Annotated in this window: 50 protein-coding genes, 1 tRNA gene and 1 riboswitch (2 of these 52 cut by a window edge); of the genes, 16 read left to right on the top strand and 35 right to left on the bottom strand. The window is 72.2% G+C overall.

Annotation, left to right across the window (positions count from 1 at the left end; translation table 11 throughout):
• The 6 genes from ACFQ79_RS08860 to clpS form a co-directional block, all read right to left on the bottom strand.
• Positions 1-913 carry the 5' portion of a FecCD family ABC transporter permease gene (locus ACFQ79_RS08860; RefSeq protein ID WP_383580436.1) on the bottom strand. The gene continues 332 nt to the left of window position 1, outside the view, so only the first 913 of its 1,245 coding nucleotides appear in the window; its start codon is at positions 911-913; its stop codon lies beyond the left edge, outside the window.
• Positions 910-1,899, bottom strand: coding sequence for an ABC transporter substrate-binding protein (locus ACFQ79_RS08855; RefSeq protein WP_383580433.1), 990 nt, complete (start codon positions 1,897-1,899; stop codon positions 910-912). The genes ACFQ79_RS08860 and ACFQ79_RS08855 overlap by 4 nt, the downstream gene beginning before the upstream one ends.
• A 41-nt stretch (positions 1,900-1,940) precedes the next feature.
• Positions 1,941-2,074, bottom strand: a riboswitch (cobalamin riboswitch).
• The gene (locus tag ACFQ79_RS08850; RefSeq protein WP_383580431.1) at positions 2,068-2,496 is read right to left on the bottom strand and encodes a Mov34/MPN/PAD-1 family protein; all 429 of its coding nucleotides are present in this window, start codon (positions 2,494-2,496) and stop codon (positions 2,068-2,070) included. Its footprint overlaps the riboswitch before it by 7 nt.
• A gap of 123 nt (positions 2,497-2,619) precedes the next feature.
• The gene (locus tag ACFQ79_RS08845; RefSeq protein ID WP_266966336.1) at positions 2,620-4,047 is read right to left on the bottom strand and encodes an amino acid permease; all 1,428 of its coding nucleotides are present in this window, start codon (positions 4,045-4,047) and stop codon (positions 2,620-2,622) included.
• A 335-nt stretch (positions 4,048-4,382) separates the two neighbouring features.
• Positions 4,383-4,964 carry a DUF2017 domain-containing protein gene (locus ACFQ79_RS08840; protein WP_383580428.1) on the bottom strand — a complete coding sequence of 194 codons (582 nt, stop codon included), beginning with the start codon at positions 4,962-4,964 and terminating at the stop codon, positions 4,383-4,385.
• A complete protein-coding gene (clpS, locus tag ACFQ79_RS08835; RefSeq protein ID WP_015033876.1) occupies positions 4,964-5,269 on the bottom strand; it encodes an ATP-dependent Clp protease adapter ClpS in 306 nt (101 codons plus the stop codon). The genes ACFQ79_RS08840 and clpS overlap by 1 nt, the downstream gene beginning before the upstream one ends.
• Before the next feature lie 111 nt (positions 5,270-5,380).
• On the opposite strand from clpS, the gene ACFQ79_RS08830 reads away from it, so the two are divergent.
• Positions 5,381-6,709: a nicotinate phosphoribosyltransferase gene (locus ACFQ79_RS08830; RefSeq protein ID WP_383580424.1), complete on the top strand. Its 1,329-nt coding sequence runs from the start codon at positions 5,381-5,383 to the stop codon at positions 6,707-6,709.
• Between the two features lie 106 nt (positions 6,710-6,815).
• Positions 6,816-7,415 (top strand): nicotinamidase, encoded by a 600-nt coding sequence (locus tag ACFQ79_RS08825; protein ID WP_383580421.1) that lies wholly within the window; start codon positions 6,816-6,818, stop codon positions 7,413-7,415.
• A 72-nt stretch (positions 7,416-7,487) separates the two neighbouring features.
• Here ACFQ79_RS08825 and ACFQ79_RS08820 read toward each other — a convergent pair whose 3' ends face one another.
• Entirely contained in the window at positions 7,488-7,799 is a 312-nt protein-coding gene (locus ACFQ79_RS08820; protein ID WP_229313964.1) for a hypothetical protein, read from the bottom strand.
• Between the two features lie 133 nt (positions 7,800-7,932).
• The gene (locus ACFQ79_RS08815; protein WP_383580418.1) at positions 7,933-10,371 is read right to left on the bottom strand and encodes an immune inhibitor A domain-containing protein; all 2,439 of its coding nucleotides are present in this window, start codon (positions 10,369-10,371) and stop codon (positions 7,933-7,935) included.
• Between the two features lie 333 nt (positions 10,372-10,704).
• Here ACFQ79_RS08815 and ACFQ79_RS08810 point away from each other — a divergent pair, with 333 nt between their 5' ends.
• Complete coding sequence (locus ACFQ79_RS08810; protein ID WP_383580415.1) at positions 10,705-10,983, top strand: hypothetical protein; 279 nt, start codon at positions 10,705-10,707, stop codon at positions 10,981-10,983.
• Between the two features lie 56 nt (positions 10,984-11,039).
• On the opposite strand, the gene ACFQ79_RS08805 is transcribed toward ACFQ79_RS08810, so the two are convergent.
• Together ACFQ79_RS08805 and ACFQ79_RS08800 are read right to left on the bottom strand one after the other, a co-directional pair.
• Positions 11,040-11,825, bottom strand: a complete 786-nt coding sequence (locus ACFQ79_RS08805; RefSeq protein WP_383580412.1) for an RDD family protein — start codon at positions 11,823-11,825, stop codon at positions 11,040-11,042.
• A 110-nt stretch (positions 11,826-11,935) separates the two neighbouring features.
• The gene (locus ACFQ79_RS08800) at positions 11,936-13,558 is read right to left on the bottom strand and encodes an RDD family protein (RefSeq protein WP_383580410.1); all 1,623 of its coding nucleotides are present in this window, start codon (positions 13,556-13,558) and stop codon (positions 11,936-11,938) included.
• Positions 13,559-13,894: 336 nt separating this feature from the next.
• On the opposite strand from ACFQ79_RS08800, the gene ACFQ79_RS08795 reads away from it, so the two are divergent.
• Positions 13,895-14,386 carry an SsgA family sporulation/cell division regulator gene (locus tag ACFQ79_RS08795; RefSeq protein WP_383580408.1) on the top strand — a complete coding sequence of 164 codons (492 nt, stop codon included), beginning with the start codon at positions 13,895-13,897 and terminating at the stop codon, positions 14,384-14,386.
• 35 nt (positions 14,387-14,421) lie between these two features.
• Here the strand turns inward: ACFQ79_RS08795 and ACFQ79_RS08790 are convergent, their stop codons facing one another.
• Positions 14,422-15,789 carry an FAD-binding oxidoreductase gene (locus ACFQ79_RS08790; protein ID WP_383580405.1) on the bottom strand — a complete coding sequence of 456 codons (1,368 nt, stop codon included), beginning with the start codon at positions 15,787-15,789 and terminating at the stop codon, positions 14,422-14,424.
• 98 nt (positions 15,790-15,887) lie between these two features.
• On the opposite strand from ACFQ79_RS08790, the gene ACFQ79_RS08785 reads away from it, so the two are divergent.
• On the top strand, positions 15,888-17,357 hold the full coding sequence (locus ACFQ79_RS08785; protein WP_383580403.1) for a tetratricopeptide repeat protein: 1,470 nt from the start codon (positions 15,888-15,890) through the stop codon (positions 17,355-17,357).
• Positions 17,358-17,485: 128 nt separating this feature from the next.
• On the opposite strand, the gene hppD is transcribed toward ACFQ79_RS08785, so the two are convergent.
• Entirely contained in the window at positions 17,486-18,631 is a 1,146-nt protein-coding gene (gene hppD / locus ACFQ79_RS08780) for a 4-hydroxyphenylpyruvate dioxygenase (protein WP_383580401.1), read from the bottom strand.
• A gap of 121 nt (positions 18,632-18,752) precedes the next feature.
• Between hppD and ACFQ79_RS08775 the strand changes: the two genes are divergently transcribed.
• The 4 genes from ACFQ79_RS08775 (at position 18,753) to ACFQ79_RS08760 (ending at position 21,635) form a co-directional block, all read left to right on the top strand.
• Positions 18,753-19,220: an Lrp/AsnC family transcriptional regulator gene (locus ACFQ79_RS08775; RefSeq protein WP_383580399.1), complete on the top strand. Its 468-nt coding sequence runs from the start codon at positions 18,753-18,755 to the stop codon at positions 19,218-19,220.
• 150 nt (positions 19,221-19,370) lie between these two features.
• On the top strand, positions 19,371-19,952 hold the full coding sequence (locus ACFQ79_RS08770; RefSeq protein ID WP_383580397.1) for an ArsR/SmtB family transcription factor: 582 nt from the start codon (positions 19,371-19,373) through the stop codon (positions 19,950-19,952).
• Between the two features lie 19 nt (positions 19,953-19,971).
• On the top strand, positions 19,972-20,157 hold the full coding sequence (locus ACFQ79_RS08765; protein ID WP_383580396.1) for a hypothetical protein: 186 nt from the start codon (positions 19,972-19,974) through the stop codon (positions 20,155-20,157).
• The gene (locus ACFQ79_RS08760; protein ID WP_383580394.1) at positions 20,154-21,635 is read left to right on the top strand and encodes an MFS transporter; all 1,482 of its coding nucleotides are present in this window, start codon (positions 20,154-20,156) and stop codon (positions 21,633-21,635) included. Before ACFQ79_RS08765 ends, ACFQ79_RS08760 begins: the two co-directional genes overlap by 4 nt.
• On the opposite strand, the gene ACFQ79_RS08755 is transcribed toward ACFQ79_RS08760, so the two are convergent.
• Both ACFQ79_RS08755 and ACFQ79_RS08750 read right to left on the bottom strand, forming a co-directional pair.
• Positions 21,568-22,362, bottom strand: coding sequence for a S16 family serine protease (locus tag ACFQ79_RS08755; RefSeq protein ID WP_383580392.1), 795 nt, complete (start codon positions 22,360-22,362; stop codon positions 21,568-21,570). The genes ACFQ79_RS08760 and ACFQ79_RS08755 overlap by 68 nt on opposite strands.
• A 9-nt stretch (positions 22,363-22,371) precedes the next feature.
• Positions 22,372-23,610 (bottom strand): alpha/beta fold hydrolase, encoded by a 1,239-nt coding sequence (locus ACFQ79_RS08750; RefSeq protein WP_383580447.1) that lies wholly within the window; start codon positions 23,608-23,610, stop codon positions 22,372-22,374.
• A 91-nt stretch (positions 23,611-23,701) separates the two neighbouring features.
• Here ACFQ79_RS08750 and ACFQ79_RS08745 point away from each other — a divergent pair, with 91 nt between their 5' ends.
• Entirely contained in the window at positions 23,702-24,790 is a 1,089-nt protein-coding gene (locus ACFQ79_RS08745) for a helix-turn-helix domain-containing protein (RefSeq protein ID WP_383580390.1), read from the top strand.
• Between the two features lie 42 nt (positions 24,791-24,832).
• On the opposite strand, the gene ACFQ79_RS08740 is transcribed toward ACFQ79_RS08745, so the two are convergent.
• The 5 genes from ACFQ79_RS08740 to ACFQ79_RS08720 all read right to left on the bottom strand — a co-directional run bounded on the left by ACFQ79_RS08740 (position 24,833) and on the right by ACFQ79_RS08720 (position 30,172).
• Positions 24,833-25,474, bottom strand: coding sequence for an IclR family transcriptional regulator (locus ACFQ79_RS08740; RefSeq protein WP_015033894.1), 642 nt, complete (start codon positions 25,472-25,474; stop codon positions 24,833-24,835).
• A 447-nt stretch (positions 25,475-25,921) separates the two neighbouring features.
• Positions 25,922-27,715: a DEAD/DEAH box helicase gene (locus tag ACFQ79_RS08735; protein ID WP_383580445.1), complete on the bottom strand. Its 1,794-nt coding sequence runs from the start codon at positions 27,713-27,715 to the stop codon at positions 25,922-25,924.
• A 106-nt stretch (positions 27,716-27,821) separates the two neighbouring features.
• Positions 27,822-28,214 carry a type II toxin-antitoxin system death-on-curing family toxin gene (locus ACFQ79_RS08730; protein WP_383580387.1) on the bottom strand — a complete coding sequence of 131 codons (393 nt, stop codon included), beginning with the start codon at positions 28,212-28,214 and terminating at the stop codon, positions 27,822-27,824.
• Positions 28,211-28,399 carry a hypothetical protein gene (locus tag ACFQ79_RS08725; RefSeq protein ID WP_383580384.1) on the bottom strand — a complete coding sequence of 63 codons (189 nt, stop codon included), beginning with the start codon at positions 28,397-28,399 and terminating at the stop codon, positions 28,211-28,213. Before ACFQ79_RS08725 ends, ACFQ79_RS08730 begins: the two co-directional genes overlap by 4 nt.
• A gap of 207 nt (positions 28,400-28,606) precedes the next feature.
• The gene (locus ACFQ79_RS08720; RefSeq protein WP_383580382.1) at positions 28,607-30,172 is read right to left on the bottom strand and encodes an MFS transporter; all 1,566 of its coding nucleotides are present in this window, start codon (positions 30,170-30,172) and stop codon (positions 28,607-28,609) included.
• Positions 30,173-30,512: 340 nt separating this feature from the next.
• On the opposite strand from ACFQ79_RS08720, the gene ACFQ79_RS08715 reads away from it, so the two are divergent.
• From ACFQ79_RS08715 to ACFQ79_RS08695, 5 genes are all read left to right on the top strand, one after another.
• Positions 30,513-30,587 (top strand) — tRNA-Cys (locus tag ACFQ79_RS08715).
• Positions 30,588-30,643: 56 nt separating this feature from the next.
• Positions 30,644-31,039, top strand: a complete 396-nt coding sequence (locus ACFQ79_RS08710; protein WP_383580380.1) for a hypothetical protein — start codon at positions 30,644-30,646, stop codon at positions 31,037-31,039.
• Between the two features lie 417 nt (positions 31,040-31,456).
• Positions 31,457-32,362 (top strand): serine/threonine protein kinase, encoded by a 906-nt coding sequence (locus tag ACFQ79_RS08705; RefSeq protein WP_383580377.1) that lies wholly within the window; start codon positions 31,457-31,459, stop codon positions 32,360-32,362.
• Positions 32,363-32,423: 61 nt separating this feature from the next.
• Positions 32,424-34,607: a PQQ-binding-like beta-propeller repeat protein gene (locus ACFQ79_RS08700; protein ID WP_383580375.1), complete on the top strand. Its 2,184-nt coding sequence runs from the start codon at positions 32,424-32,426 to the stop codon at positions 34,605-34,607.
• Positions 34,608-34,718: 111 nt separating this feature from the next.
• On the top strand, positions 34,719-36,818 hold the full coding sequence (locus ACFQ79_RS08695) for a PQQ-binding-like beta-propeller repeat protein (RefSeq protein WP_383580373.1): 2,100 nt from the start codon (positions 34,719-34,721) through the stop codon (positions 36,816-36,818).
• 9 nt (positions 36,819-36,827) lie between these two features.
• On the opposite strand, the gene ACFQ79_RS08690 is transcribed toward ACFQ79_RS08695, so the two are convergent.
• From ACFQ79_RS08690 to ACFQ79_RS08620, 15 genes are all read right to left on the bottom strand, one after another.
• The gene (locus ACFQ79_RS08690) at positions 36,828-37,472 is read right to left on the bottom strand and encodes a hypothetical protein (protein ID WP_383580371.1); all 645 of its coding nucleotides are present in this window, start codon (positions 37,470-37,472) and stop codon (positions 36,828-36,830) included.
• Complete coding sequence (locus tag ACFQ79_RS08685) at positions 37,469-39,811, bottom strand: hypothetical protein (protein WP_383580369.1); 2,343 nt, start codon at positions 39,809-39,811, stop codon at positions 37,469-37,471. The genes ACFQ79_RS08690 and ACFQ79_RS08685 overlap by 4 nt, the downstream gene beginning before the upstream one ends.
• A 60-nt stretch (positions 39,812-39,871) precedes the next feature.
• Positions 39,872-40,288 (bottom strand): hypothetical protein, encoded by a 417-nt coding sequence (locus ACFQ79_RS08680; RefSeq protein ID WP_383580367.1) that lies wholly within the window; start codon positions 40,286-40,288, stop codon positions 39,872-39,874.
• 46 nt (positions 40,289-40,334) lie between these two features.
• Positions 40,335-41,582, bottom strand: coding sequence for a type VII secretion-associated serine protease mycosin (gene mycP, locus ACFQ79_RS08675; RefSeq protein ID WP_383580365.1), 1,248 nt, complete (start codon positions 41,580-41,582; stop codon positions 40,335-40,337).
• Between the two features lie 17 nt (positions 41,583-41,599).
• Positions 41,600-43,081: a hypothetical protein gene (locus ACFQ79_RS08670; RefSeq protein ID WP_383580363.1), complete on the bottom strand. Its 1,482-nt coding sequence runs from the start codon at positions 43,079-43,081 to the stop codon at positions 41,600-41,602.
• A 96-nt stretch (positions 43,082-43,177) separates the two neighbouring features.
• Entirely contained in the window at positions 43,178-43,660 is a 483-nt protein-coding gene (locus tag ACFQ79_RS08665; RefSeq protein ID WP_383580360.1) for a hypothetical protein, read from the bottom strand.
• Between the two features lie 120 nt (positions 43,661-43,780).
• Positions 43,781-46,105, bottom strand: a complete 2,325-nt coding sequence (locus tag ACFQ79_RS08660; protein WP_383580358.1) for a xanthine dehydrogenase family protein molybdopterin-binding subunit — start codon at positions 46,103-46,105, stop codon at positions 43,781-43,783.
• Positions 46,102-47,688 (bottom strand): (2Fe-2S)-binding protein, encoded by a 1,587-nt coding sequence (locus ACFQ79_RS08655; protein WP_383580355.1) that lies wholly within the window; start codon positions 47,686-47,688, stop codon positions 46,102-46,104. Before ACFQ79_RS08655 ends, ACFQ79_RS08660 begins: the two co-directional genes overlap by 4 nt.
• Entirely contained in the window at positions 47,685-48,560 is an 876-nt protein-coding gene (locus ACFQ79_RS08650; protein WP_030324484.1) for a xanthine dehydrogenase family protein subunit M, read from the bottom strand. Before ACFQ79_RS08650 ends, ACFQ79_RS08655 begins: the two co-directional genes overlap by 4 nt.
• 225 nt (positions 48,561-48,785) lie before the next feature.
• The gene (locus ACFQ79_RS08645; protein WP_383580353.1) at positions 48,786-50,465 is read right to left on the bottom strand and encodes a beta-N-acetylhexosaminidase; all 1,680 of its coding nucleotides are present in this window, start codon (positions 50,463-50,465) and stop codon (positions 48,786-48,788) included.
• Positions 50,466-50,469: 4 nt separating this feature from the next.
• Complete coding sequence (locus tag ACFQ79_RS08640; protein WP_383580351.1) at positions 50,470-51,318, bottom strand: carbohydrate ABC transporter permease; 849 nt, start codon at positions 51,316-51,318, stop codon at positions 50,470-50,472.
• Positions 51,315-52,277 carry a carbohydrate ABC transporter permease gene (locus ACFQ79_RS08635; RefSeq protein ID WP_383580348.1) on the bottom strand — a complete coding sequence of 321 codons (963 nt, stop codon included), beginning with the start codon at positions 52,275-52,277 and terminating at the stop codon, positions 51,315-51,317. Before ACFQ79_RS08635 ends, ACFQ79_RS08640 begins: the two co-directional genes overlap by 4 nt.
• Before the next feature lie 5 nt (positions 52,278-52,282).
• Entirely contained in the window at positions 52,283-53,596 is a 1,314-nt protein-coding gene (locus ACFQ79_RS08630) for an extracellular solute-binding protein (RefSeq protein ID WP_383580346.1), read from the bottom strand.
• A gap of 339 nt (positions 53,597-53,935) precedes the next feature.
• Positions 53,936-54,223: a DUF3039 domain-containing protein gene (locus tag ACFQ79_RS08625; RefSeq protein ID WP_015033918.1), complete on the bottom strand. Its 288-nt coding sequence runs from the start codon at positions 54,221-54,223 to the stop codon at positions 53,936-53,938.
• Between the two features lie 30 nt (positions 54,224-54,253).
• Complete coding sequence (locus tag ACFQ79_RS08620; RefSeq protein ID WP_030324470.1) at positions 54,254-54,814, bottom strand: YqgE/AlgH family protein; 561 nt, start codon at positions 54,812-54,814, stop codon at positions 54,254-54,256.
• Positions 54,815-55,103: 289 nt separating this feature from the next.
• Here ACFQ79_RS08620 and murA point away from each other — a divergent pair, with 289 nt between their 5' ends.
• Positions 55,104-56,444, top strand: coding sequence for a UDP-N-acetylglucosamine 1-carboxyvinyltransferase (gene murA, locus ACFQ79_RS08615; protein ID WP_266966371.1), 1,341 nt, complete (start codon positions 55,104-55,106; stop codon positions 56,442-56,444).
• A 213-nt stretch (positions 56,445-56,657) separates the two neighbouring features.
• Here murA and ACFQ79_RS08610 read toward each other — a convergent pair whose 3' ends face one another.
• Positions 56,658-56,717: the 3' portion of an HU family DNA-binding protein gene (locus tag ACFQ79_RS08610; protein ID WP_017237029.1), read on the bottom strand. It continues 222 nt past the right edge of the window; the window shows 60 of its 282 coding nt (coding positions 223-282); its start codon lies beyond the right edge, outside the window — the gene reads right to left on this strand; it ends in the stop codon at positions 56,658-56,660.

The raw sequence follows: 56,717 nt of genomic DNA, 5'->3' as shown, positions 1-56,717 counted from the left end.
CGCCCTCCTCGCCGACGAGGAGCAGGTCGAGCGGGCGGGCGAGGGTGAGGAGGGCGGCGACGCCGAAGGCGAGGACGGCGGCGGGCAGGACCAGGGTGTCCCAGCGGGCGCTGCCGAGGCCGCCGAGTGACCAGTACATGGCCTCCTGGAACTGCTCGGGGCGTCCGGCGACGACCAGGAGCAGGGTGGCGAGGGCGGACAGGATGTAGGAGACGGCGACCCCGGCGAGGACGAGCCGGGTGCTGGTGAGGGTGCCGCCGCGGCGCGCGAGCCCGTAGACGAGGACGAGGGCGAGCAGGGCGCCCGCGAAGGCGCCGGCGGGCAGGGCGAGCGTGGTGGTCACGCCGCCCACGAGGCCCACTCCCCCGCCGGCGACCAGGACGAGGACGGCTCCGGCGGAGGCGCCGGAGGAGATCCCGAGGAGGAAGGGGTCGGCGAGCCGGTTGCGGACGAGGGCCTGGAGGACGGCGCCGACGACGGCGAGCCCGGCGCCGACGACCGCGCCGAGCAGGACCCGGGGCAGCCGTACGTCGAGGACGATCGTGCGGAACGGGGAGGGGTCGGCGGCGCGTCCGGTGAGGGCGTCGAGGACCTGACCGGGCGGGATGCGGACGGAGCCGAGGGCGAGCGAGGCGAGGGCCGCGGCGGCGAGGGCGAGGACCAGTCCGGCGACGACGACCGCGTACCGCAGACTCCCACCACCGGCCCGCCCGGCCGGACCGGAGCGAGAGTCACGGGCCCGCCCGGGCCACTCGGGCCCGACGGACCGCGCGGGTCCGGTGGGCGACTCGGGCCCGACGGACCGCGCGGGGTCGGTGGTGGGGGTGTCCGGGGGTTCGGGGGTCGGTGGGATGCGTGGCGGGGCGGGCGGCTCTCCCGGGGATGCGCCCGTGGTGCGGGCCTCCGCGTTCATCGGGCCGGGTGGAGCTGGGCCGCCAGCTTGTCGACGGCCGCGGGGACGCGGACGCCGAGGACGGTGTCGGAGAGCGGCATCACGGCGAACCGGCGGTTCTTGATCGCGGGGACGTCCTTGAGGGCCGGGTCGTCGATGAGCCGCTTCTTCTTCTGTTCGACGGTGGTGGAGCCGTAGTCGTAGATGACGACGACCTCGGGCCTGCGGGCGACGACCTGCTCCCAGGTGGCGTCGCCGAAGGCCTTGTCGAGGTCGGAGAAGACGTTCCGGCCTCCGGCGCGGGTGATGAGTTCGTTGCCGATGCCCTTGCCGCCCGCGGTGAAGGCGGTCTTGTCGCCGCTGTCGTAGACGAAGACGGAGACGGGCGCGGTGCCCTTGAGGCGCTTCTCGGTGGCGGCGACGGTGGTCCGCGCCTCGCCGACCCACTTCTCGGCCCGGTCGGGGACGCCGAACGTCCGTCCGATCTCGCCGACTTCGCGGTAGAGGTCGTCGACGGAGGGCGAACCGGACGGGCAGTACTCGGTGTTGAGCCGGGTGTCGATGCCCGCGCGCTTCAGGTCGTCGCGGCTGCGGCCGTCCTTGCCCGAGAAGGCGGAGGAGTAACCGCCGTAGACGAAGTCGGGGTTCGCGGCGAGCAGGGCCTCCTTGGAGGGGTACTCCTTCGCGAGGACGGGGACGGAGTCGTACGCCTTCTTGTAGGCGGGGAGGATCGCGTCGTCGAGGTAGGCGGTGCCGACGAGGGACTTCTCCAGGCCGAGGGCGAGCATGACCTCGGTGACGTGCTGGTTCATGGTGACCGCGCGCTGCGGCGGGGCCTTGAAGGTCGTCTTCACACCGCAGTTGGAGACGGTGTACGGGAATCCCGGGGCGGCCTCGGCCGCGGGGGTCTCCTTCGCGGGGGCCGAGCAGGCGGCGAGCAGCGGGAGCAGGGCGGCGGCGGACAGCAGGGGCGCCAGGGGCAGCCGGGTGCGGCGGGGCCGGGACATGACGGAACGTGCCTCCTCCGGGGATTTCCACGTCCCCGATCGGTGGTGAGAAGGCGGCAGGTCAGTTCCTGGCTTCCGTCTCCCGGAGGAGGCGGTCACAGTGGCGGGACCGTGCCGGATTCGCACCGGCTTCCTGGGTCCTGCCGCCCGTAGGTCCCGGTCAGTGTCTCAGGCGTCGTACTCCTCGACGACCTTGACCTCTTCCTCGGTCACGACGCCCTCGACGATGGCGAAGGAGCGGAACTGGAAGGGGCCGGCGCCGTCGCTGTCCGCGGTGGAGACGAGGACGTAGTGGGCCTGGGGCTCGTTGGCGTACGAGATGTCCGTGCGGGACGGGTAGGCCTCGGTCGCGGTGTGCGAGTGGTAGACGATGACGGGCTCCTCGTCCCGGTCGTCCATCTCGCGGTAGAGCTTGAGCAGGTCCGCGGAGTCGAACTCGTAGAAGGTGGGCGAGCGGGCGGCGTTGAGCATGGGGATGAACCGCTCGGGGCGGCCGGTGCCGACCGGGCCCGCGACCACGCCGCAGGCCTCGTCGGGGTGGTCCGCGCGCGAGTGTTTCACGATCTGGTCGTACAGGGCCCGGGTGATGGTCAGCATGCCGACAGGATAAGCCGACGGGCCGTTCCGTACCGGGGAGTGGTACGGAACGGCCCGTATGCCGAGACGATCGAGGTCAGGGCCGTTTGGGGACGGCCCGGGGCGATCGCCCGTGGGGTCCGGTCAGGACCGCTTGACGAAGGCGGCGCCCTCGGGGTTGCGGGACTTCAGGACCAGGTAGGAGACGCCGAGGATGAGACCCCAGACCGGGGCGGCGTACAGCGAGACCCGGGCGCCCTCGTCGATGCCCATCATCACGATGACCATGCCGATGAAGAGCAGCGCGAACCAGCTGGTGTACGGGGCTCCCGGGGCCTTGAAGGTGGACTCGGGGAGCTCGCCGCGGTTGGCCTTGGCCCGGTAGCGGATCTGGCAGACCAGGATCATGATCCAGGCCCACATGCCGGAGATGGTGGCGAAGGAGACGACGTACTCGAAGGCCTTGCCGGGGGCGACGTAGTTGATCCAGACGCCGACCAGCATCAGCGAGGCGGAGAAGGTCAGGCCGAGCAGCGGGGTGCCGCTCTTGGTGAGCTTGGTGAAGACCTTCGGGCCCTGGCCGTTGAGCGCGAGGTCGCGCAGCATGCGGCCGGTGGAGTACATGCCCGAGTTGCAGGAGGAGAGGGCGGCGGTCAGCACCACGAAGTTGACGATGGCGGCGCCGACGCCGAGGCCCATCTTCTCGAAGGCGGCGACGAACGGGGAGACACCCGGCTGGAACTCGGTCCACGGGACGACCGACAGGATCATGATCAGCGCGCCGACGTAGAAGACGGCGATGCGCCACGGCACGGTGTTGATGGCCTTGGGCAGGACGGTCTTCGGGTCCTTGGACTCGCCGGCGGTGACGCCGACCAGCTCGACCGCGAGGAACGCGAACATGACGATCTGCAGGGTCATCAGCGTGTTGCCGATGCCGGTGGGGAAGAAGCCGCCCTGGTCCCACAGGTGGGTCACGGAGGCGGTGTCCCCGGCGTCGGAGAAGCCGATGGTGAGGATGCCGGCGCAGATCAGGATCATGCCGATGATGGCGGTGACCTTGACCATGGAGAACCAGAACTCCAGCTCACCGAAGAGCTTCACGGAGATCAGGTTGGCGCCGTAGAGGATCACGGTGAAGACCAGTGCGGAGATCCACTGCGGGATGTCCCACCAGTACGTCATGTAGGTGGCCGCGGCGGTGACTTCGGTGATGCCGGTGACGACCCAGAAGAGCCAGTACGTCCAGCCGGTCACGAAGCCCCAGAACGGGCCGACGAACTCCCGTGCGTACTCCGCGAAGGAGCCCGACACGGGGCGGTACATGAGGAGCTCGCCGAGGGCGCGCATGATGAAGAAGATGACCAGGCCCGCGATGGCGTACGCGAGGATCAGGCTGGGCCCCGCCTTGGCGATGGCCTTGCCGGCGCCGAGGAAGAGGCCGGTGCCGATGGCGCCGCCGATCGCGATCATCTGGATCTGCCGGGCGCCGAGGCCACGCTGGTAGCCCTCGCCGCCGTCCACGGCCCCGTCGGTGCCGTCGTGCTGCTTGTCGACCTGCACAGAGGTCATGGTGGTGCGCCTTTCTCCATGCTGATCCGCGCGACTGCGAGTGCGTCTGCCGCGGATCAGATCCTGATCCCCCCGGATGTGGATGGAGTGCCACCGGCGGTCAGCCGGTCCAAGCGCCCTCGGGAACAGGGGTGGCGTCCCCGAGCGGTCGTGAAGATTTATCACGGGCTGACGCGTGATCGAGGGAGTTGAGTGTGGCGCACGCCACAGAATTCGACGGTCGAAAGGGACTCAAGAGACCAAAGCGGACGCTCTGATAACGCATTCGTTATCCGGATTTGAGCGTCCGCTGAGCGAACACCCCGTCACGGAGGGGTGTCCGAAGGGGGTCGGCGTCAGGACATCAGGGTCTCGACGAGGGACTCCTGGAGCGCCCCCAGCCAGAGGTACGCCATCACCATCGGCTTGCGGGGGTCGGAGTCCGGCAGCCGGTACAGCTGCTCGCCCTCCTCGTCGGTGACCTCCAGGCGGGTGCCGATGGTCAGCCGGAGGTCGTTGAGCGCGCCGAGCCAGGCCCGGGACTCGTCCGGGGTCAGCTTCAGGACGGCGCCGCCCTCGCCCGCCGCGTCGGCGGAGAGCGCGTCGAGGGCGCGGACGACGACGAGGGCGTCCTCGCGCTTGCGGGCCCGCAGGTCGTTCTCGGTGAAGCGGCGGAAGTCGGAGGCGGCGGCCCGCAGCTCCTCGCTGTCGTCCCCGTACGCGTCGGGGAAGAGGCGCTTGAGGGCGGGGTCGGACGGCGGCTTGCTGGGGCCCTCGGCGAAGAGCGCGGCCAGCGGGTCGGCGTCCTTGGCGGGCTCGTCGCCCGGCCCGATCAGCTCCATGAGCTGGACGGCGAGGGAGCGGAGGATGGAGATCTCGACGTCGTCGAGGGCGACGGCCGCGCCGCCGCCGGGCAGGGTCTCGAAGTGCCCGGCCATCAGAAGCGGTCCTGGGAGAGGGTCGCCCAGAGGCCGTAGCCGTGCATCGCCTGCACGTCGCGCTCCATCTCCTCACGGGTGCCGCTGGAGACCACCGCGCGGCCCTTGTTGTGCACGTCGAGCATCAGCTTGTGCGCCTTGTCCTTGGAGTATCCGAAGTACGACTGGAAGACGTACGTCACGTAGCTCATCAGGTTGACCGGATCGTTGTGCACGAGGGTCACCCAGGGCACGTCGGGTTCGACGACCGCGGAGACCTCCTCGGCCGATTCCGTACGTTCGATCTCAATAGGCGCGACGCTCACTCACCCCATGCTGCCACCCCGGAGGGCCCGTCGCACAAACGGGTCACCCGCCCGTCACCCGCTCGCCCCACTATTCGTCACTCTGACGATTTCTGCGCTAGCATCGCTGACATGAACGCTGCGGACCTTGGGCTGCCGGTGGACGTGCCGTCGACCGCGCTCTTCACCGATCAGTACGAGCTGACCATGCTCCAGGCGGCCCTGCGGGGCGGCACCGCCGACCGGCGCTCGGTCTTCGAGGTCTTCACCCGACGACTGCCCGAGGGCCGGCGCTACGGCGTCCTCGCGGGCGTCGGCCGGGTCCTCGACGCCGTCGAGAACTTCCGGTTCGACCCCGCCGTCCTGGGCTTCCTCCGCGAGCGCGGCATCGTCGACGAGCCGACCCTGGAATGGCTCGCCCGCTACCGCTTCACCGGCGACATCTGGGGCTACCCCGAGGGCGAGGTGTACTTCCCCGGCTCGCCCGTCCTGCGCGTCGAGGGCTCCTTCGCCGAGTGCGTGCTCCTGGAGACGGTGATCCTCTCCATCCTCAACCACGACTCCGCCATCGCCGCCGCCGCCTCGCGCATGTCGGCCGCGGCCGGCGGGCGCCGCCTCATCGAGATGGGCGCCCGGCGCACCCACGAGCTCGCGGCCGTCGCCGCCTCCCGCGCCGCCTACGTCGGCGGCTTCGACTCCACCTCGGACCTCGCGGCCGGCTTCCGCTACGGCATCCCGACCGTCGGCACCTCCGCCCACGCCTTCACGCTCCTCCACGACAGCGAGCGGGACGCCTTCCGCGCCCAGGTCGAGAGCCTCGGCCGCGGCACGACCCTGCTCGTCGACACCTACGACGTGGCCGAGGCCGTGCGTACCGCCGTCGAGGTGGCGGGGCCCGAGCTCGGCGCCGTCCGGATCGACTCCGGCGACCTGCTGCTCGTCGCCCACCGGGTCCGGCAGCAGCTCGACGAGCTGGGTGCGCGGGACACGAAGATCGTCGTCACCTCGGACCTCGACGAGTACGCCATCGCCTCCCTCGCGGCGGCCCCGGTCGACGCGTACGGGGTGGGCACCCAGCTGGTCACCGGCAGCGGCCACCCGACCTGCTCCATGGTGTACAAGCTGGTCGCCCGCGCCTCCTCGGCCGACCTCAAGGCGCCCCTCACCCCGGTCGCCAAGAAGTCCGTCGGCGGCAAGGCCTCGGTCGGCGGGCGCAAGTGGGCGGCGCGCCGGCCCGACGCGTACGGCGTGGCCGAGGCGGAGGTCGTGGGCATCGGCCCGGTGCCGCCGGAGCTCGCCGACCACCAGCTCCTGGTCGAGCTGGTCAAGGGCGGCGACGTGGTGGCCCGGGAGCCCCTGGAGGCCGCGCGGTCCCGGCACATCGCGGCCCGCACCGGACTGCCGATGTCGGCGATCCAGCTCTCCCGGGGCGAGCCGGTGCTCCCGACGGAGTACCTCTAGGGGTGCTCCCGGAGCTCCACGGAGACCGGACCCGCCCCCTCCCGGTGGGCGGGCCGATTCTCTAGGCTCGGTCCCACCCCTCCCCGACGCGCTAAGGACACCCGCCATGCACCGCGCATTGATCGTTGTGGACGTTCAGAACGACTTCTGCGAGGGCGGCAGCCTCGCGGTGAGCGGCGGCGCGGACGTCGCCGCCGCCATCACCGACCTGGTCGGCCAGACGGCGGGCAGCGCCTACCGGCATGTGGTCGCGACCCGCGACCACCACGTCGACCCGGGCGCGCACTTCGCGCCGGCCGGCGAGGAGCCGGACTACGTCACCTCCTGGCCGGTGCACTGCGTGGCCGGCACGGAGGGGGTCGGCTTCCACCCGAACTTCGCGCCGGCCGTGGCCAGCGGGGCGATCGACGCCGTCTTCGACAAGGGCGCGTACGACGCGGCGTACAGCGGCTTCGAGGGGCACGACGAGAACGGGCGGACGCTCGCGGAGTGGCTCCGCGAGCGGGATGTCACCGAGGTCGACGTGGTGGGCATCGCCACCGACCACTGCGTGCGGGCGACGGCCCTGGACGCGGCCCGCGAGGGCTTCCGCACCCATGTGCTGCTCGAGCTGACGGCCGGTGTCGCGAAGGAGACGACGGTCCGGGCCCTGGAGGAGCTGCGCACGGCCGGCGTGGAGCTGACCGGCAAGCCCGTGGTGGCCTGACGGTCGCGCGAAGCCCGGACGGCTGTCGCGCGGCGGCCACCAGGGCGTCTCCCGCGGCGGACGGGCGGGGGCTCAGGCCGCGGGTTCCCTGGGGAGGGACCGTACGGGGTGCCAGAGCTCCTGCGCGGCGCCGGGCGCGGATCTCCACAGCAGGCCGTCGGGGTGGTGGAGGACGGCCGTGATCTCGTCGGGGGTGGGAGGTTCGCTGTTGCCCCGGAGGTAGACCGCCCGCAGCCCGAGGTTCCGCAGCCGGGTCAGGGCGCGGGCACGGTTCGCGGCGTGGACCAGGAAGCGGACGCTGGCGCCGTCGCGGGCCGGGCTGGGCAGCCCTATCGCGACGACCACGCTGCCTCCCGGCAACTTGCAGAACCCTCCGTTGGGCATGCGGAACCACTCCCCCGTGGATCGACTGTCAATAAGAACATCGGTCTGATGCGTCAGACGCACCTAAACACGATCGGCCGCCGCCCGCTAGAGGGGCGACGGCCGATCATGGTTTGACCTGCGGTTTTAGCGATTACTTCGTGGACGGGCCCACGCGGACCGTGATCGTCTCGCCGTTCGACGGCTCCTTGACGACCTGGATCTTGGTGTTGGTGTCAGTTACCTGGACACCGGCGCGCGCCGTCTCCTGGAACCAGTACGTGCCCTTGCGGTCGTCGAAGACCGGGTTGCCCGGCAGCGACGGGACGAAGGACGCGACGTCGGCCTTGTGGAGCAGCATGCCGTCGGTCTTGTAGGTGCCGAAGGTGGAGTCGTACGCCTGGACGCGGTTGCGCATCAGGGTGCCGTCCTTCCACTTCAGCGGGGTCGGGTGGGAGTCGACCGGAAGGATCAGACCCTGGCCCGGGTGGACCGCGGTGTTGTTGTCCTTCTGGGAGAGGTCCCACTTCCAGATGAGCAGGCCGTTCTGGTACGCGTAGTGCTCGACCCAGCTCGCCTTGTCACCGGTGAACCCGAAGTTGTACGGGCCGACCTTGAGGGTGGCGTCGTACGAGACGTACTGGCGGTTCTCCGCGATGTAGTACTGCTCGTACTCCTTCGTGAAGCCCTTGCCGACCCGCGAGAAGCCCTTGGCCGTCCAGCCGTTGTCACCGTTCTCGGCGCCGTCCGAGAAGACGGTGGCACCGTCGGCGGTCAGCGTGATGGCGTCGGCCGTGAAGCCCTTGCCGCCGGCGCCGCCGTCCGTCTGGTAGCGGAAGCGGAGGTCGAACTTCTTGCCCGCGTAGGCGTCGAGGCCGTAGACGAGCTCCTTGTGCGTGCCCGAGACGTCGGTCAGCGCCGGGGCGCCGCTGGCGTCACGCGGGAGCGGCTTGCCGTCGGCGGTGCCGTCCAGGGCCGTCCAGTTGGCGCCGCCGTCGGTCGACACCTCGGTGTAGAGGTAGTCGTAGTCGAGCTCGATGTCGTACCAGCCCTTGAGCTTCAGGGAGGCGGACGTCTTGCCCGTCAGGTCGACGGAGCGGGTCAGGGTGTTCTTGAGGTCGTCACCCATGTTGCTCCACCACTGCGAGCCACCCTCGGCGGGCGCGACGACATCGGTGGTGACGGCCTTCTTCGGCAGCTCGACGACGAGCGCCTGGGGGTTCTTGGTGTTGTACTCCGCCACGCCCAGCTTGTGGGTGGAGTTCCACTTGCGGGCCTCGTTGGCGACCTTGGTGTAGTTCAGCCAGCCGAGCTGCAGCTTGTCCCAGGCGTTCATGTCGCCGGGCAGGTCGCCGATGGCGTCCTTGCCGCGGCCGAGCCAGGAGCCGGAGGACATGAGCGACCAGAAGCCGGTCGAGTTCTCGGCGCCGGGGCGGCCGGAGGTGTCGTACAGGTCCGGGAGACCGAGGTCGTGGCCGTACTCGTGCGCGAAGACGCCGAGGCCGCCGTTCTCCGGCTGCATCGTGTAGTCGCCGACCCAGATGCCGGAGTCACCGATCTGCGTGCCGCCGGCCTTGTTGTTCGCCGGGCCGGTCTTGCCCGCGTTGGTGCCGTAGGCGTACCAGCGGTGGGCCCACAGGGCGTCGCCGCCCTGGGCGCCGCCGCCCGCCGACTCGTCCTCGCCCGCGTGGACGATCTGGAAGTGGTCGATGTACCCGTCGGGCTCGTTGAAGTTGCCGTCGCCGTCGAAGTCGTACCGGTCCCACAGGTCGTACTGGGCCATGTCGGCCTTGATCTGGGCGTCGGTGCGGCCCTTGGCCTTCTGGTCGGCGACGAAGGCGGTGACGCCGTCGCGGACCGCGTCCCAGACGTTGGAGCAGTTGCTGTTGCCGCAGTAGTTCGAGCCGTAACGGGCCTCGTTGTACTCGACCTTGACCCAGTCGGAGACGTTGCCGTCGACCGAGTAACGGCCGGACGAGGTCTTCTCGTAGTAGGTCTTCAGCGACTGCTTGGCCTGCCCCTTGGCGTCCTTGCCGGTGCCGAAGTACAGGTCCTGGAAGTGCTGCTGGTTGTAGTCGGCCTTCCAGTCCGTGGAGTTGTCGTGCGCACGGTCCGGCTTGGCTATCTGGTTGTGCAGGGGACCGGGCGTGCCGCCGAACTTCGGCTTCGGCTCGGTCGTGTCGTCGTCCGCACGGTCGACGAGGGTGGTGTTGTCCACCTTGTCGCCGAACTCGACGAGGATCGTGAAGATCTTGTCGGTCTTCTCACGGCCGAGCTCGACGTACTTCTTGTCGTCGAGCTTGACGACCTGGGAGCCGTTTCGCCGCTCCACCTTCGACTCGCCGCTCAGCACCTGCTCCAGGGCAGCCTTGCGCTGCTGCTCCTGCTGCTCGCTGAAGGGACCCTCGAGGTCGTGGTCGACCGCCGTCTTGTCGATCCCGGCGCCGGGCGCCGGGTCGTGACGGACATCGGCCGGGTTCACGCCTGCGTGATTGTCGGCCCATGCGGTGGTGAAGGTCGAGGCGGTGGCGGCGGTGGCCGCGAGCGCCACAACAACTGCGGACGTTCTGATCGCCCGTCGTCTGTTGGTCACTTGATATGTCCTCCCCGGCGCCCGCGCTTCGGACCGAAGGTGGGGTGTCCGTCCGGCGGGTCGCGCGTCACAAGTGACGACATTCGACCGGGGGGAGACGAGAAAAGACAGATCTTGACTTGCACATACCAACTGCACTATGCGGGAGGTGAATTCCGATTATCGGACGATCAACGGGCACCTTACGGGGAAGAATCACATGACCCGTGACTCCGTGCGCCCCCCGTGCACCCCGTGCCCCCGCATCGTGGGTGAGGTCACGCTTACTTCGGCTCCGCCCGGGCATCCACGGTCTTAGAGTCGAACCGTTGTCCTGAGAGGGCGGTACGTGTCATGCAGCGTCCGAACGCCGCGCAACTCACCTACGGTTCGGCCACCGTCGTTCTCGCGACCGTCGCCCTGCTGCTGCTCTCCGGCACGACGACCACGCTCGGCATCACGGTGATCAGCCTCGCCGGCCTGCTGCTCGGACTGCTCGTGGCCGTGACGATGCCCCCGCGGACGACGGGCGTCAAGACCACCGCACCGACTCCGGAACCCGCCGCGCACGAAGAGGTCCGGGTACCGACCGCGCGTGTGGGCGCGGGAGTCGACACCCGGACCGGTTCGTGACACCTCGTCCGTAATGCTCCGCCTCCGCCGGGCCCGCGCGGACGACGTCGGTCCGGCTACTGCGGGACGGAGACCACCACCGTCTTCGCCGCCTTGTCGTGCAGACCCTGCTTGTAGGGCTTGTCGACCAGGATCAGGATCAGCAGGAGCAGCGGCCACAGGCAGGCGCAGCAGACCAGGGCGGGCAGCCACAGGACGATCGCGCGCAGCAGCGACTGGCTCATCGGCGGCGTCGAACCGTCGTTGAGCATCGCGACCCGCAGCTTCATCCACTTCTTGCCCAGCGTCTGGCCGTTCTTGGCCACCATCACCGTGTCGTACGCGACGAACGCGACGATCGTGATCAGCTGGAAGACCAGCTGGCTACCGCCGTTGAGACTGTTGACCGTGTCGCCGAAGTCGTTGCCGTCCTCGGTCGCCCGCGAGTAGATCTTGAACGGGATGCCGATGATCGCCAGCGGGATCGCGATGATCAGCCAGTCGATGATCCGGGCGATGATGCGCTTGCCGGACTCGGCGAGCGGCGGCATCCCGGAGAGCGGATCGGTCCCTCCGTACCCCGCGCCGTAGCCGCCGTACGGGGGCGGGGGCGGCGGCGCGCTGTCGTACGGGGAGCCGCCCGAGGGACCGTACGGCGAACCGCCCGTGGGTCCGTACGGACTCCCGGGCGGCGGCCCCCCCGGCGGCGGGCCCTCCGGCGGCGGACCTCCGGGCGGAGGCCCTTCCGGGGGCGGTCCGGCCGGGGGCGGCTGGCCCGCGGAGGGCGGCGGAGGCTCCTGCGGCCTCTTGAGGAACGGGTCCTCCTCGGGCGGCTGGCCGGGCGGCGGCTGGTCGGTGCTCATGGGGGCAGTGCATCCCGGGCCGGGCGCCCCCGCAAGGAATCACCGCCCGTTCGGGGGACCCCCGGCCGCCGGGGGCCGCCCGGTCCGGCCGGGGCCGAGCCGCCCGCGGATCAGCGCGCCACGAAGGTACGGGCGGCCTTGTCGTGCCAGCACTGCCGCCAGGGGCGGTCGAAGAGGCACCACAGGACGTTCAGGACGCCGACGGCCAGAAGCCCCAGGACGCTGTAGACGAGCCAGCGGCGCAGGGCCGCCCCGAACCGCGGCGGCTGGTGCGCCTCGATGTCCCGCACCTCGATCCCGCACAGCTTCTTGCCGAGCGTGCGCCCCCACTTGGCGGTGGGCAGCGCCTCGTACAGGACGCCGATGACGAAGAACGCCGCCAGCGCGATGCCGAACTGCACGGAGGTCGTGCCGTCGACCAGCCACACCTGGACGGTGACGCCGGACTGCTTGGCCGCCTCGATCTTGCCGTCGATGTGGTCGAGGGCGGCCGTCACGAACGGGAAGGCGGCGGCGCCGACGAGCGCGCCCAGGACGAGGGTGTCGATCAGCCGGGCGATCAGCCGCCTGCCGAGCCCGGCGGGGCGCGCGGAGGCCTGCTCGCGGGCCGCCTGGACGAACAGGTCGTCGACGGGCGGCTTCCAGGGGACGACGGGCTGCTGCGGGTCCTGGGACTGGGGCTGCGGCTGGGCCTGCTGCGCCTGCGGCTGGGCCTGCTGCGCCTGCTGGGCCCACGAAGGGGTGGTGGGCGCGGGGGCGGGGGCGGGCGTCTGGTGGACGGGGGCGGGAGTGCGCGCGGGCGTCGGGGCGGCCGCCGCGGCGGGCTCGGGAGCCGGCTGGGGCCGGCGGGCCTGCGGGGCCGGCTGGGGCTGCTGAGGGGCCGCGGCGGGCGTGGGGCCGGGGATCGGCGTGACCGGCATCCCGCCGAGGCGCGCCGCTCCCCCGGTGGCCCGGGGGTCCGTCGCCGGGGCGGCGGAACGGGCCGCGCTCTCGGGCTCGGGCTCACCCGCACCGGCGACCGGCCAGTCCGCCGGGGTGCGCGGGTCGGGGGTCCGGGGCGCGCCCCAGGAGACCCTCTGGTCGAGGTCGCCGCCGAAGCCGGTCTGGCGGGAGGTGTCCGCCTGCCAGGCCGAGGCGGGTTCCGCGGGGGCCGGCTCCTCGTCGAAGAAGACGGGTCCGGTCTCCTCCACGGTGGGTACGGGGGCCGGCGCGGGCGCCCGGTCCTGCGCGGGGAGCTGCGCGGGTGCCTGGGCCTGGGCCGGGACCGATGCCGCGGGGCGCGCGGGCTCGCTCGGGGGAGCGGACTGCGGCCGGTATGGCTGCTCGGGGAGCTGGTGCTGGTGTGGCTGCTCTTGGCGCTGCTGGTGCTGGTGCGGCGGCTCTTGCCGCTGCTGCTGCTGGTGCGGCTGCTCTTGGCGCTGCCGCTGCTCCTGGAGCTGCTGCTGCTCCTGGAGCTGCTGCTGCGCGGGCCGGTGCGGCTCGGCCGGCTCCGGTGCGGTGGGGGCCGGCTGCGCGGCGGCCGGTGCGGGAGCGGGGCCGGAGGCCAGGATCGGGCCAGCCGGGATCGCCGAGGCCGGCGGGCCCGGCGGAACCTCACCGTCCGTGGGCGCGGGCCTGCTCGTACCGGGAACCCAGGCGCCCCCGTTCCAGTACCGGATGTATCCGGGAATGGACGGGTCCGGGTAGTACCCCGCCTGCGGTACCTCTCCGCCGCCTCCAGGAGGAGTAGCCACTGCCCCGACTCCGTTCAGTCACAACGCCCTTGAACCGCGCGGCCGCGTGCCGGGCGTGCCGCGCCCAAGGAGGACAGTAACGAAGAACGTCCCCGAGGGAACAAAGAGCCCGGGAGAAAGGCCGCCTTCGAGGGGGACACGTACCGGAATCGATCACTCCCGGTGATGTTCGGGCCGGGACATGCGCCCTGCTCCCCGCCCCGGGACACTTCCCGGGAAAACTTCCCGAGAAAACTTCCCGAGAAAACTTCCCGAAGTCGCGTAATGAGCCGTGGGTACCCCGCTCTCTCCTGGTGAAGGCCCGCACGGGGCCGGTCCGCGAGAGGGAGAACGACCATGCAGAACACCGACAACACCACCGTCGAGCGCGAGCTGGAGCTCAAGCTGGTGCTCTCGCCCGAGCGCGCCGTCCCCGTCCCCGCCCGGCTCGCCTACCGCACGGACGACCCGTACGCCGTCCACATCACCTTCCACATCGGCACCGACCACCCGGTCAACTGGACGTTCGCGCGCGAACTCCTGGTCGAGGGCGTGTTCCGCGCCTGCGGGCACGGTGACGTGCGGATCTGGCCGACGAAGGTCGACGGCCGCAGCGTCATCCTGATGGCGCTCTCCTCCCCCGACGGCGACGCCCTCCTCGAAGCCCCCTCCACGCAGGTGTCCGCCTGGCTGGAGCGGACCCTGCGCGCGGTGCCGCCGGGCACCGAGTCCGAGCGGCTGGGCATCGACGACGGACTCGCCGAACTCCTGGCGACCACCGTGATCGCCGACGAGCTGTGGCTGCGCGACCCGTGGCCGTCGGACGAGTCGCAGGACGGCGAGCTGTGAGCCCCGTACCCCCGCGACCCCACGGGTCCCCCGTGTCAGAAGAGCTTTCCGGGGTTGAGCAGCCCCAACGGGTCGAAGGCGGCCTTGATCCCGCGCTGGAGCTCGAGCCCGACCGGCCCCAGCTCCCGGGCCAGCCACTCCTTCTTGAGGACTCCCACGCCGTGCTCGCCGGTGATCGTGCCGCCGAGCGCGAGCCCGAGCGCCATGATCTCGTCGAAGGACTCCCGCGCGCGCCGCGACTCGTCCTCGTCGGTGTGGTCGAAGCAGACGACGGGATGGGTGTTGCCGTCGCCGGCGTGCGCGCAGACACCGATGGTCAGGTCGTACTTCTCCGCGACCGCCGCCGTGCCGGCGAGCATCTCGGCCAGCCGCGTCCGCGGCACGCACACGTCGTCGATCATCGTCGCCGACTTGATCGTCTCCAGGGCCGTGAGGGAGAGCCGGCGTGCCTGGAGGAGGAGTTCGGACTCGGCGGCGTCGGCTGCCGGGACGACCTCGGTGGCGCCCGCCGCCCCGCACAGCTCCCCCACGGCGGCCAGATCGGCGGCCGGGTCGGGGGTGTCGAAGGCGCACAGGAGCAGCGCCTCGGTGGTGTCGGGCAGCCCCATGCGCGCCATCCTGTTGACGGCCTGGACGGTGGTGCGGTCCATGAGTTCGAGCAACGACGGGGTGTGGCCGCGCTCCATGATCGTGCAGACGGCCGCACAGGCGGCGGCCGCGGAGGGGAACTCGGCGGCCAGCGCGAGCTGCGCCGGGGGCTGCGGCCTGAGCGAGAGCACGGCCCGGACGACGATGCCGAGGCTGCCCTCCGAGCCGACGAAGAGCCTGGTCAGGTCATAGCCGGCGACGCCCTTGGCGGTGCGGCGGCCGGTGGTCAGGAGCCGGCCGTCGGCGAGGACGACGTCCAGGCCGAGGACGTACTCGGCCGTCACCCCGTACTTCACACAGCACAGACCGCCGGAGGCCGTGCCGATGTTCCCGCCGATGGTGCACGTCTCCCAGCTGGACGGGTCCGGCGGGTAGTACAGGCCGTGTTCGGCGACGGCCCGTGACAGCACCGCGTTGACGACACCCGGTTCGACGACGGCGATCCGGTCGACCGGGTTGATCTCCAGGATGCGGTCCATCTTGACCAGGGAGAGCACGATGCAGCCCTCGGAGGCGTTGGCGCCGCCGGAGAGGCCCGTGCGGGCTCCCTGCGGGACGACGGGGACGCGGAGTTCGGTCGCGGTGCGCATGACGTGCTGCACCTGCTCGACGGTGCGCGGCAGCACCACGACCGCCGGGGTGCCGGCCTCGCAGAAGCTCGCCATGTCGTTCGCGTACGAGGCGGTCACGTCCGGATCGGTGAGCAGCGCCTCGGCGGGCAGCCCGGCGCGCAGCCGCGTCAGAAGATCGTCCATGACTCCAGCGTGGCACCCGGGGCCATCGGTGTGAACCCGCCGGGGCGGGCGCTTCGTGTGCTCTTCGTACAGGCGCGGGCGGGCGCACAGTGAGCGCCATGAAGACGCAGAACGTGTCGAGGACGGTCCTCGCGGCCGGAGTGGGCGCGGTGCTCGCGGCGACGGCGCTCCTTTACGTCCCCGAGCTCCTCGACCAGGGGCCGCCGCCCCCGCCGGGTCCGGCGGAGCGGGCGACGATCGCGGCCCACGCGGGCGCGCAGGCAGCTCTTCCGGACCTGGCCGCGCTGATCACCGACCGGGAGAAGTGGCTGCGCGCCCACCCGGACGACGACGCGTCCTGGGCGGAGCTGGGCGCGGCCTATACGGAGCGGGGCACGCGCCTCGGGGACGTACGCGACTATCCGCGCGCCGAGCAGGCGCTGCGGCGCTCGCTGGCCGAACGGCCCGCCGCACGCGGCAACACGGCCGCCCCGCTGGGTCTGGGGGCGCTCGCGGGGGCGCGCGGCGACTGGAAGTCGGCCAAGGAGTGGGGCGAGAAGGTCCGGAAGGCGGATCCGCGCCGCTGGCCCGCCTACCCGGTCCTGATGGACGCGTACAACGGCCTCGGGGACTACAAGGCGGCCCAGAAGGCGATGGAGACCCTGGAGGGGCTCCACACGGGCGCGATGGTGCGGACGCGGGCCGCGCTGACCTACCGCGACCGGGGCTGGCGCGAGGACGCCGACGCGGCGGCCCTCGCCGCCGTGGCGCTCGCGGAGACGGCCCCCGACAAGGCGGCCGCGCTGGCGCGGCTCGGGGACCTGGCGTGGGAACGCGGCGAACCGGACGAGGCGCTCGCACGGTTCGAGGCGGCGCTGGCGCGGGTCCGGGACCACGGGCCCTCGCTCGCGGGCCGGGCGCGGGCGCTGGCGGCGCTGGGCCGCACCGACGAGGCGCTCCGGGACTGGCGGGCGGCCCTGACCCGGCTGCCGCTGCCGGAGTACGTCCTGGAGGCCGGCGAGCTGTCCGAGTCGCTGGGCCTGAACGGGGACGCGCGGGCGCTCTACGAGCGGCTGCGGACCGGGACGTGGGCGGACGGCGAGGTGGCCCTGGCGCTGCTCGACGCGGACCACGGCAACGCGGCGGCTGCGGTCACCCGGATGCGGGCGGAATGGGCGCGGGGGCACCGCTCGGTGCGGGTGGCGGACGCGCTGGGGTGGGCGCTGTACCGGGCGGGTCGGCCCAAGGAGGCGCTGGAGTACGCGACCCGGGCCACCGAGGAGGGCCTGCGGAGCGCCCTCTTCTCGTACCACCGGGGTGAGATCGAACGGGCCCTTGAGGAACACGGGCCGGCCCGGCGGCACGTGACGGAGGCGCTGCGGATCAACCCGCACTTCTCGCCGCTGCTCGCGCCGAGGGCGGAGGAGACGCTGGCGGCGCTCGGCGAGCCGTCGACGGAACTCCCGAAGGAACTCCGCCCGGAACAGGAGCCGGAGCCGGTGCCGGCGAAGACGCGGCAGACGGGCCCTCGTACGGCGCCGAAGCCGACGGCGGCGGCGCCGGCGGCAGCGGCAGCGGCACGGGAGTAGCGCGCGCTTCTGGACGGCGCCCCGGCCCACCCCCCGCGTGGGCCGGAGCCCGCCGGATCGGATGGGCCGCAGAGTGCGCGGTGAGGGCCCGGGGCGTGGCCCCGGGCCCTCGGCCGTGCGGATGGCGGCTAGAGGTTGCCGCGCTTCTCCTGCTCGCGCTCGATCGCCTCGAACAGCGCCTTGAAGTTCCCCTTGCCGAAGCCCATCGACCCGTGCCGCTCGATCATCTCGAAGAAGACCGTCGGGCGGTCCTGGACCGGCTTGGTGAAGATCTGCAGCAGGTAGCCGTCCTCGTCGCGGTCGACGAGGATCTTCAGCTCGCGCAGGGTCTCGACGGGCACGCGCGTCTCGCCGGCCCACTCGCCGAGGGTGTCGTAATACGAGTCGGGGGTGTCGAGGAAGGAGACACCGGCGGCCCGCATCGCGCGCACGGTGGCCACGATGTCGTTGGTGGCGAGGGCGATGTGCTGGACGCCGGCGCCGCCGTAGAACTCGAGGTACTCGTCGATCTGCGACTTCTTCTTCGCGATCGCGGGCTCGTTGATCGGGAACTTCACCTTGAGGGTGCCGTCCGCGACGACCTTCGACATGAGGGCGGAGTACTCGGTGGCGATGTCGTCGCCCACGAACTCCTTCATGTTCGTGAAGCCCATGACCTTGTTGTAGAAGCCGACCCAGTCGTTCATCCTGCCGAGCTCGACGTTGCCGACGCAGTGGTCGATGGCCTGGAAGGTGCGCTTGGCCGGCGGCTCGACGATCGGCTTGGCGGCGACGAAGCCGGGGAGGTACGGGCCGTCGTAGCCGGAGCGCTCGACGAGGGTGTGGCGGGTCTTGCCGTACGTGGCGATGGCGGCGAGGACGACGGTGCCGTGCTCGTCCTTCACCTCGTGCGGCTCGGTGAGGCCGGTGGCGCCGTGCTCGACGGCGTAGGCGTACGCGGCGCGGGCGTCCGGCACCTCGATGGCCAGGTCGACGACGCCGTCGCCGTGCTCGGCGACGTGGTCGGCGAGGAAGCGGCCCCGGTCGGTGGCGACCTTGATGACGGAGGTGAACACGAAGCGGGCGGCGCCGTTGGTGAGGACGTAGCTGGCCGTCTCGCGAGTGCCGTTCTCCGGTCCGGAGTAGGCGACGAGCTTCATGCCGAAGGCCGTGGAGTAGTAGTGCGCGGCCTGCTTGGCGTTGCCGACGGCGAAGACGACCGCGTCCATTCCCTTCACGGGGAAGGGATCGGCCTGCCGCGCGGTGGAGGGGGTGTGATCGATGGTCTCAGTCATGGCAGCAATGTCCCGCCGTTCTGCAAGGTGCGCAAGAGTTCGCTGATCCACTGGTCATGTTGCACAGCGACGGGCGAGTATGGCCGAGCGACTTGTACATCCTGACCATGGGGAGACCGCTGTGGCGATCGATCATCTGGACGGCCGGCTCATCACGCTCCTCGCACGCGAGCCGCGCATCGGGGTCCTGGAGGCCTCGCGGCGGCTCGGGGTGGCACGGGGGACGGTGCAGGCGCGGCTCGACCGGCTCCAGGCGAGCGGGGTGATCAGGGGTTTCGGGCCGCAGGTGGACCCGGCTGCGCTCGGCTATCCGGTGACGGCGTTCGCGACCCTGGAGATCAAGCAGGGGCTGGGAGCGGACGTACGGGGGCATCTGGCGACGGTGCCGGAGGTCCTCGAGCTGCACACGACGACGGGTCACGGGGACATGCTCTGCCGACTCGTCGCCCGCTCGAACGCGGACCTTCAGCGGGTGATCGACAAGGTGGTGGCGTTCGAGGGGATCGTGCGGGCGTCGACGGCGATCGTGATGGAGAACCCGGTGCCGCTGCGGATCATCCCGCTGGTGGAGCAGGCGGCACAGGAGTAGGCGGCACGGGGGCGGGCGGCACGGGGCAGGTGGTGGCACAGGAGTGGGTGGCGGCACAGGAGCAGGGCGACCGATACGGAGAGATGGATGCAAAGGACTAGTTGCAAAGAATCCCTTGCAACTAGTCCTTTGCAACTCTACGCTCGGTCCATGCCCGAGCCCGAAGGTTTCCCGACCCGCCCCCTGGACCCGCGCACCCTGCGCGGGCTCGCCCACCCCCTCCGCATCCAGCTGCTGCGCGCCCTGCGCACCCATGGACCCGCCACCGCCTCCCAACTCGCGGAGCGCCTGGGCGAGTCCAGCGGAGCGACCAGCTACCACCTGCGCCAGCTCGCGGCCCACGGTTTCGTCGAGGACGACCCGACGCGCGGCAAGGGACGGGAGCGGTGGTGGAAGGCCGGCCAGCAGGGCGTGACCGTCGACGAGACGCTCTCCCGGAACCCCGACCCGGAGGTCCGCGGCGCCCTCGACCTCTACGTCCACGAGATCGCGACCATCCACACCCAGGAGCTGAGCACCTACCTCGGCACCCGGCACGACTGGGGCGACGCCTGGCTCGGCGTGTCCGACATGAGCGACTTCACCCTGCGCCTGCCCCCCGAGAAGCTCCGGGAGCTCGACCGGAGGATGCACGCGCTCATCGAGACGTACCGGGGCATCGAGGAGGCCGACGCGCCGGACGCCGAGCGCGTACGGATCCATCTGCACGCGTTCCCGCAGCACGAGAACTGACGGAAGGAACCACGGAGTCATGCACGCCGACATTCACCTCCAGCTCCATCAGCTGCACGCCGCCGAACTCCACCGCGAGGCCGCGGCCACCGCCCCACGCACCCACGGACCCGCCCTCCGGATCCAACTCGGCTGGCGACTGGTCGAGTTGGGGCTACGCCTGGCCACACCCGCACACGGCCGCCCGGTCACCCTTGCCGCATGACCACTCCGGGGGGAAACGACGCGGACGCGGCGAAGCCGAACACGCCGACAAGCACGGGCACGGGCACCACGAGGGCGGGGACGGGGACGAGCCCGAACGCGACGACGCGGGACCGGGTCCCCCTCGCCACCGTCCTCACCGCCAACGCCATTTCCATCACAGGGAATTCACTCACGCTCATCGCCGTCCCGTGGTTCGCCCTCGACACCACGGGGAGCCCCGGCAAGGCCGGCGTCGTCGCCTTCTGCGCGGCCCTGCCCGTGCTCGTCTCCGCGATCGCCGGCGGCCCGGTCATCGACCGGATCGGCCGCCGCCGGGTCGGCATCGCCTCCGACCTGGTCTGCGGGCTCGCGCTGGCCGCGATCCCGCTGCTGCACCGCGCCGGCGTCCTGGAGTTCTGGATGCTGTGCGCCCTGATGGCCGTCACCGGCCTCTTCCACGCACCCGGGGAGATGGCCCGGCACGTCCTGGTCCCCGACCTCGCCCGGCGCGCCGGGACCTCGCTCCCCCGGGCCGCCAGCCTGTACGACGCCGTGGCGCGCGGGGCCCGGATGACGGGCGCCGCGATCGCCGGACTCCTCGTGGCGTTCATGGGCGCCGACACGGTCCTGGTCCTCGACGCGGCGACCTTCGGCCTCTCCGCGCTGCTCCTCGCCGCGGGCCTGCGCGGGGTGCCCTCGGCGGAGCCGGTACGGGACGGCCCACGGCTCTCCCCGGCCCGCTACCGGTCCGATCTGCGCGAGGGGTACGCCTTCCTGTTCCGCGCGCGGCTGCTGCTCGGCATCACGGTCATGGTGATGGTCACCAACGGCCTGAACCAGAGCTGGAGTTCGGTGCTCCTTCCGGTCCACGCGCGCCAGGAGCTGGGCGGTCCCGCCACCCAGGGCCTGCTCGTGTCGGTCTTCGGCGGCTGCGCCCTGGCCGGTGCCCTGCTCTACGGGGCGGTCGGGCAGCGCTTCCCGCGCCGGGCCGTCTTCGCGGCGGGCTTCCTGCTCGGCGGCGCCCCGCCGTACGTGGTGGCCGCGCTCACCGACACCACCGCGCCCCTGCTCGTGACGCTCGCGGCGGCCGGGTTCGGCGTCGGCGTCCTCAACCCGATCCTGACCACGGTGATGTACGAGCAGGTCCCCGACGCCCTGCGCAGCCGCGTCATGGGCGCGAGCACCGCGGGGGTGCTCCTGACGACCCCGCTGGGCGGCCTGACGGCAGGATTCCTCGTCGAGCGCGCCGGCCTGACGGCGACACTGCTGGGGATCGGCGGGCTCTACCTCCTCGCCACGCTCTCCCCGCTGGTCTTCCCGGCCTGGCGGGGCATGAACGCCCCGCCGGAGCGCACGCCCGGGGACGGCGCCCCCGAGGGCGGCACATCTTCCGGCAGCCATTCCGGCGGAGATGCCCGTGGCGAGCCGGTCAGCAGGCCGGAACCTTCGAGTCCTGCCCCTGTTCCAGGGCCTTCAGGGACGCCACCGCGTCGCTGAGCGCGGTGACGGGGATGAGCCGCATCCCCTTCGGCAGCTCGGCCTGGGCGTCCGAGCACTCCGCCTTCGGTACGAGGAAGACGGTGGCTCCGTCGCGCGCGGCGGCCTGGGTCTTCAGCGAGACCCCGCCGACGGCGCCGACCGAGCCGTCCGCTTCGATCGTCCCCGTACCGGCGATGATCCGGCCGCCGGTGAGGTCGCCGCCGGCGCCGTCGCCGTCGAGCTTCTCGACGATGCCGAGGGAGAAGAGCAGACCGGCGCTGGGCCCGCCGATGTCGGCGAGGTTCAGCTTCACCTTCACCTTCTCGGGGTCCTCGTCGAGGTAGTCGAGGGCGGCGAGCGTGGCCGCGTCCTGGGACTCCTTCATCTGACCGAGGTTGTGCTTCTCGACCTCGGCGTCGGACTTCCCCGGGGGGTAGACGGAGTCGCGCGGCAGGACGGCCCGGTCCGCACGGAACCAGGCGTCGGTCACGTCCCCGAGGTCCACGTCCGTGGACGGCCCGGTCGCGACGATCGTCGTCATCCGCAGCTGCCCCTCGGAGGGCCGGACCGGGGCGCCGGTGATCGTGATGACCTCCTGCCCCTTGTCCTTGCCGAGCACGTCGGCGGTCGTACCGGGCTGCGCGATGGCATAGGGCAACGGCGCTAGCCCGACGACGGCGAAGAGCGCGACGACGGGCAGCGCGCAGACCGCGAGCGCCTTGGGACGGGAGAGACTGGAGAGCACGCCCCCAATCTACTGGGGCGGCCGCGCCCACCGGGCCGTGGGCGCGGAGCCGGACCCGCGCCCGGCCCGGGGCACGGTCCCGGCCCCGGACGCCGCCCCGGACCCGGGCACCGGCAGGTGCCGGGCGAAGAAGGACCGTACGAGCGTCCGCACGGCGGGCACCGAGACCCTGGGGTCGACGCTTCCGACCATCGCGGCCCGCCCGGCGGCGGTCGTCAGACCGGCGGCCCGGAGCTGCGGGACCAGGGCCGCGTAGTCGGTGAAGACCCAGTGGTGGCTGTCGGCGAGCTGCCGTCGGACGACGGGTCCGCCGTGGCCGAGGAGCGCCGACCAGGAGCGGTCAAGGCGCGCGTCGCGGAAGCCGTCGGTGCCGGCGAGGAGCAGCGGCCGGTCCGTCCCCTCGCGGGCGACGGGCAGGAGTGCGCCGTCCATCTGATCCAGGTAACCCTCCAGGTTCACGGCGGCGGCGACCCGGGGGTCCTCGTGGAGCGCCTGCGCGACGGCGGTGCCGCCCGCGGAGTGCCCGTAGAGCCCGACCCGGTCGAGGCCGAGCGCGTCCAGGACGAAGCGGAGGTCGGCGACCCTCGTGTCGATCATGGTGCGGAAGGTCCCGGCGTCGAGGTCGGGACGGAGGACGGTGGTCCGGACCCGGTCGCGCCCCGGCCGCTCGTCGGGGAACTCCACCTCTGAGGCGTCGCCGGGGTGGTCGACGGTGACGACGGTCCAGCCGTGCGAGGCCAGGTCGATCGCGAGGGAGCTGCCCATCGCCCGGGAGTCCCCGCCGCCGGGGCTGTACACCAGCACCGGCCGCCGGCCGGGCAGCGGCCGGGCGCCGGTGCGGGCGTGGGTGAGGGTGGCCGCCCAGTCGACCCCGGCCCCCGGCAGGGCGGGGCGGACCCGCGGGGCGAGGAAGGCGAACGCCTCGGCGGCATCGGGGGTGAGCTGCGGCAGGCGCGGGAGGCCCCGGCCGGAGACGGCCGGCCGGAACACGGTGACCATCAGCTCCCGCACCCCGACGGCGGGCTCCCACGGATCGTTGCGGGAGGGGTCGACGAGGTACCGGACAGTGGCTCCGACGGCGTGCGGGCCGGTGGGGGCGGGCAGCCGGAGGACGAGGGGGCGGGCGGGCGCGGCCGCGGCGGCGCCGGTTCCGGTGCCGAGCAGCAGGGCGGCGGCCCCTGCGAGGGCCCCGGCGACGACGGTACGGCGGGCGGGCGTGTGGCCAGCGGGCGTGTGATCGGGTGTCATGGTCATGGGCGTCATCCTGGGAGCGGACGGGACGCCGGAGCGAAGATTGCGGCCCTGCCCGAAAGGCTGGCGTCGAACGGGGGTCGGTGCGGTGCTTCACATCCGTTTCACGGCGGAGGACATGAGCCGGGTGCGGTTCGCGCCCCGCCCCTCCCCCGTGCCCGAGCTGCACGCGGCCCTGCTGATGCTGGGCGCCCCGCACGAGGGGCTGCTCTTCGGCCGCTGGCGGGGCAGGCTGCTGCGGACCCTGCCGGGCGCGGCCGAACCGCTCGGGGAGCTGGTGCCGGGCGGGGCGGCCCCTCGCTTCCTCGACGTCCTCGGCGGCACGCGGGAGGAGGGCTTCGCGCTGATCCGTTCGGCGCGGCCGGAGTTCGTACGGTCCGAGCTGGCGCGGGTGTACGCGGGACAGGGCGCCGTCCCGCCCTGGGTCCGGGCGCTGCACCGCGGGGACGCGGCGGGCTGGGACACGCTCGACCGGGCCCAGCGGGCGGCCCACGAGACGGTCCTCGCGCCGGTGTGGCCGCTGGTCCAGGACCTGCACCGGGCGGAGTTCACCCGCTACGCCCTGACGGCGGCGGAGCAGGGCCTGGCCGCCGCGCTGGCGGCGGTCGCCCCGGGCTCACGGCTGAGGGACGGCGTCTGGGAGTGGCCGTCGGCCCCGTCCGCCCTGTCGGCTCCGTCGGCCCTCGAAGCCCCGGAAGCCCGCGACGACCTGGAGGCTTGGGGAGCCGGGGAAGCCCGGGGAGCCTCCGAAGGCCCGGAAGCCGGGGAAGCCCGCGCGGCCCGTGAGGTCCGCCTCGGCGGCCGGGGCCTGGTGCTGCTGCCGACCTTCCACTGGAGGGGAGGCCCGCTGGTGCAGGACCTGCCGGACCGCCCGGTGGTGCTGGCCTACCCGGCGGGCGGCGGCCTTCCGCCCGCGCCGGAGCCCCGGGGGGCGCGGAGCGAGGACGGCGGCCTGGCGGCGGCCCTGGGCCGCACGAGGGCCGCCGTGCTCCGGGCCCTCGCGGAACCCCGTACGACGACCGACCTCGCCCGGCGCACGGGCATCGGCAACGCGACGGCCTCCGCCCACGCGGCGGCCCTGAGGGCGGCGGGCCTGATCACCACGACGCGAACGGGCAGATCCGTCCACCACGAGCAGACCCCCTTGGGGATGCTCGTCGTCGGCACGACGCCGTAGGGCGGTGCCGGCGCCCGACAACCGGCGCGGCCCGCCCGCGCTCTAGCGCAGCGCGTCGGCGACCTCTCGGGCCGCGTCCACCACCCGCGGGCCGACCCGCTCCGGCACCGCGTCCGCGAGCATCACGACGCCGACGCTGCCCTCGACACCCGTCACGCCGACGAGCGGGGCGGCCGCGCCGCTCGCACCCGCCTCCAGCTCGCCGTGGGTGAGCGTGAAGCCCGGTTCGATCAGCCCGCCCTGCCGGGCGGCGAGGATGGCACGGCCCGCCGCGCCCCGGTCGAGCGGGTGGCGGAAGCCGGCCCGGTAGGCGACGTGGTAGTCGGTCCAGGTCGGTTCGACGACCGCGACCGCGAGCGCCTCCGCACCGTCGACCAGCGTCAGATGGGCCGTCGCCCCGATGTCCTCGGCGAGCGAGCGCAGCGCGGGGAGCGCGGCCTCCCGCACGAGCGGGTGGACCTGGCGGCCGAGCCGGAGCACGCCGAGGCCGACGCGGGCGCGCCCGCCGAGGTCGCGGCGGACGAGGGCGTGCTGCTCGAGGGTGGCGAGCAGACGGTAGACGACGGTCCGGTTGACACCGAGTTTGTTGGACAACTCGGTGACGGTCAGGCCGTGGTCGGTGTCGGCGAGCAGTTTGAGGACTCTGAGTCCCCGGTCGAGCGTCTGGGAGGTCTCCGCGGTCACGACGCCCTCTCCTTCGGAGTGAGTGGCGGCGGGCTCTCACGGGGGTCGCGTCACCGGTCCCGTCGGCGACGCACGTCAGAGGCCGCCGGCAGGAAGGGGTACACCGGCTGCGCTCCGCGGCGGCGCTGCCACGGGGCGATTGCTTTTGAGCCGGGACAGTAGCGACCCGCTCCGCTCAGCGGAAGACCTCGTCCAGAATCCGGGCGCCGACGAGCGAATAGAGACGGTTCGGGACCTTCGTCGGTCGCACACGGGACTTTGGCGGACAAGATCGGCTTTGTCGTGCCCGTAGCGTGGAAGGGCCCGGAGGCCGACCGTGGGGGCCGGTCTCCGACGCCGGTCCCGCCGCGGCTCCTTCACCGGTTCCGCCGCCGCGGGACGAGTGAGGCCCGTACGAACGCCGTCGTACGGGCCTCAGTCACGCTCGGGGGCGGTGGAGGGAACGGGTCACCGCATCCGGGTGGCCCACTCCTGCACCTTCTTGATCCGTTCCCGGATCTGGCCGGCGGTGGCCTCCGCGCTCGGCGGTCCGCCGCAGACCCGGCGGAGCTCCGTGTGGATCACGCCGTGGGGCTTGCCGGTCCGGTGGACGTACGCGCCGACCATGGTGTTGAGCTGCTTGCGCAGCTCGAGGAGCTCCTTGTGGGAAACGACAGGGCGTCGCTCGGCGGGGAGTTCGAGCAGATCCGCCTCGTCGTCCGGCTTCTTGCGGCTGTGCGCGATCTGCCGGGCCTGGCGCTTCTGGAGGAGCAGCTGGACCTGGTCGGGTTCGAGGAGGCCCGGGATGCCGAGGTAGTCCTGCTCCTCGGCGCTGCCGGGGTGGGCCTGCATGCCGAACTCGGCGCTGTTGTAGAGGACGCGGTCGAAGACGGCGTCGGACTCCAGCGCCTCGAAGGGCAGCATGTCCTGCTCGCCGGTGTCCTCGTCCTGCTCGCGCTCCGCCTCCGCCATCTCCTTCTCGGACTCGGCGTACGGGTCCTCCTCGCCCTGCTTCTTCGGCTTGTCGAGGACGTGGTCGCGCTCGACCTCCATCTCGTTGGCGAAACCGAGGAGGCTGGGGATCGTCGGAAGGAACACGGAGGCGGTCTCGCCGCGTCTGCGCGAACGCACGAAACGGCCGACGGCCTGGGCGAAGAAGAGGGGGGTCGAGATCGTCGTGGCGTACACGCCGACGGCGAGGCGGGGCACGTCGACGCCCTCGGACACCATGCGGACGGCGACCATCCAGCGGTCGTTGTTCTCGCTGAACTCGTCGATGCGGTTCGAGGCGCCGGTGTCGTCGGAAAGCACGACGGTGGCCTTGGTGCCGGTGATCTCGCGGATCAGCTTGGCGTACGAGCGGGCCGAGTCCTGGTCGGAGGCGATGACGAGGCCGCCCGCGTCGGGGATGGACTTGCGGACCTCGGTGAGCCGCTGGTCGGCGGCGCGCAGGACGTTCGGCATCCAGTCGCCCTTCGCGTCCAGGGCGGTCCGCCAGGCCTGCGAGACGGCGTCCTTCGTCATCGGCTCGCCGAGACGGGCGGCGATCTCGTCGCCCGCCTTGGTGCGCCAGCGCATGTTGCCGCTGTAGGAGAGGAAGATGACGGGCCGGACGACGCCGTCGCCGAGGGCGTTGCCGTAGCCGTAGGTGTAGTCGGCGGAGGACCGCCGGATGCCGTCGTTCCCCTCCTCGTACGTGACGAAGGGGATGGGGTTGGTGTCGGAACGGAACGGGGTGCCGGTCAGCGCGAGGCGCCGCGTGGCGGGCTCGAAGGCCTCCAGGCAGGCCTCGCCCCAGGACTTGGAGTCTCCGGCGTGGTGGATCTCGTCGAGGATGACGAGGGTCTTGCGCTGCTCGGACCGGTTGCGGTGCAGCATCGGGCGGACGCCGACGCCGGCGTAGGTGATGGCGACCCCGTCGTACTCCTTGCTGAGCGGCCCGGCGCTGTAGTCCGGGTCCAGCTTGATCCCTATCCGCGCGGCGGCGGCGGCCCACTGCTTCTTCAGGTGCTCGGTGGGCGCGACGACGGTGATCTGCTGCACGACGTGGTGGTGCAGCAGCCACGACGCGAGGGTCAGGGCGAAGGTGGTCTTGCCGGCGCCGGGTGTGGCGACCGCGAGGAAGTCACGGGGCTGCTCCTGGATGTATCTCTCCATGGCGCCCTGCTGCCAGGCACGCAGCTTGCCGGCGGTACCCCACGGGGCCCGTCCTGGGAAGGCGGGAGAGAGGTGATGGGAGGAGGTGGTGGTAGTAGTCACGATCTCCGGGTTCGACGCTCGTCCAGATATGACAACCGGGCCACCTTACCGGTGCGGCCACCTCGCCCCGCCCTCGGCGAGGGCGTGGCGAGGCCGCTTGAGAGAGTCCTCACAGCTCCCGGAGCCGCTGCGCAATGCCCGGAATGTCCCCCTCGGTACCGGCGGCGACATCGATGACCAGCGCATATGCCCGGTCCTGGTCGGCCTCTTCGAGATCGACTCCGTTCACGGCGAGGAACGTGGCGGCGGAGAGCCAGGCGGCGCGCTTGTTCCCGTCGACGAAGGGGTGGTTGGCGGCGAGCGCGTGGAGCAGGACGGCGGCCTGCTCCCAGAGGTCGGTGTAGGCGCTCTCGCCGAACATCCGGGCCCTGGGCCGGTGCACGGCGGACTCGAGAAGCCCCGGGGCCCGCAACTCAGGCGGTCCGTCGCCGGTGAAGGCGATCCGGGCGATCTCCTCGACCTCGGCGACGGTCAGGAACCGGGTGGTCGCGGACGTGCTCATGCGCCGAGCCGCCTCAGGAGGGAGTCGTGGCGCAGGGCGAGACGCGAGGCGTGCTCGCGTACGAGCCCGGCCTCGGCGTCCAGGAACCGCTGGAGCACCTGCTCGGCCAGCGCCTCCGGGGCGACACCCCGAGCGTCGGCCAGGTCGGCGAACCGGTCGCCGACGGGAAGGGTCATGTCACGCATGGCGCGAGCGTACGGGGACCGCCGACCCGCCGGCGACGGCATTTCGAACCCCGACCGCACGACGCTCCGTGCACGGGCGCCGGGCCCTGGGCGGGCGCCCGTCTGCGCGGGCACCGCTCCTGCGTGAGTACGGGTCCCCGCACAGGCACCGGTCTGCGCGGGCACCGACCCCTGCGCGGGTGACGGCCCCCCGCCGCGGGCCTGCCCTTACCCCCGGCCCGCCGCCTGCGCGCCGTTCAGTCGCGTGGCGACCCACGCGCCCACCGCCGCGACCCCCGCCATCGGCAGGAAGACCGCCGCGAAGGCCCCCGGATGGGAGCCGGTGGAGGCGTGGGAGGTGACCGCGTGGCCGACCGCACCGCCGCCGAGCGCCGCGAAGGCCGCGCCGCCCGCGGCGAGCAGCAGGACGTTGGAGAGGCCGTCGGAGATCTGGAGGGCGGCGGAGTTGGCGCCCACCTCCTCGGGCGCGGAGAGCTTCATGAGCAGCACGCTCGTCGAGGCGATCACAGCCCCCATGCCGAGGCAGCCGAGCCCCCAGGCCGCCGCGACCACCCACACCGGCACGGCCGTGATCAGCACGCTCGGCGCCGTCGCGATGGCGATCGCGACCAGGACCATGCCGAGGACGACGAGCCGCTCCCGGTACGGCTCCGTCCACGGCCGGGCCTGGATCCAGGAGCCGAGGGCCCAGGTGAGGCCGCCCGCCGCGAGCGAGAGCCCGGCCAGGGTGGGGCTCAGGCCCCGCTGGGTGACCAGCATCAGCGGCACGAAGGACTCGGCCGCGATGAAGGCGCCCGCGGCGATGCCGCGGAGCAGGACGACGGACGGCAGACCGCGGGCCGCCCGGTAGGTGCCGTGCGGAAGGAGCCCGCGGACCGCGGGCACGAGGAACGCGATGCCGGCCGCCGCGGGCAGCAGGGAGAGCCAGCGCAGCTCCTGGCCGGCGTACTGGAGGAGCGCCGCACCCGCCGAGATGCCGAGCGCGAGCCGGATCCGGCGCCGGTCCCAGGGCGCGACGGGCGCGGCCGGGTCGGCGGGCCCCGATGCGGTGCGGCGGATCGCGGGGAGCGCGAGGGCCAGCGGGAAGACGACGAGGGCGGGGATGCCGACGAAGACCCAGCGCCAGCCGAGGTGCTCGGTGATCGTTCCGGCCGCGAGCGGCCCGACGACGGAGGGGACGACCCAGCTCGCGGCGAACGCGGCCATGATCGCGGGTCTGAGGTGCTCGGCGTAGGCGCGGCCGACGACCACGTACAACGCGACGATCACGAGCCCGCCGCCGAGGCCCTGGACGGCCCGCCCGAGGATGAACAGCCACATGGCGCCGGCGGTCCCGGAGAGCAGCAGTCCGGCGGCGAAGGCGCTGATGCCCGCCGTGAGCGGGGCGAGCGGCCCGAGGCGGTCGGACCACTGCCCGGCCAGGACCATGGCGAAGAGGCTGGTGGTGAAGTAGGCCGAGAAGGCGAAGGCGTAGAGGGGGATGCCGTTCAGCTCGCGGGCGGCCACGGGCATGGCCGTGCCGACGGCGGTCGCCTCGAAGGCGATGAGCAGGACGACGGAGACCATGCCGATACTGAGCGCCCGGTGGGCCGGATCGAGGACGGACCCCTTGGTGACGACGGTGTCGGCACTGTCGACGGTGCTGCCGGGGGTCACGGCCGTGACGGTGCTGACGGTGCTGACGTCGTGCGGGGCAAGGGGTCCGGGTCTCCGGTCGACGTCGGCGGCTATGTCTGTGTCCGCCTCGGCGTCGCGGGGTTCGAGGGCGCTCATTCCCCCAGAGTAAGAGGCGAACAGGCAAATGACCCCTGTCGGGAGTCCCGGAACGACTCGGCCCTTGGTCGTACGACGGACGTACCGCGAGGGCACGCCGGACGCCCTGAGGACCGCGCCACGGGCGGCACCACCGGCGGGCGCCACGGGACACCACCGGCGGGCACCACGGGACGCCACGGGCGGCACCACCGGCGGGCACCACGGGACGCCACGGGCGCGCGGCAGGCGTCCGACTGTGAACGCCGCATGGCGGCGCCATTGCAGTCGCATGGCACGACCCCGGAACCCCTTGAGCCCCTCCCGGCCCCCGCCTACGGTCGTACTCGTTGCACCGCACGACCGTGTGCCCGAGTGGTTGAGGGGCCGGCCTGCAAAGCCGGTTACGTCGGTTCGAATCCGATCACGGTCTCCAATGATCTTCTTTACGGGATCTTCACAAGCCCCACCCGCCTGTGCCACAGTCCGCGCATGAGCGATCAAGGCAGACGCAAGCTGGGCGTCCTCGTCGGCGTCTCCCTCGCCGGAGGCCTGCTGCCCGGCATCACGCTGGGCGCGGAGACGCCCGACGTCATCCTGTCCGTCCTCACCGCCACCCTGGTGATGGCGGTCCTCACCCAGGTGATCTACATCGGCCCCTCGGGCCGCGTCCCCCTCGCCCCGCTGGCCGCCTTCGGCCTGGCCGGCTTCGTCCAGGACGCGCTCATCTGGTGGCTGCTGTCCTGGCTGGGCCCGCAGATCGGATACCTCCGGATCGAGGGCCTGGGCACGATCCTGCTCGCGGCCCTGATCACCCGCGCGACGGTCCTGCTCCTGTCCCAGCTCGCCCCGCCGACGACGGAGACGGCCGAGACGGCGGAGGACTGAGAGCCGGGGAGGCGGCCCGACCGGCCGAGCGCCTCGACCACCCGGCGGCGCCGGACACCCGTGACAGTGACCGTTCCTGATTCGCCCCAGCAAGTTCGGCGCCTGCGGAAACACGCCGATCGCCATCCTCCGCTTCCGCGTCGGAGCACTGCTCGGCGGGAATCACCCGCGAGGGCGGGATCTTCGCAACGCCCGCGTCACCGCTTCACGTTCGCAACCAGGACAGCCCGGACTTCCCGGACCCCCGCCCTCCACGTCCACCGCCCGTCGCAGCTCCCCCGCACGCCCCCTCGCCTCAACCTCCCCTCCACGCCTCGATAGGCTCGTCCCCGCCCGTCACCACGGGCGCACGAATGACGGGGGGCACGAACGGTGGAACAGTCGCGCGCACCACACGAATCCGCACGGCACGAATCCGTGCCGCGGGAATCGGCGCGCCAGGAATCCGCGCGCCAGGAATCCGCGCGGCGGATCGGCCCCTACCGGCTGATCACCCGCCTCGATCCGCCCCGGACCGCCCTGCCGTGCCGCCGGTTCGTGGCCCGTACCGAGGACGGCGAGCACACCGTGCTGCTCAGCGCCCCGCTGCCCGGCACCGATCCCGCCCGGTTCGCCGTGGAGGCCGACGCCGCCCGCCGGCTCCTCGGCCCCTGGGTCGCCCCGGTGACGGACGTGGCCGCCCCCGGCGAAGCCCCCTGGTACGCGAGCCCGTACCTGCCGGCCCTCCCGCTGCCCGTGGCGCTCGCCGTCCACGGCGGCCCGCTGCCCGAGACCACCGTCCGCGCCGTCGGCGCCACCCTGGCCGAGGCGCTGGCCGCCGCGCACGGCCAGGGCGTCACCCACGCCGGGGTGTCCCCCGCCGCCGTCCTGCTCACGGCGGACGGGCCCCGGCTGAGCTGCTTCGGCGCGGTACGGGCCGCCTCGGCCGACGGCGAGCCGCGCACCGGCCTGCCCGGTGTCGACCCGGGAGCACTCGCCCCCGAGCAGGCGTCGGGAGGCCGCCCGCGCCCGCCCGGCGACGTCTTCGCGCTCGGCGCGGTCCTCGCGTACGCCGCCACCGGTCACACCGTGCCCGAGCGGGACGAACTCCCGCCCGCCCTGCGCCCGGTGATCGCGTCCTGCCTGGCCCGTGACCCGGCCGACCGGCCGACGGCGGCCGCCCTGATGACCGCGCTCGCCCCGCCGACGACGCACGGGACGGTCCTGAACTCGGCCGGCTCGCTCCTCGCCCCGGGCTGGCTGCCGGGCCGGGTGGTGGCGGCGCTCGCCCGCCAGTCCTCGGAACTCCTCGCCGCCGAACTCCCTGAAGCGGCAAGGGCCTGAAGCGCGAGCGCGCCCCTTCCCTCCCCTCCCCGCCCTCCCTCGGACCTGACGGACCTCATCCATGCTGTCGCCCCTGACCCACGACGACCCGGCCGCGGTCGCCACGTACCGGCTCATCGCCCGCCTCGGTTCCGGCGGCATGGGCACGGTCTATCTGGCGCGCACCCCCGGCGGTCGTACCGTCGCCCTGAAGACCGTGCACGCGCGGCTCGCCACCGACCCGGCGTTCCGGGCCCGTTTCCGGCTGGAGACGGACGCGGCGCGGATCATCGGCGCGCGCCACGGCGCGGCCGTCGTCGACGCGGACCCGCTGGCCGAGACGCCGTGGCTGGCCACCGAGTACGTCCTCGGCCCGCCGCTCGACGACGCGGTGGCGCTCGGCGGCCCGCTCCCCGAGCCGACGGTCCGCGCCCTCGGCGCGGCGCTCGCCGGGGCGCTGGCGCAGCTGCACTCCTCGGACGTGGTGCACCGGGACCTCAAGCCCTCGAACGTCCTCGTCACCGCGTACGGCCCGAAGATCATCGACTTCGGCATCGCGCGGGCGGCCGGCGACGAGCATCTGACCCGGACGGGCGCGGCGGCCGGCACGCCCGCGTTCATGTCGCCCGAGCAGGCGAGCGGGCAGGAACACCCGCCCGCCGGCGACGTGTTCGCGCTCGCGGGCGTCCTGGTCTTCGCCGCGACCGGCCACGGCCCCTTCGGTACGGGCTCCGCCGCCGACCTCCTGTACCGCGTCCGTTACGCGGACCCCGACCTCACCGGCGTACCGGAGGCACTGCTCCCGCTCCTGACGGCCTGTCTGTCGAAGGACCCGTCGGCCCGCCCCACCACGGGCATGCTGATCGACCGGTTCCACGACGGGCACGGCGAGTTCGCCGACCACCTGCCGCCCCTGCTCCTCACCGACATCGCCCGCCGGGCCACGGACGTCTGGCTCCACGCCCCCCACCGCCTGCCGGCCCCGGCGGGCTCGGCGACGCCGGAGACCGTCCCCGGCACACCGGTCTCCCGCCGCCGGCTGTTCTCGGTGGGCGGCGCGGCGCTGCTGGGCGTGGCGGGGGCGGGGGGCGGGGTGTGGGCCTGGCTCGGATCACGGGACACGCCGCAGGCCACGAACACCACCCCCACCCCCACGGGCCCCACCGCCATCCCGGCCGCGACGGCGGCCGACGGGTCGCCGAAGGCCCTGTGGCAGGGGCAGTCCCTCGACCGCGACGAGGCGATCGTCCCGCTGCTCGCCGGAGACGTCGTCGGTTTCGCGGAGACGGTCTCGTTCCGGGTCGTGGACCCGAAGGACGGGCGCGACCTCTGGACCGAGTCCCTGGATCCGCGCCAGGTCTGCAGCGACGGCACGCACTTCTACGCGTCGGCCGGCTCCTACGAAGGGCCGGGCGAGCTGCGCATCCGTACGCTCGACCCGCGCACCGGCAAGGACGCGGCCCGGCAGATCGTCCTCAAGGGCTTCGACGGCACGAACTCGGGCACCGAACTCCTCACCGTGTCCGGCGGCACGCTCTTCGCCGCCTCCCGCCTCGGCAAGAAGGAGACCGACCCGGACGCGAACCAGCGGGGCTGGCATCTGCTCGCCGTCAACCTGCTTACCGGAAAGGAGGCCTGGCGCCTGCCGTACGAGTGGGACGGCGTCCGCCCCTGGCTCTCGCAGGTCGTCGGCGACCGGCTGATCCTCGGGAAGAACAGCGGCGACCGGGAGTACTTCGTCGTCCAGGCACGGGACCTGCGCAACGGCCGGCAGCTCTGGGAGCGCCGCATCGCCCTGCAGGACTCCGAGCGCTACAAGCCCGGCCAGCTGGCCATCGACGAGCGGCACGTGTACATCGGCGGGGACCGCCTCCGGGCCCTGCGCCTCACCGACGGCAAGACCGCCTGGCAGCACGGATCCGGTTCCACCTACTTCGGTCTGCCCGCCGTCGCACGCGACGTCGTCTACGCGCAGGAGCGGCGGGACGCTCCCGGCCTCGTGGTCCTCTCGGCCGAGAAGGGCGTCATGATCTGGACGGAGAGAGCCTCGGACCGCGCCCTGACCCCCGAGTACTTCTCCGTCCCCGTGGTCGGCGACAAGCACGTGTACGCCCCCGTACGCGGCGGACTGAGCGCAGTGGACCTGCAGCTCCACAGCTCGGCCTGGGTGTTCCCCACGGATGCCACCCGGTACGTCGTCGACAAGGAGCGGACCCGGATCATCGGGGCGGGAGAGACGTCCGTGATGGCCGTCCCGTTCGCCTGACACGCGCTCCCTTCCCTCGGCTTCCGTACCCACGCGTGGCCGCCCCTGCCGCTGTGCACCGGCCGGCCGGCCCAGACCATCCTTCCCTCACTCCCTTCCCCGGAGACCCTCGTGACCACGCTGCCCCTCGCCACCGGCGATCCGCTCCGGCTCGGCCCGTACCGCCTGCTCGGCGTCCTCGGCGAGGGCGGCATGGGCAAGGTGTACGTCGGCCGGGACGGCGACGGCGCTCCGGCGGCCGTCAAGGTGCTGCGGCCCGAACTCGCCCACGACCAGCACCTCGCCCAGCGCTTCGTCCGCGAGGCCGACATGGCGCGGGCCGTCACCAGCAAGGGAGTGGCCCGGGTCCTCGGGGCGCAGACCGAGGGCGGACGGCCCTGGATCGCCGCCGAGTTCCTCGCCGGGCCGACGCTCGACGAGGCGGTGCGGGCGTACGGACCGATGGACGTGCCGGCGGTCCGCGCGCTCGCGGCCCAGCTCGCCCGCACGCTGCACGACATCCACGCGGCCGGTCTGGTCCACCGCGACCTCAAGCCCGCGAACATCGTGCTCACCTCCACCGGCCCGCGCATCATCGACTTCGGCATCGCCCGCCCCGAGCACGGCCTCACCCTGACGACGACGGGCCAGATCCCCGTCACGCCGGGATACGGGGCTCCCGAGCAGGTCCTGGGCCGGCGGGTCGGTCCGGCGTCGGACGTCTTCTCGCTCGGCGCGGTCCTCGCGTACGCGGCGAGCGGCCGGCGCACCTTCGACGGCGCCCATGTGCCGGCCGTCCAGTACGAGGTCGTGCACGGCACCCCGGACCTGAGCCTGGTGCCGCCGGAGCTCCAGGAGCTGATCGGCCCTTGCCTGGCGAAGGACCCGGCGCACCGTCCGCTGCCCCCGCAGGTCGCGGAGGCCTTCGCCCCGCCGAAGGGCGCGGGCCGCGCCTGGCGCAAGGGTCCGCTCGCCGACGACATCAAGCGGCGCGAGACGGCCACGAAGCGGCTGGCCGCGCCGGCCGACACCGTCGTCGCCTCCGGCTCGCCGTCCCGGCGCCGCTTCCTCACCGGCGCCGCCGTGGGAGTGGCGGTCCTGGGCGCCGGTGGCGGGGCGGGCGCGTGGTGGCTGAACCGCGGCGAGGAGAAGTCGCCCACGGCCGACGTGCCGCCCGCCGCGGCGACCCCCGAGGCCGCGTTCGTCTCGGCCATCGACATGAAGCCGGGCGAGTCCCCGAAGGCACTGTGGGGACCGCTCGACGTGATGGCGGCCGAGGGCGAACTGCCGCTGCCGGTACGGGATGTGGTGATCGTGCAGGCGAAGACGGGCGGCCTCCTCGCCCTGTCCGTCACGAACGGCAGGGAACGCTGGCGTGCCAAGGACATCGACGCGGACGCCGGTTTCGTCTCCGTCGCCGACCGGCTCGTCGTCGGTGTCGACAAGAACGGCGTCCTGAGCGCCTTCGTCGCCTCCACCGGCGCGCCCGTCTGGCAGACGCAGTCCGACGTCGACGACGTCCTCGCCGCGGACGACACGCACGTCTACCTGGTGACGAAGGACAACGAACTACGGGCCGTCGACGCCTGGACCCTGGCCACCACCTGGACGCGCCCGATGACGTCCCCGCGCTCCCAGAACGGCCCCGCGAAGGCGGCCGTGGGAAGGAAGCGGCTGGTGATCCACGGCAGGGACGGCCATTGCGCCGCCCTGTACACGGCGACGGGCGAGACGGACTGGGAGATCAAGGACCAGGGCACCGACGGCCAGGCCCCGGCACTCGGCACCAACAACACCGCCTACTTCGGCGGCCGCAAGCTGACGGCCCGCCGGCTCGACCGCGGCGACTTCCTGTGGGAGGAGGAGGCCGGCGGCACCGCGGGCGTCTGGGGCACCCCGACCGCCACCGACGAACTCGTCTTCGCGATGAACCGGTACAACGCCTACCGGTACTCCACCATGCCGGACGTCCGCTTCCCCGTCTCCGACTGGTACGAGGTCATGGACGGAACGGGCCCCGGCACCGTCAACCCGCCGGCGGTCGAGGGCGCGACGGTCTGGCTCCACGCCCCGGACAACAGCCACATCCAGGTCGTCCACAAGGTCACCAGGGCGCGCCTCTTCGTCATCGAGATGAAGCGCCAGGGCACCTACCAGCTGGCAAGCGACGGCAACCGCGTCTTCATCGCCCGGGGCGGCCGGATCGGAGCGCTTCCGGTGCTCGGGGTGTAGGCCGGCTCGTCACCGCGCGGCCGCCGGTACGCCCTCCACCAGCTCCGTGCCCGCACACCCCAGCTCGGCGGCCACCTTCCGGGCCGCCGTGTTGGCGAGGGTGATCTGCTCGTCCCTGATGCCCGGGTGATCGGCCTCGTTCTCGTCGGCGCGCTCCAGCTCGACGTCGAGGACGATGGCGTGGGCCGGTGCCGGCATCTGGCAGGTGAAGTAGATCGAGGCGTGGAGGTCCGAGGAAGTGGCCCGTCGACCGGTCGAGTAGAACGTCGCGAACTCCTTCACGGAGTCGCCCGTGGGGACGGCGAGGGCCTCACGGAAGGTGATGCCCAGGACGTTCTTCTCGTCCCCGGCCGTCTCCAGCGTGCAGAACGGGATGCCCTTCATCCGCTTCTTGCCGGGCTGGGGCGTCCGAGCGGCCTGCCGCAGATCGGTCAGGACCCGCTCCGGCTCGGACCCGTCGCTGGTGAGCGACGCGCCCTTACCGGCGATGGCCTCCAGCGCGGAGGCCGCGGCAGGCTCCCCGGCAAACCCACCACAGACCTCCGAGGCAGGCTGCCCCTTCGCGACGTCGTCGCCCCCGGAGGAACAGGACGTCGCGGACAGGGCGAGCAACACCAGCCCTGCCCAGACACCCCGTGCGCGGATCGCCGTCATCGGACCTTTCCGTCCTTCTTCTCGTTGTACGGGTCGGGCAGGGAGTCGTCCCTGACATGGCCCCTGCTGTCCTTCACGTACTTGGTCAGCTCCTCCTCGAGGATGTTGCTGTCGTCCTCGCTCCAGCCGGGAGCCCTCGCGTACGCCTGGCCCGGCATGAGCGCGTTACTCTTGCCCGATGCCAGTGCCTCGTCCTTGAGGTCGTCGGACTTCTTCTTCAGAAGCTCGTCCTCCGAGTACTTCTCCGCGATGTCGTCGGCCTCCATGCCGATCAGGGTCGTGACGGCGCCGCCGACGGTCTCCGCGGCCAGCGGAACCAGTACACCGGCAGCGCCACCTGTCAGTGCGACGACGCCTCCCGCCGCTGCCGCGCCGACTCCGAACTTGACCCATTCCGTCGTACGCTCGACGGCCTTCTTGTGCTCCTCGGAATCGATCGTGTACTGCTGATCGATCTGCCCCATCCTCGACTGGTCGAAGATCGCGTGGGTCTCCGCGCCGATCCGCAGGGTCGTCTTGGCGTCGGTGAGGTCCAGTTCACGCGCCGGCCCTGAGCCGGGCTTGGGGGCGACCTCGTCCATGACGCTCGTCGTGTAGACCGTCTGGGCGGCCGACAGCGTTGCGTGACCGGTCTCGCTCTGGCTGACCGTGCCGAGGAAGCTGACCGCGTCGCCCCGGTTGAACAGCAGGCTGTCCTCGAACTCCGCGCCGAACCGGGGCTCGCCCTTCTCGTTGGGCCGCGCGCCGAACGGCGAGTTCGGCATGGGATCCGTCGACGTCTCGTTCTCCTGCTCCAGGGAGCGGTTGAACTCGTCGATGTAGGCGGCGCCCATCTTGCCCAGGCTGTCGTCGATGCCCGGCTGCTGGTGCATGAACTTCGGGTCGCTGCCGTACCGCTCGACGACCTTCTGCATGACCTCCGCGTTGTCCTTGTTCCGTACGTCCTTGAGACCCTCGGTCTCGGCGTCGTACGGATGGCCGGTCGTCGCGGACTCCAGAGCGTGGCCGAGCGCGTTGTAGCCGGGCTCCTTGACCCGATCACCCTTGTCGTTGAGCTCCTCGGGCCACTCGCGGTCCTTGGTGAAGTAGTCGAACGGGTCGATCTTCTTGTCGTCCTTGGCGTTCTCGGGCGTGAGGTCGATGCTGCTGTTGAAGAAGTCCGTCGACGCCTTCGGGTTGTGCCCGAGCCCCTCCATGAAGCCGATCATGGGGTCGTTGCCGAGGTCGCCGCCCTGCCAGTTCAAGTGGCTCGGCATGCCGCCCATGGCGTGCCAGGCGCGGTCGGCGGGCAGCCGGCCGTCGTGCGTCATCTTCCGCTCGGTGACGACGAGCCCGTTGCCGTAGTCCTTGAGGAACTTGTCGTCGTAGTCGCCGACCCGCATCAGGTTGCTCATGACCTGGAAGCCGTACGGGCTGGTGCCGCGCGTCTGGATGGGCTCGCCGCCGGCCTTGATGACGTCGGCCTTCCACTGCTCCATCTCAGGGCTGGTGGAATGGGTGGCGGTGGCGAGCGTCATGCTCCAGTTCGTCTGGAGCTCCTTCAGCTTGTCCCGGTGGTCGACACCGAGGCGCGAGCCGTCGCTCGGATCGCCCATGTCGGCCCAGTACTCCATGCTGCCCTTCGGCCCGACCTCCAGGGCGAACTTCTCCGCGAAGTACGGGTCCTTCTGGTTGGCCTTGAAGAGGGCGTTGAGCCGGTCGATCTCCGCCGGGGTGGCCTCGTCGCCCTTCTTGTACAGCTCGTAGGCGGCGTGCGCGTCCTCGGCGTCCTGCGCCTTCGAGGCGGCGGCGAGCGAGTCGTAACCCGTGCCGGAGAAGTTGTTCTTGTCCGTGCCGACGAGGCCGCGCAGCGCGCGCGATGCCACGTCGTCGGCATCGTTGGCCCGGGCGATCGCGGCCTTGATCGCCGCGTTCATCGCCTCGAAGTCGGCAGCCTCGGGCTTCGGGCCGTCGTAGTTCTTGGACCGGCTGTCGGGGCGGATCAGATGGCTCACCACGCCGTCCTGATCGATCCTCATCCCCTTGCCCGGCGCCTCCGCGACCAGCTTCTCCAGCTCGCTCTTCGCCGCCTGGAACTCGGTGTGGGCGTCCCGCAGGATGTTGCGGATGCTGGTCGCCCCGATGAGGGCGTCACCGAACTCCTTGGCGGTCTTCCTGACGAACGCCTGGGTCACCCCGGCGTTCTCGCCCTTCCAATCGGCCTTCTCCGCCTTGCCCTTGAGGCCGGTCTCGGCCTTGTCCTTGCTCTTCTCCAGCTTGGACACCGCCTCCGACCAGACAGAGGAGGCCTCCTGGAGGCTTCCGAGCCGAGCGTGGAGAACCTGGTCGAACTTCAGCATCTAACGTCCCTCGTCAGCCGTTTCGGTACCGCGCCGTGCCGTGCGTGCCGTTCCGTCGGCCTACTTGAAGTGCTCGTCGATCGTGGACATGGAGAAGTTCGTGATCAGCACTTCTTCGTGGTTGGCGTGGCTGGTGACCGTGTCCTCAAGGTGGTTGTGGATGTGCGCACAAGCACTGATGAGGGTCTCGGCCTGGTCCCGCCACATGTCCCACATGGTCCACATGGCCGATCCGGTCTGGAACCCGTCGCCGTCGAGGCTCTTGGCCGCCGCGTCCGTCTGGGCGCCCGCGTGGAAGGCGTCCCGCTCGAACCAGTGGAAGAGCTCCTGGGCCTCGTTGCCGATGGCCTTGAGGTCGGCGGAGGTCACCTTGTAGTCACTGGGACCACCACCACCGCCACCTTCGGCGGGCACACCGTTGAGCCTCATCGCAGCGGTCTCGCCGCGGACTTGGCTCCACTCCTCGTCGAAAGACATGCACTTCCCCATGAGTGAGTTACGGACGTCCGGCGGTGGGGCGGGCTCAGCCCCGCCGCGAACGGAGTACGGGTACGGCGATCGCGGCACCGATCAGCACGACCGCGCCGATCCCGAGGCCGATCCACAGGCCGGTGTTGCCGCCGTCCTCGCCTGCGGCCTGGGTCGCGGCCGGCGCGGGCGCGTCGGAGGACGCGGAGGGCGCGGAGGGCGCGGCCGAGGAGGCGCCTGCCGACGGGTCGGCCGAGGGCGGCTCCGACGCGGTGGCGTCGAGGTCGTCGATGGGCCGGACGCCGGCCGGACCCGGATCGCCGGGCGTCTTCAGCGCCCGGAGCGGACGGATGGCGCCATAGCCGATGTAGTCGTTGCGCTTGTCGCCCTCGGTCGGCGCGGCGATGGTGTTGAGCATGACCTTCAGGACCTGGTTGTTGGTCCAGTCGGGGTGCTTCGACCAGATGAGCGCGGCGGAGGCGGAGGCGAGGGCGGTGGCGTCACTGGTACCGGAGGACTTGCAGACGCCGCCCTCGTCGCAGGCGGCGACGATGTCCTTGCCCGGGGCCACGATGTCGACCTGCAGCCCGAACTGCGACATCGGGATCCGGGTGAGCTTCTGATCGACCGCGCCCACGCCGACGACGCCGGGAGTGGCACCCGGGTACTCCGCTGCGTTGCCCTTGTCACCGGTGTTGCCGACGGAGGCGAAGACGAGAGCCCCCTTGTCGAGGGCGTACTTCACCGCGTTCGTGAGCTCTTGCGAGCCCGCCTTGGCACCCTGCGAGATGTTGATGACCTTGGCACCGGAGTCTGCCGCGAACCGGATGGCCTCAGGGGCCAGCTTGTTGAACTGTGCGTCGGCGTCTGCCGCGCTGCCGTTCTGATCCGGGGCCGGAAGCCGGACGGGGAGGATCTTCACCCCGGGGGCGAGGCCGAACGCTCCCGCCCCTCCGTTGGCCTTGCCCGTGCCGGCGATGACCCCCGCCATGCTCGTGCCGTGGCCCTCGACGTCCGTGTGCTCGTCTCCCCCTGCCCCGGGCGCCAGGTCCTTTCCATCAATGACCTGGCCCTGGAGGTCGGGGTGGGTGTCCTCCACGCCGCTGTCGATCACTGCGACCGTGATGCCTTTGCCGGTGCTGAGCTGCCAGATCTTCTCAGCACCCATGGTGTCGAGGTGCCACTGCTGGTCCCGGACGCCCGCCGCGTGAGCGGGAACGGAAGCGATGCCCACCAGCAGCATCCCCAAGGCGGCCGAGGCGGTGGCTCGGGCACGGCTCCGACGAATACTGCTGGTACGCATCTGCTTCCTCGCGCTGATCAGTCGATGACGGGCGGCGCCACGCGGCGCCCCTGCTGCCAGGTCTCCTCGTCCTCGACCAGGTAGTCGGGACGCTCTCCGTTCGTCTCCTCGCGCTCACCGGGCCGCTGCGTGGAGCCTCCGCGCACGAGGCCGGAGCCGCCGGGCGTGAAGGGCCGCGCGCTGCCGCCGGTGGCGCTGGCGCGCTGCGCCTTGCCGCCGACGACTCCGCCGGTCTCGCCGGCGAGACGGCGTCCGCCGGTGATGCCGTGCTGTCCGGTGCCCATGCCGCCGCCCATCGGGCCGCCCATGCCGCCGCCCATGGGCGCGCGGCCCATGCCCGAGCCGTTGCGGCCCGGCTCGGTGCCGATGACGGTGCTGCGCGGGAGTCCGGTCTGGGGACGCCCGTTCGTGTGGGGCACCGCCTTGCCGCCGCTGATGCCCTCGCGGGGACCGCCCAGCGGGCCGGGACCGGTCGGCAGGCCGCGCGGTCCTGTGGTGTTCAGCGGGTTGCGCGCGCCGCCGGTGACGGGACCGGTGGGAGGCAGCGTTCCGGGGCCGCCCTTGGACGGGAGCGGGGGCATCCCGGTCGTCGTCACGAACGGAGGCGCGCTGCCGTCCGGCTTGGTGATCGGCGGCGGCGTGCCCGGGGTCTGCGTCGTGGGTCCCGTCGGCGTGGTCGGCGGCGTCTTGGTGTCGACGCTGTCGATGCCGAGGTCCACGGGGACCTCGGGTCGGACTTCGGGGCGGATGATCTGCGTCGGCCCGGTCTTGTCCTGGGACGGAGGCGTGGTCTGCGTCTCGGGCGTGGTCCGGGTGTCCGGCTGCGGGATGGAGGTGCGCGTGCCCGTACTCGTGTTCGTGTCCGGACCTGTGGTGCGGCTGTTGCTCGGCGGGTACTGGGCGCGCTCGGTCCCGCCCTGCCGACCACGGCTGGTGTCCGGCGGCACGAAGTCCCCCGGCGGCGGCGGAAACGTCGGCGGCGCAACGCTGGTCATGTGGAAGCCCGACCAGTGGTACGCGGACGAGAGCTTCCGCATCTCGTCGGCCGCCGCCTGCTTGGTCGCCAGTTCCTTGGCCTCGATGGCCTTGAGGTCCTCGCTGGCGGCGATGGCCTTCTGGGCGTTACGGGCGACGTCCGCCGAGTCGGGGTCGTTGCGGTACTTCTGCGCGGCCGCCAGGTTCGCCTTGGCCGACTCGTGGGAGGTGTAGCGCGGCATGGCGCTCTTGGCGCTGGCGATGGCCTGCGCCGTCTTGTGCATCTCCTCGGCCCCGCGGCCGCTGTAGGAGCTGAGCGAGAAGGTCGAGCTCACCACGTCCGCGGCCCACTCGTTGAACGCCTGCTCCGCCTTGCCCTTCCAGTCCACCCGGCTCGAGCGGCTCTTGAGCTCCTTCGCGATGCGCTCCAGCTCGACCGACGCCGCCTTCAGGCGGTCGCCCGCGAGCCTGACACCGGCTTCACTGGCCTCGTCCAGCCACGCCAGCATCTGCTGGTGCGTCATGGATTCGAAGTCAGTGCCGCCGCCTCCGCCGCCGCCTTCTGCTGGCCTCATTCTTCGCCTCTTCCCCGTGTCCCCGACATTCCGTCCGCGCCCGTCCTACTGGAGGGAGCCGTCGTCGCCCCCGGCCGTCTGGCCGGCCCCGGTCTCCGGGGTGGTGCGGCCCGCTTCACGGTCCGCCTTCGTCTTGGCGTCCTCGGTCCGCTGGTGGATGCCGATCATCTGCCGCTTCACGTCGTCGTCCATCTGCTGGAACCCGTCCTTGGACGCGACGACCGCGATGCCAAGGCCCTCCAGGCAGTCCTGCAGCAGGCCGGAGAGCTCCGTCAGCTGCCTGAGGACGGTCTCGTACGAGGTGTGGACGCTGGTCGCCTCACCCCAGGCCGCGCCGCCGCCGCCGAACTTGACGCGCGCCAGCGCGTCGGTCTCCATCTTGTTCCTGCTGGCCTCCGAGGAGGTGAGCATCTCGATCAGACCGTCGATGCTCGTCTTGAACTGCGACATGGACTCCGTGTTGTAAAGCACGGCCTCCGTACTCATGCCGCGCATCCCGTACCCGCCGCCGTCCACGTAGGCTTCCATGCCCGCGCTCCTCCCCCGTCGAACAACCGTCCGCCGTACTGCCAAGTCCAGAAGTCCACTGTAGTCAGGAACGACGACAGTGCGCACCTCCGGGTTGCACAAGCAACGGACATCACAGGGTTACGAATTGGGCACGGCGACCGCTGCCTGAGGGCGGATCGGGAGGCGGTTGACCGGGCGGCCCGTCGCCGCGCGTACCGCTGAGGCCACTGCGGCAGGTGAGGTGACGACCGGGATCGCGCTCGCCGCCTTCGCACCGAACGGCGCGACGACGTCGCGCTCTTCGACGAGTTTCACGATGCGAATGTCCGGGGCGTCCAGGGATGTCGGGAGTGCGTAACCGGTGAAGTCGGGGTGCCGGACCAGGCCCCGGGCGGTGCGGAGGTTCTCCGTGAGGGCCGCGCCGACGCCCTGGGTGACGCCCGCCTCGATGCGGGTGGCGAGCTGGGCGGGGTTGAGGACGCGGCCGACGTCCTGGGCGACGGCCATCTCCACGACGCGTACGGCGCCGAGTTCGATGTCCACGTCGACCACCGCGCGGATCGCGCAGAACGCGAGGCCGACGAACGCGTCGCCCTGGCCCGCCTCGTCCAGCGGCTCCGTCGGGTGCGGGCGGCACTGGGCGGTGGCCCAGAGTTCCTTGCCGTCCATCGCCTCCGTGACGGTCGTCGACAGCACCCCGTCGTACGAGGTGATCTTGCCGTCGGTGATCTGGAGGAGCTCCGTCGACATGCCGAACTGGTGGGCCAGCGGCTGGAGAAGCTGCGTACGGACCATCTTCGCGGCCCGCTCCACCGCCCCGCCGGAGACCCAGGTGTGGCGGCCGTGGGCCGCGGGTCCCGCCGGCGGCTGGTCGGTGTCGACCGGGGCCATGTGGACCTCGTCGATGCCGAGCGTGTCCTGCACGATCTGGCGGGCGAGCGTCGAGAAGCCCGAACCGGTGTCCACGGCCGCGCAGATGACCGTCGCCACCCCGTCCTGGACCCGCACGGTCGCCGTCGACACCTCGTCCGCGCCCTCGGCGCCCAGCATGTGCACCATGCCCAGCGCGTAGCCCACGCCCCGTCGCACCGCGCCCGGTTCGCCCGCGCCCTCGGGGCCGCCGGGCAGCAGCCACTCGCCCTCCGGGGTGTCCTTGGGGAGCGGGGGGAGCGGGAAGTCGCGTACGGCGGAGAGGAGTTCGGCCACCGGGGCCGGGCAGGTCACCGTCTGGCCCGTCGGCAGGATGTCGCCGGTCGACATCACGTTCCGCATGCGCAGCTCCGCCGGGTCCACGCCCAGCTTCACCGCGAGTTTGTCCATCTGCGCCTCGTACGCCGCGCACACCTGCATCGCGCCCTCGCCCCGCACATGGCCGGACGGCGGGTTGTTGGTACGGACGGCCCAGCCCTCGACGAAGGCGTGCGGGACGACGTACGGGCCGCAGGCGAAGGCCACGGCCGCCGCGAGCGACTCCGACGAGGAGTCGGCGTACGCGCCCGCGTCGAGCAGGATCTGCGCCTCCACCTTCACCAGGCGTCCCTCGGCGTCCGCGTGGTGCCGGTAGCGCAGCAGGGTGGGGTGCCGGTGGGCGTGGCCGAGGAAGGACTCCTCGCGCGTGGCGGTGAGCTTGACCGGGCAGCCGGTCCGCAGCGCGAGCAGGCCCAGCGGGATCTGGAAGCCCGGGTCCTCGCGGTCGCCCGTGGCGCCGGGCACGCCCGTCACCACCAGCTTGACCTGCTCGGGCGGAAGGCCGAAGCAGGCGGCGGCCAGGTCCCGGTCGGTGTGCGGGTCGGTCGAGGCGGTGTAGAGCTCCACCCCGCCATCCGGGCGCGGTACGGCAAGGCCGGCCTCCGCGCCGATCGGGGCCGGGTCCTGGCGTCCGATCCGGTACAGGCCCTCGACGACGATCTCGCCCGTCACGTCCGGGTCGCCGAAGCGCAGCGGGATGTGCCGGATCAGGTTCCCGTCGGGGTGCAGCGCCTCGGCGGCGAACGCCTTCTCCGGGTCCGTCACCGGGTCGAGCACCTCGTACTCGACGGCGATCGCGGCGGCCGCGAGCCGGGCCGTGTCGGGGTGGTCGGCGGCGACGGCGGCGATCGCCTCGCCGTGGTGCCGGACCAGGTCGGCGGCGAACACCGGCCGGTCGGCGACCCGCCGGCCGTACGTCGCCGCGCCCGGCACGTCCGCGGCCGTCACCACGGCCCGTACGCCCGCCATGGCGGTGGCGGCGCTCGTGTCGACGGAGACGATGCGCGCGTGCGGGTGCGGGGAGCGCAGGATCGCGGCCCAGAGCAGCCCCTCGGCCCACAGGTCGGAGGCGTACGGGAAGGTGCCCTCGGTCTTCGCCCTCGCCTCGGCCTGCGGAAGCGAGGTGCCGAGGCCGTGCGCGGCCGGCTCCTGGCCCGGGGTCCCGGGGGTGTCCAGGACCGGGATCGTGGGAACGGCGGTGATCGCGTCGCTCACGCCATGCCTCCGTCGTGCGGGTGGGGAATCTGGTGCGGGACCCGGGGCTCTTCGGCGGCCTCGGACGCGGTGGCCGCGGCGCTCGCCTCGCGCTCGGACACGACGTCCTTCACGGCGTCGAGGACGCCCCGGTAGCCGGAGCAGCGGCACAGGTTGCCCGCGAGCGCCTGGCGGGTCTCGAGTTCGGTGGGGGCGTGGTTGCCCTCGAGCAGGTCGTGCACGGTCATGCACATGCCGGGGATGCAGAAGCCGCACTGGACGGGGCCGCACTTGGCCATGGCCCGCTGCACGTCCGAGGGCTCCCCGTCGACCGCGAGGCCCTCGACCGTCCGCACCTCGCTCCCGGCGGCGGTCGCCGCGGGGACCAGGCAGGAGGCGACGAGCCGGCCGTCGACCTGCACGTTGCACGCGCCGCACTCGCCCTGCGAGCAGCCGTCCTTCGCCCCGGCGAGGCCGAGGCGCTCGCGCAGCACGTAGAGCAGCGACTCGCCGATCCAGGAGCCGGTGACGGGCCGGTCGGCGCCGTTGACCCGGAGGGTGTACGAGGTGTGGGGGTGCTCGTCGCTGTCGGTGGAGGCGGCGAGGTTCGCATCGGGTGCGGCGGGTGCGGCGGGTGCGGCCGCGGTGGGCTCGGGGGCGGCGCCCGCCTCCGTGTCCCGACCGGACGGGTCGGAAGCGTCGCCCAGGTCGACCAGGTCGGACGGATGGGACGGATCGGGCGTGTGGGGCGTGTCGGACCCGTCCGGCTCGCCCTCCCGCTCCCGCGCCTCCGCCTCGGCCGGCTCCGCCGTCCCGTGCGCCGGGCTCGCGCCCCGCTCCTCCCCGGCTCCGGACCCGGCGTCGCCGCCGGCGGTGTCCGCCGTGTCCCCCGCGAGCGGTTCCGCGACCGGCTCGGCCGCCGGCTCCCGCTGCAGTGCCCACGGGGCCGGAGCGCCGCCCGGCAGGGTCGCCGGGGCCTCCGCGTACGGCCGGACGGCCGAGGCGGCGAAGTCGCCCGACTCCTCGGCGGAGCCCGCCTCTTCGGCCACCTCGGACATGTCCGGTACGACCGGAATCTCCCACTGGCCCGTGGCGCCGGAGGCGGCGTGCGCCGTCGTCTCCGGCATCTCCGTGAAGCGCCACTCGGCCGTCGCGTGCGGGTCCTGCTCGAAGTGCTCGGCGTATTCCGCGTGCCCGGCCGCGTGCCCGGTCGCGTTCCCGGCCTGGCCCGCGGCGTATCCGGCCCGCTCGTCGGCGTACCCGCCCTGCCCGGCGTATCCGCCCTGCCCGGCCTGTTCGCCGTACCCGCCCTGCTCCGCGTACTCCGTTCCGTCGAAGTACTGCGTCTGCTCCGCCTGCGTCGGCAGGTGGACGTTCCACGTGCCCGTCGCCGACGGGTCGGCGGCCGCCGGGTCGAGCGGCTGCAGCGGGGTGATCATCGGCGGTACGTAGCCGTGGCCGGGCGCCTCCAGGGGGACGCCGTCCAGCATGAAGTCGGGCGGCAGCTGGACGAACGCGGTGGCGTCCCCGTCGTACCCCTCGCTCTGCGGGATCGGCTCCCAGCCGCCGGAGTTCTGCTGCTGACGCTGCTGTTCGTTGCTCACGAGAGTGCCCTCCCCAGTGCCCGTCGGGCGAGTGCGGCGACGGTGCGCCGCAGGTGCAGTACGGCCGGGGGCAACACTTCGTCGCCCGGCGGGTCCGGGATGCAGGCGGCCGCGACGTACTCGCCGAAGGCCGCGAGCGCCTCGGGGGCGAGGCCCCGGTCGTTGTCCCAGTCGACGAGCGAGGCGATCCAGCGCTCGGCCTCCAGCGGGCGCAGCGGCATCGGCGCGACGGCGCCGACCGCGCAGCGCACCCCGCGCCGGGCCGGGTCGAGGACGACGGCGACGGAGGCGGTGGCACGGGCCGGTCCGGTCCGGCCGGTGGCCTTGACGAAGACCTGGGGGGCGTGGAGCAGGGGGACGCGGACGAAGGCGACGAGTTCGCCGGGGGCGAGCAGGTCGCGGCCGGCGAGCAGGTGGGAGACGGGGATCTCACGGCTGCCGAGCGGCCCGAGGACGACCAGGTCGGCCTCCAGGGCGGCGAGGACGGGCAGCGAGTCGCCGGTGGGCGCGGCGGTGACGACGTTGCCGCCGAGGGTGCCCGCGTTGCGGATCTGGGGCGGCCCGGCGGCCCGGGAGGCGGCGGCGAGGGCGGGGATGAGGGCGGCGAAGTCGGGGCGCCCCATGCGCGCGTGGGTGAGGCCCGCGCCGAGCAGCGCGTGTCCGTCCTGGTACTGCCAGCCGCGGATCTCGTTGATGCGGCTCAGACCGACCAGTCCGGCGGGGCGGAGCTGCCCCTTGTTGACGGCCGCCATCAGGTCGGTGCCACCGGCCACGGGGACGGCGGCCGGCATGGCCGTGAGCGCTGCCACGGCCTCGTCGAGTGAGGCGGGCAGCGTCACGGACTGCGCCGTCTGTGGTGCGTGCGTGGTCAACCCGCTGCCCCTTCCCGGTGTCCCGGTGGTCCCCGAATGTGCCCGGCGGTCGCGCCTGCGTGTGGGCGTACCGTACGTGCTCACAGGCCGGACGTGGCAACTCTGGCACATCTTCCGAGCGGTCCGGCGCGAGGGCCCGCGAAGGACTGTTCCGTCCGGGACGCCCCGACGAGTGACGGTAACTTCCGTTTCGCCGCTCTTGGGTGAAGGGGGATGTCGAGTCCCTCACACGATCGGGGGCGTGCCTTCCCGGGGGCGTCCCAGGACCCCTGGGCGCTGCTGCCGGGGGTGGGGTCCGGCGGGCGGGCGGTAGTCCACGCCGAGGGCGTCCAGGCGCACGTAGTGGGTGTGCATCCGGCGGGCGAAGGCCGGGTAGTCGCGCGCCTCCGGCGCGGGCAGCGCCGACCAGGCGACCTCGGCGAAGGCGGCGAGGCGCGGGAAGACCTGGTAGTCGACGCGGGACCGGTTCTCCATCACCTCGGTCCAGACGTTGGCCTGGGTTCCCAGGATGTGGGCGGCGGCCTCCGGCGAGAGGCCCGGCGGGACCGGTTCGAAGCGGTAGACGTCCTCCAGGGTGCGGACGTACCCGATGGGCATCGGTTCGTCCTCGCCGGGCGCCTGACGGTGGTCCAGGTACACGTGCTGCTCGGGGCACATGACGACGTCGTGGCCGGCCTCGGCGGCGGCGATCCCGCCCCCGTAGCCCCGCCAGGACGACACGGCGGCGCCGTCGGCGAGGCCGCCCTCCAGGATCTCGTCCCAGCCGATGAGCCGTCGGCCGCGGGCGGCGAGCCAGCGGTCGAAGTGGCGGATGAACCAGGACTGGAGCGCGTCCTCGTCGGCGAGCCCGAGTTCCCTGATGCGGGCCTGGGCGGCCGGGGAGGCCTTCCACTGCTCCTTGGGGCACTCGTCGCCGCCGACGTGGACGAAGGGTGACGTGGTGGCCGGGAAGAGGTCGAGGACCTCCTCGAAGACGCCCTCGTAGAAGCGCAGGACGGCTTCGGTGGGGGCGAGGACGTTGGGGTTGACGCCCCAGGTGTCCCAGACGGTGAGGGCGGCGGTGTCGACGACGTCGGTGTTGCCGAGCTCGGGGTACGCGGCGATGGCGGCCTGCGAGTGGCCGGGGAGGTCGATCTCGGGGACGACGGTGATGTGCCGCTCGGCGGCGTACGCGACGATCTCGCGGATGTCGTCCTGCGTGTAGTGGCCGCCGTGCGGGGTGTCGTTCCAGAGGGGCGAGGCGCGGTGGCCCCACTTGCTGCGGGCCCGCCAGGAGCCGACCTCGGTGAGCCGGGGGTGGCGCTTGATCTCGATGCGCCAGCCCTGGTCGTCGGTGAGGTGGAAGTGGAAGACGTTGAGCTTGTGGGCGGCGAGCAGGTCGAGGTAGCGCAGGACGTCGTCCTTGGGCATGAAGTGCCGGGAGACGTCGAGCATGAGGCCGCGCCAGCCGAAGCGGGGCCGGTCCTCGACGGTGACGCACGGGAGGTCCCGCGCGCCGCCGCTCACGGGCGCCCTGCGGTAGGCCTCGGGGCCGAGCAGCTGGCGGAGGCTCTGGGCGCCCCAGAACACGCCGGCGGGGCCGCCGCCCTCGATGACGACGGCGGCGTCGGGGTTCTCCGTGGTGAGGCGGTAGCCCTCGGGGCCGTGCTCCCGCTCCACGTCCTCGCTGACGCGCAGCCGGACCGCGTGCGGGCCGGGACCGTCGGCGAACGGCAGTCCGGTGGCGGCGCCGAGGACGGTGCGGAGCCAGCGGGCGGTGGACTCGGTGCCGGGTCCGGCGTCGAGGGTGGTCCGCTCGTCGAGCGGGACGCGGCCCGGGGAGTCCCCGCGCACCTCCTGGAGGAGCGGCGCCGGGATCAGGTCCGTGCCGGGGTACGGGTCGGTGGTCGTCGCGTCGGTGGTCATCGCGTCAGTCCTTCACCGCCCCGCCCAGTCCCGAGACCAGGCGGCGCTGTACGAGTACGAAGAAGACGAGCACCGGGACGGTCATCACGGTCGAGCCGGCCATGATGCCTCCCCAGTCGTTCTCGTCGGGCTTGAAGAAGACGAGCAGGGCCATGGGCAGGGTCGACTGCGAGGTGTCGCTGATGATGAACGACTTCGCGAAGAGGAAGTCGTTCCAGGTGGAGATGAACGAGAAGACGCTGGTGGCGACGAGGCCGGGGAAGACCAGCGGGAAGAGGATCTGCCACAGGAACCGGGTGCGGCTCGCTCCGTCGATCTGGGCCTGCTCCTCCAGGGCCTCGGGGACCGCCTTGACGAAGCCGCGCAGCATCCAGATCGCGAACGGCAGCGAGAAGGCGATGTGCGGGAGGATCAGCGAGCCGAGGGTGTTGAGCTGGCCGGCGTCCCGCATGAGGAAGAACAGCGGGATGGTGAGGGCCTCGACCGGCACCATCTGGGCGACCAGGAACATGATCAGGAGCGTCGTCCGGAACTTGAAGCGGAACCGGGTGACGGCCGTCGCAGCGAGGAAGGCGATCAGCGCGGAGGCGAGGACGACGGTGCCCGCGACGATCAGCGAGTTCAGGAAGTAGCGCCCGAACTCCTGCTGTTCGAAGACGCGCCGGAACGAGTCGAGCGACGGGGAGAGCGTCCACGGCCGGGGCTCGGTGGACTGGATCTCGCCGGCCGGCTTGAAGGCCGAGAGGACCATCCAGTACAGCGGGAAGGCGACGGCGGCCGCGACGAGCAGCGTGACGGCCTCGGCGGCGAGGCGTCCGGGGCGGCGGACGCGGAGGAAGGTCGGGGCGCTCACAGTTCTTCTCCCTGACGTCGCAGCAGGCGCAGGTAGACGAGCGTCACGGCCAGCAGGATCAGCAGCATGACGACGCCGATCGCCGAGCCCAGGCTGTACTGGGACGAGGCGAAGGCCTTCTGGTAGGCGTACACGTTGAGGACGAGGTTCTGGCCGGCGATGCCGCCGCCGTTCGTCATCACGTAGATCTGGGTGAAGACCTTGAAGTCCCAGATGATCGACTGGATCGTGACGACGACCAGGATCGGCCGGAGCACCGGCGCCATGACCGAGCGCCAGATCCGCCACTGCGAGGCGCCGTCGAGGGCGGCGGCCTCCAGGACCTCGGACGGGATGGCCTTGATGCCGGCGTAGACGGTGACCATCACGAACGGGAAGGAGCACCAGACGACTTCGAGGAGGACGAGGGCGAAGGCGCTGTACCGCCCGTACGTCCAGGAGAAGTCGCCGAGCCCGAGCAGCTTGTTGACGGGGCCGAAGTCGGGGTCGAAGAGGAAGACCCAGACCGTGGAGCCGGTGATCGCGGGCGTGGCCCAGGCGCCGAGCGCGGCCATCATCAGGAGGAACCGCGGCAGGGCGCGCACGCGCGTGAGGAGTACGGCGAGGGCGCAGCCGACGGCGAGCGTGGTGACGACGCAGGCGGCGGCGAAGAGGACAGTGGCGAGGAGGACCTGCCAGAACTGGGGGTCGGCGAAGAGGGTCGTGTAGTTGCCGAAGCCCTTGAAGGAGGTCGGTTCGCCGCCGCTGACCTGGGCCTGGGTGTACTCCAGGAAGGAGATCAGGCCGAGCTGGTAGACGGGGTAGACGAGGAGTCCGCCGAGGACGGCGAGGGCGGGCAGCAGGTACAGCCAGGGGGTCCAGGGGCGGTGGCCCCTGGGGCCGCCGCGCCGGGCCGGCCGGGGGGCCGGGGGCGTGGTCGCACCCGGCCGCTTCTCGGCGACGGTGAGCTGGGTCGTCATGCGGCTCAGCCCGCCGGCGCGAAGGCCGCGTCCATCTTCTTCGCGGCGTCGTCGGCCGCCGCCTTGACGTCCTTACGGCCGCTGACGACCTCCTGGAACATCGTGGGCAGGACGAGCGAGGCGTCGATCTGGCCCCAGCCGGGGGACGCCGGGACGAACCTGGTGCCGGCGCCGAGGGTGTCGATGAAGGGCTTCACGAAGGGCTGCCGCTGGGCGGCGGCGGTCCGGACGTCGGTGTACGTGGGGAGGAAGCCCATCGCGTCGAAGAGCCTGCCCTGGGTCTCCTTGCCGGTGAGGGACTTGAGGAGGTCGACGGCGAGGCTGCGGTGGGAGGTGCTCTTGAGGACGCCGATGTTGTTGCCGCCGGCGAAGGCCGGGGCGATGGAGCCGGGGGTGGTGCCGGGCAGCGGGACGACGGCGTACTTGCCCTTGACGGTGCCGGCCTCGACGGCGGCGTGGCTGAAGTCGCCGCCGATGGCCATGGCGGCCTTGCCGGAGGCGAAGGCGGTGACGGTGGCGTTGCCGCCCATCTGGGCGCACTTGGCGGCGGGGCAGTTGTCGTCGCCGAAGAGCGAGGTGTAGGTGCCGATGCCCTTGAGGGCGGCCTCGCTGTTGACGGCGGCCTTGTACGCGTCGCCGTTCGCGGTGGCGAGTTCGCCGCCGGCCGCCCAGACGAAGGGCATGGCGCCGTAGGTGTACGCGCCGCCGACGGCGATGCCGTACAGCTCGGGCTTGGCCTTGCGGATCTTCTTGGCGGTGGAGACGAGTTCGGCCTGGCTCTTGGGGGCGGTGAGGCCGAGCTCCTCGAACACGTCGGTGCGGTAGTAGAGGGCGCGGACGCCGACGAACAGCGGGGCGCCGTAGATCTTTCCGCCGACGGTGACGGACTGCCTGGCGGTGGGGTCGGTGTCCTTGGCCTCGTCCCAGGCGCCGAACTCGGCGCTGATGTCGGCGAGTCCGCCGTCCTTGACGTATCCGGCGGTGTCGGTGTTGCCGTACTCGATGAGGTCGGGGGCCGACTTGGGGTCGTTGAAGGCGGCCTTGACGCGCTGGGCGCGGGTCTCGACGGGTATGTACTCGACCTCGGCCTTCGCGCCCTGGTGCTGCTTCTCGAAGGCGGCGACGGCCTGCGCGACGACCTGCTCCTTGGGCTTGTTGCTCACCTCCTGGAAGAGCCAGACCCGCAGGGTGCCGGTCTTCTCGTCCGTCGTGGCCTTGCCGTCGGACGTCTGGGGCGCGCAGGCCGTGGCGGTCAGGCCGGCCAGCAGGAGTGCGGCGGCCGGGGCGGTGACGCGGGCGGCGACGCGAGGAAGCTTCATGACGGATCCCCTCCGGATGCGTGCGTTGCAACATGCGCAATGCGCGTTTCGTTCTGCACAACACGCGTGAGGTTAGGCGCGCCTCCGGTGACCCGACAAGAGGTCTCGACCACCTCAACCACTCCGTGACCGGCGGAAGCATCCTGCGCAACGGCTCAGCACGCCCGGTGCGCCGCGGTCGTGCACCGGAAAGCGCCGCGGCCGTGCGCCGGAAAGCGGCACGGCGGCGCACCGGAAAGCGGCACGTCCGCGCACCGGAGAACGAGACGGCCCCCGTCACCCGTACCGAAGTACGTGTGACGGGGGCCGTCCCCGACGTTCCGGGCCGTCAGGACACCACTACTTGTCCTTGCCGCCCTTGTCCTTGTCGCCACCGCCGGCGCCCATGGAGTCGTAGATCTCCTTGCACATCGGACAGACCGGGTACTTCTTGGGGTCGCGCCCCGGCACCCAGACCTTTCCGCACAGCGCCACGACGGGGGTGCCGTCGAGGGCGCTCGCCATGATCTTGTCCTTCTGGACGTAATGGGCGTAGCGCTCGTGGTCGCCGTCACCGTGGGACACCTGCGGCGTCGGCTCGACGAGGGTTCCCGTACCTGCCCCGCGCTCGGGCTCGAGAGTGCTCATAAGGGCCAAGGGTACTGAAAGCCGGGGCCCTCAGTTGAGCGAGGGATCGTCCGGGTACGTCGCGATCATCGCGAGCTCGCCGCGCTGCCGCCGGAGCACCTGCCGCCAGAGCGTCTCGGGCTGCGGAGAGGAGACGTCGCCGGGCTCCGACTCGACCACGTACCAGGCTCCGTCGCCGAGCTCGGTCTCCAGCTGGCCGGGGCCCCAGCCCGCGTACCCGGCGAAGATCCGCAGCGAGCCGAGAGCGGGTCCGAGCAGCTCGGGCGGGGTCTCCAGGTCGACCAGGCCGATCGCCCCGTACACCCGCCGCCAGCCGAGCGGCCCCTCGTCACCGGGGATCACGGCGACGCCGAGCGCGGCGTCGAGGGAGACGGGGCCGCCCTGGAAGACCACCCCGGGTTCGCCGGCGAGGCCGGCCCAGGGCGCGAGGATGTCGCCGACGGTCACGGGCGTCGGCCGGTTGAGGACCACACCGAGCGAGCCCTCGTCGTCGTGGTCGAGCAACAGCACGACCGCGCGGTCGAAATTCGGGTCCGCGAGGGCGGGGGTGGCGACGAGCAGCCGTCCTGTGAGCGAGGACACCTCGGTCATGCGACACATGATCCCGCATCTTCGGCGTTCGCGGGGGGTCTCGGGCGGTACGGAGGGGGGCGATGTCCGGAACTCGCCGACCGCCGCAGTTCAGAGGGGACGGGGCGGGCCCGTGACGGTGCCCGGGCGGCACAAGCGGACGGTAACGCTCCGCAAGATCATGAGAACAGAGGGTGTTGTGCCGAATTCATTACATCTGACAGGCCCCCCGAGGCACCCAAGAGAGGTCTCATGGCCCCTTACCCTTTTCACTGGCCACCCGACCGACCCACTCCGGAACGCGAGATTCATGACCGGCACAGACGATGTCCTGCTTGTCCACGGCGGAACCCCGCTGGAGGGCGAGATCCGCGTCCGCGGCGCGAAGAACCTCGTGCCCAAGGCGATGGTCGCCGCCCTGCTCGGCAGCGGCCCCAGCCGCCTGCGCAACGTGCCCGACATCCGTGACGTCCGGGTGGTCCGCGGGCTGCTCCAGCTGCACGGTGTGACGGTCCGTCCGGGCGAGGAGCCCGGCGAGCTCGTCCTCGACCCGACGCACGTCGAGTCGGCGAACGTCGCCGACATCGATGCCCACGCCGGCTCGTCCCGCATCCCGATCCTCTTCTGCGGCCCGCTGCTGCACCGCCTCGGCCACGCCTTCATCCCCGGCCTCGGCGGCTGCGACATCGGCGGCCGGCCCATCGACTTCCACTTCGACGTGCTGCGCCAGTTCGGTGCCACCATCGAGAAGCGGGCGGACGGGCAGTACCTGGAGGCCCCCCAGCGTCTTCGCGGTTGCAAGATCCGGCTGCCGTACCCCTCGGTCGGTTCGACCGAGCAGGTGCTCCTGACGGCGGTGCTCGCCGAGGGCGTCACCGAGCTGTCGAACGCCGCCGTGGAGCCCGAGATCGAGGACCTCATCTGCGTGCTGCAGAAGATGGGCGCGATCATCTCCATGGACACCGACCGGACCATCCGGATCACCGGTGTCGACCGCCTCGACGGCTACACCCACCGGGCGCTCCCGGACCGCCTGGAGGCGGCCTCCTGGGCGTCCGCGGCGCTCGCGACCGAGGGCAACATCTACGTGCGCGGCGCCCAGCAGCGCTCGATGATGACCTTCCTCAACACCTACCGGAAGGTGGGTGGCGCCTTCGAGATCGACGACGAGGGCATCCGCTTCTGGCACCCGGGCGGCTCGCTCAACGCGATCCACCTGGAGACGGACGTGCACCCCGGCTTCCAGACGGACTGGCAGCAGCCGCTGGTCGTGGCCCTGACGCAGGCCTCCGGCCTCTCCATCGTCCACGAGACGGTGTACGAGTCCCGGCTCGGCTTCACCTCCGCGCTCAACCAGATGGGCGCTCACATCCAGCTGTACCGCGAGTGCCTCGGCGGCTCCGACTGCCGCTTCGGCCAGCGCAACTTCCTGCACTCGGCCGTCGTGTCCGGCCCGACGAAGCTCCAGGGCGCCGATCTGGTCATCCCCGACCTGCGCGGCGGCTTCTCGTACCTGATCGCGGCGCTCGCGGCGCAGGGCACCTCCCGGGTGCACGGCATCGAGCTGATCAACCGCGGCTACGAGAACTTCATGGAGAAGCTCGTCGAGCTCGGCGCCAAGGTCGAGCTCCCGGGCAGCGCACTGGTCTGACCGGGCGTAGGCGTCCGACCGGGCGTAGGCGTCCGGGACCGGGCGTAGGCGTCCGACCGGGCGTCCGCGCGCGGGGACCCGCTCCCCGCGCGCGTACACCGGCCTCCGACCGCGTCTACGGGCCTCTGAAGGGCAAACGAAAGGGCGGCCACCCCCTGACAGGGTGGCCGCCCTTTCTGTGCCTCCAGGCTGCCTTACGCGGCCTTGGCGGCCTTACTTGCCCTTGGCGGCTTCCTTGAGCTTCGAGCCCGCGGAGACCTTCACGCTGTAGCC

Source organism: Streptomyces sp. NPDC056480, from assembly GCF_042795405.1.
GTDB lineage: Bacteria > Actinomycetota > Actinomycetes > Streptomycetales > Streptomycetaceae > Streptomyces.
The sequence above is the reverse complement of the archived record's forward strand: the minus strand, read 5'-3'. Positions and strand labels throughout refer to the sequence as shown.

Coding starts and splice junctions, on each gene's coding strand:
- ACFQ79_RS08765 (WP_383580396.1), top strand. CDS start 19,972: ATGCACGCCGACATTCACCTCCAGCTCCATCAGCTGCACGCCGCCGAA.
- ACFQ79_RS08625 (WP_015033918.1), bottom strand. CDS start 54,223: ATGAGCACTCTCGAGCCCGAGCGCGGGGCAGGTACGGGAACCCTCGTC.
- ACFQ79_RS08665 (WP_383580360.1), bottom strand. CDS start 43,660: ATGGAAGCCTACGTGGACGGCGGCGGGTACGGGATGCGCGGCATGAGT.
- ACFQ79_RS08820 (WP_229313964.1), bottom strand. CDS start 7,799: ATGCCCAACGGAGGGTTCTGCAAGTTGCCGGGAGGCAGCGTGGTCGTC.
- ACFQ79_RS08855 (WP_383580433.1), bottom strand. CDS start 1,899: ATGTCCCGGCCCCGCCGCACCCGGCTGCCCCTGGCGCCCCTGCTGTCC.
- ACFQ79_RS08685 (WP_383580369.1), bottom strand. CDS start 39,811: ATGCTGAAGTTCGACCAGGTTCTCCACGCTCGGCTCGGAAGCCTCCAG.
- ACFQ79_RS08635 (WP_383580348.1), bottom strand. CDS start 52,277: ATGACGACCCAGCTCACCGTCGCCGAGAAGCGGCCGGGTGCGACCACG.
- ACFQ79_RS08700 (WP_383580375.1), top strand. CDS start 32,424: ATGCTGTCGCCCCTGACCCACGACGACCCGGCCGCGGTCGCCACGTAC.
- ACFQ79_RS08750 (WP_383580447.1), bottom strand. CDS start 23,610: ATGACACCCGATCACACGCCCGCTGGCCACACGCCCGCCCGCCGTACC.
- ACFQ79_RS08690 (WP_383580371.1), bottom strand. CDS start 37,472: ATGACGGCGATCCGCGCACGGGGTGTCTGGGCAGGGCTGGTGTTGCTC.
- ACFQ79_RS08805 (WP_383580412.1), bottom strand. CDS start 11,825: ATGAGCACCGACCAGCCGCCGCCCGGCCAGCCGCCCGAGGAGGACCCG.
- mycP (WP_383580365.1), bottom strand. CDS start 41,582: ATGCGTACCAGCAGTATTCGTCGGAGCCGTGCCCGAGCCACCGCCTCG.
- ACFQ79_RS08710 (WP_383580380.1), top strand. CDS start 30,644: ATGAGCGATCAAGGCAGACGCAAGCTGGGCGTCCTCGTCGGCGTCTCC.
- ACFQ79_RS08795 (WP_383580408.1), top strand. CDS start 13,895: ATGCAGAACACCGACAACACCACCGTCGAGCGCGAGCTGGAGCTCAAG.
- ACFQ79_RS08830 (WP_383580424.1), top strand. CDS start 5,381: ATGAACGCTGCGGACCTTGGGCTGCCGGTGGACGTGCCGTCGACCGCG.
- ACFQ79_RS08850 (WP_383580431.1), bottom strand. CDS start 2,496: ATGCTGACCATCACCCGGGCCCTGTACGACCAGATCGTGAAACACTCG.
- ACFQ79_RS08670 (WP_383580363.1), bottom strand. CDS start 43,081: ATGACGCACCAGCAGATGCTGGCGTGGCTGGACGAGGCCAGTGAAGCC.
- ACFQ79_RS08620 (WP_030324470.1), bottom strand. CDS start 54,814: ATGACCGAGGTGTCCTCGCTCACAGGACGGCTGCTCGTCGCCACCCCC.
- ACFQ79_RS08680 (WP_383580367.1), bottom strand. CDS start 40,288: ATGTCTTTCGACGAGGAGTGGAGCCAAGTCCGCGGCGAGACCGCTGCG.
- ACFQ79_RS08840 (WP_383580428.1), bottom strand. CDS start 4,964: ATGGCCGGGCACTTCGAGACCCTGCCCGGCGGCGGCGCGGCCGTCGCC.
- ACFQ79_RS08790 (WP_383580405.1), bottom strand. CDS start 15,789: ATGGACGATCTTCTGACGCGGCTGCGCGCCGGGCTGCCCGCCGAGGCG.
- ACFQ79_RS08810 (WP_383580415.1), top strand. CDS start 10,705: ATGCAGCGTCCGAACGCCGCGCAACTCACCTACGGTTCGGCCACCGTC.
- ACFQ79_RS08645 (WP_383580353.1), bottom strand. CDS start 50,465: ATGACCACCGACGCGACGACCACCGACCCGTACCCCGGCACGGACCTG.
- ACFQ79_RS08785 (WP_383580403.1), top strand. CDS start 15,888: ATGAAGACGCAGAACGTGTCGAGGACGGTCCTCGCGGCCGGAGTGGGC.
- ACFQ79_RS08725 (WP_383580384.1), bottom strand. CDS start 28,399: ATGCGTGACATGACCCTTCCCGTCGGCGACCGGTTCGCCGACCTGGCC.
- ACFQ79_RS08630 (WP_383580346.1), bottom strand. CDS start 53,596: ATGAAGCTTCCTCGCGTCGCCGCCCGCGTCACCGCCCCGGCCGCCGCA.
- ACFQ79_RS08760 (WP_383580394.1), top strand. CDS start 20,154: ATGACCACTCCGGGGGGAAACGACGCGGACGCGGCGAAGCCGAACACG.
- hppD (WP_383580401.1), bottom strand. CDS start 18,631: ATGACTGAGACCATCGATCACACCCCCTCCACCGCGCGGCAGGCCGAT.
- ACFQ79_RS08770 (WP_383580397.1), top strand. CDS start 19,371: ATGCCCGAGCCCGAAGGTTTCCCGACCCGCCCCCTGGACCCGCGCACC.
- murA (WP_266966371.1), top strand. CDS start 55,104: ATGACCGGCACAGACGATGTCCTGCTTGTCCACGGCGGAACCCCGCTG.
- ACFQ79_RS08845 (WP_266966336.1), bottom strand. CDS start 4,047: ATGACCTCTGTGCAGGTCGACAAGCAGCACGACGGCACCGACGGGGCC.
- ACFQ79_RS08825 (WP_383580421.1), top strand. CDS start 6,816: ATGCACCGCGCATTGATCGTTGTGGACGTTCAGAACGACTTCTGCGAG.
- ACFQ79_RS08730 (WP_383580387.1), bottom strand. CDS start 28,214: ATGAGCACGTCCGCGACCACCCGGTTCCTGACCGTCGCCGAGGTCGAG.
- ACFQ79_RS08720 (WP_383580382.1), bottom strand. CDS start 30,172: ATGAGCGCCCTCGAACCCCGCGACGCCGAGGCGGACACAGACATAGCC.